At 61.2% G+C, this 50,210-nt stretch carries 33 protein-coding genes; 15 read left to right on the plus strand and 18 right to left on the minus strand.

Going from position 1 to position 50,210, the window contains the following annotated elements; genetic code table 11:
• The coding region (locus WIT60_RS15265; protein ID WP_339584732.1) for an Ig-like domain-containing protein at nt 1–8,717 on the plus strand (8,717 nt) is incomplete at its 5' end.
• An 85-nt stretch (nt 8,718–8,802) separates the two neighbouring features.
• Here the strand turns inward: WIT60_RS15265 and WIT60_RS15270 are convergent.
• Together WIT60_RS15270 and WIT60_RS15275 are read right to left on the minus strand one after the other, a co-directional pair.
• The gene (locus tag WIT60_RS15270) at nt 8,803–10,719 is read right to left on the minus strand and encodes a bifunctional diguanylate cyclase/phosphodiesterase (protein WP_339584733.1); all 1,917 of its coding nucleotides are present in this window, start codon (nt 10,717–10,719) and stop codon (nt 8,803–8,805) included.
• A 13-nt stretch (nt 10,720–10,732) separates the two neighbouring features.
• Complete coding sequence (locus tag WIT60_RS15275) at nt 10,733–11,368, minus strand: transglutaminase-like cysteine peptidase (RefSeq protein ID WP_339584734.1); 636 nt, start codon at nt 11,366–11,368, stop codon at nt 10,733–10,735.
• A gap of 268 nt (nt 11,369–11,636) precedes the next feature.
• On the opposite strand from WIT60_RS15275, the gene WIT60_RS15280 reads away from it, so the two are divergent.
• The 3 genes from WIT60_RS15280 to WIT60_RS15290 all read left to right on the plus strand — a co-directional run bounded on the left by WIT60_RS15280 (nt 11,637) and on the right by WIT60_RS15290 (nt 16,836).
• On the plus strand, nt 11,637–13,481 hold the full coding sequence (locus WIT60_RS15280; protein ID WP_339584735.1) for a TolC family outer membrane protein: 1,845 nt from the start codon (nt 11,637–11,639) through the stop codon (nt 13,479–13,481).
• Nucleotides 13,482–13,648: 167 nt separating this feature from the next.
• Nucleotides 13,649–15,964 carry a putative bifunctional diguanylate cyclase/phosphodiesterase gene (locus WIT60_RS15285; RefSeq protein ID WP_339584736.1) on the plus strand — a complete coding sequence of 772 codons (2,316 nt, stop codon included), beginning with the start codon at nt 13,649–13,651 and terminating at the stop codon, nt 15,962–15,964.
• A complete protein-coding gene (locus WIT60_RS15290; protein ID WP_339584737.1) occupies nt 15,961–16,836 on the plus strand; it encodes a phosphate/phosphite/phosphonate ABC transporter substrate-binding protein in 876 nt (291 codons plus the stop codon). Before WIT60_RS15285 ends, WIT60_RS15290 begins: the two co-directional genes overlap by 4 nt.
• A gap of 7 nt (nt 16,837–16,843) precedes the next feature.
• On the opposite strand, the gene WIT60_RS15295 is transcribed toward WIT60_RS15290, so the two are convergent.
• Nucleotides 16,844–17,638 carry an SDR family NAD(P)-dependent oxidoreductase gene (locus tag WIT60_RS15295; protein WP_339584738.1) on the minus strand — a complete coding sequence of 265 codons (795 nt, stop codon included), beginning with the start codon at nt 17,636–17,638 and terminating at the stop codon, nt 16,844–16,846.
• Nucleotides 17,639–17,721: 83 nt separating this feature from the next.
• Nucleotides 17,722–18,846, minus strand: a complete 1,125-nt coding sequence (locus WIT60_RS15300) for an SPM autocatalytic domain-containing protein (RefSeq protein ID WP_339584739.1) — start codon at nt 18,844–18,846, stop codon at nt 17,722–17,724.
• A gap of 170 nt (nt 18,847–19,016) precedes the next feature.
• On the opposite strand from WIT60_RS15300, the gene WIT60_RS15305 reads away from it, so the two are divergent.
• From WIT60_RS15305 to WIT60_RS15320, 4 genes are read left to right on the plus strand one after another with little or no spacing between them, the layout of a single operon-like run.
• Nucleotides 19,017–20,123: an HlyD family secretion protein gene (locus WIT60_RS15305; protein WP_339584740.1), complete on the plus strand. Its 1,107-nt coding sequence runs from the start codon at nt 19,017–19,019 to the stop codon at nt 20,121–20,123.
• A 4-nt stretch (nt 20,124–20,127) separates the two neighbouring features.
• Entirely contained in the window at nt 20,128–22,224 is a 2,097-nt protein-coding gene (locus WIT60_RS15310) for an ATP-binding cassette domain-containing protein (protein WP_339584741.1), read from the plus strand.
• Nucleotides 22,221–23,375 (plus strand): ABC transporter permease, encoded by a 1,155-nt coding sequence (locus WIT60_RS15315; protein ID WP_339584742.1) that lies wholly within the window; start codon nt 22,221–22,223, stop codon nt 23,373–23,375. The genes WIT60_RS15310 and WIT60_RS15315 overlap by 4 nt, the downstream gene beginning before the upstream one ends.
• Entirely contained in the window at nt 23,372–24,514 is a 1,143-nt protein-coding gene (locus WIT60_RS15320; RefSeq protein ID WP_339584743.1) for an ABC transporter permease, read from the plus strand. The genes WIT60_RS15315 and WIT60_RS15320 overlap by 4 nt, the downstream gene beginning before the upstream one ends.
• 12 nt (nt 24,515–24,526) lie before the next feature.
• Here the strand turns inward: WIT60_RS15320 and WIT60_RS15325 are convergent, their stop codons facing one another.
• From WIT60_RS15325 to WIT60_RS15380, 12 genes are all read right to left on the minus strand, one after another.
• Nucleotides 24,527–25,345, minus strand: coding sequence for a S1C family serine protease (locus tag WIT60_RS15325; RefSeq protein WP_339584744.1), 819 nt, complete (start codon nt 25,343–25,345; stop codon nt 24,527–24,529).
• A 6-nt stretch (nt 25,346–25,351) separates the two neighbouring features.
• Complete coding sequence (locus tag WIT60_RS15330) at nt 25,352–26,443, minus strand: nucleotidyltransferase domain-containing protein (RefSeq protein WP_339584745.1); 1,092 nt, start codon at nt 26,441–26,443, stop codon at nt 25,352–25,354.
• Nucleotides 26,444–26,445: 2 nt separating this feature from the next.
• The gene (locus tag WIT60_RS15335; protein WP_339584746.1) at nt 26,446–27,366 is read right to left on the minus strand and encodes an HprK-related kinase A; all 921 of its coding nucleotides are present in this window, start codon (nt 27,364–27,366) and stop codon (nt 26,446–26,448) included.
• Nucleotides 27,351–27,626 (minus strand): hypothetical protein, encoded by a 276-nt coding sequence (locus WIT60_RS15340; RefSeq protein WP_339584747.1) that lies wholly within the window; start codon nt 27,624–27,626, stop codon nt 27,351–27,353. The genes WIT60_RS15335 and WIT60_RS15340 overlap by 16 nt, the downstream gene beginning before the upstream one ends.
• A 22-nt stretch (nt 27,627–27,648) precedes the next feature.
• Nucleotides 27,649–28,344: a hypothetical protein gene (locus WIT60_RS15345; RefSeq protein ID WP_339584748.1), complete on the minus strand. Its 696-nt coding sequence runs from the start codon at nt 28,342–28,344 to the stop codon at nt 27,649–27,651.
• Nucleotides 28,345–28,539: 195 nt separating this feature from the next.
• Entirely contained in the window at nt 28,540–31,320 is a 2,781-nt protein-coding gene (gene prsT / locus WIT60_RS15350) for an XrtA/PEP-CTERM system TPR-repeat protein PrsT (protein ID WP_339584749.1), read from the minus strand.
• A gap of 27 nt (nt 31,321–31,347) precedes the next feature.
• The gene (gene prsR, locus WIT60_RS15355; RefSeq protein WP_339584750.1) at nt 31,348–32,709 is read right to left on the minus strand and encodes a PEP-CTERM-box response regulator transcription factor; all 1,362 of its coding nucleotides are present in this window, start codon (nt 32,707–32,709) and stop codon (nt 31,348–31,350) included.
• Nucleotides 32,706–34,781 carry an XrtA/PEP-CTERM system histidine kinase PrsK gene (gene prsK / locus WIT60_RS15360; RefSeq protein ID WP_339584751.1) on the minus strand — a complete coding sequence of 692 codons (2,076 nt, stop codon included), beginning with the start codon at nt 34,779–34,781 and terminating at the stop codon, nt 32,706–32,708. Before prsK ends, prsR begins: the two co-directional genes overlap by 4 nt.
• Nucleotides 34,782–34,786: 5 nt before the next feature.
• On the minus strand, nt 34,787–36,181 hold the full coding sequence (locus WIT60_RS15365; RefSeq protein ID WP_339584752.1) for a TIGR03013 family XrtA/PEP-CTERM system glycosyltransferase: 1,395 nt from the start codon (nt 36,179–36,181) through the stop codon (nt 34,787–34,789).
• Between the two features lie 71 nt (nt 36,182–36,252).
• On the minus strand, nt 36,253–38,064 hold the full coding sequence (locus WIT60_RS15370; protein WP_339584753.1) for a hypothetical protein: 1,812 nt from the start codon (nt 38,062–38,064) through the stop codon (nt 36,253–36,255).
• 151 nt (nt 38,065–38,215) lie between these two features.
• Nucleotides 38,216–39,421: a pyridoxal-dependent decarboxylase, exosortase A system-associated gene (locus WIT60_RS15375; RefSeq protein WP_339584754.1), complete on the minus strand. Its 1,206-nt coding sequence runs from the start codon at nt 39,419–39,421 to the stop codon at nt 38,216–38,218.
• The gene (locus tag WIT60_RS15380; RefSeq protein WP_339584755.1) at nt 39,408–41,015 is read right to left on the minus strand and encodes an acyl-CoA ligase (AMP-forming), exosortase A system-associated; all 1,608 of its coding nucleotides are present in this window, start codon (nt 41,013–41,015) and stop codon (nt 39,408–39,410) included. Before WIT60_RS15380 ends, WIT60_RS15375 begins: the two co-directional genes overlap by 14 nt.
• Before the next feature lie 45 nt (nt 41,016–41,060).
• Here WIT60_RS15380 and WIT60_RS15385 point away from each other — a divergent pair, with 45 nt between their 5' ends.
• From WIT60_RS15385 to WIT60_RS15395, 3 genes are read left to right on the plus strand one after another with little or no spacing between them, the layout of a single operon-like run.
• Nucleotides 41,061–41,306 (plus strand): acyl carrier protein, encoded by a 246-nt coding sequence (locus WIT60_RS15385; RefSeq protein WP_339584756.1) that lies wholly within the window; start codon nt 41,061–41,063, stop codon nt 41,304–41,306.
• 2 nt (nt 41,307–41,308) lie between these two features.
• Nucleotides 41,309–42,157 (plus strand): hydrolase 2, exosortase A system-associated, encoded by an 849-nt coding sequence (locus WIT60_RS15390; RefSeq protein WP_339584757.1) that lies wholly within the window; start codon nt 41,309–41,311, stop codon nt 42,155–42,157.
• 8 nt (nt 42,158–42,165) lie between these two features.
• On the plus strand, nt 42,166–43,044 hold the full coding sequence (locus WIT60_RS15395) for a hydrolase 1, exosortase A system-associated (protein ID WP_339584758.1): 879 nt from the start codon (nt 42,166–42,168) through the stop codon (nt 43,042–43,044).
• Here the strand turns inward: WIT60_RS15395 and WIT60_RS15400 are convergent.
• Nucleotides 43,008–44,000: a GNAT family N-acetyltransferase gene (locus tag WIT60_RS15400; protein ID WP_339584759.1), complete on the minus strand. Its 993-nt coding sequence runs from the start codon at nt 43,998–44,000 to the stop codon at nt 43,008–43,010. The genes WIT60_RS15395 and WIT60_RS15400 overlap by 37 nt on opposite strands.
• 197 nt (nt 44,001–44,197) lie before the next feature.
• Here WIT60_RS15400 and WIT60_RS15405 point away from each other — a divergent pair, with 197 nt between their 5' ends.
• Genes WIT60_RS15405 through WIT60_RS15420 form a run of 4 tightly spaced genes read left to right on the plus strand, consistent with a single transcriptional unit; the run spans nt 44,198 to nt 49,022 of the window.
• A complete protein-coding gene (locus WIT60_RS15405) occupies nt 44,198–45,340 on the plus strand; it encodes a hypothetical protein (RefSeq protein ID WP_339584760.1) in 1,143 nt (380 codons plus the stop codon).
• Between the two features lie 19 nt (nt 45,341–45,359).
• The gene (locus tag WIT60_RS15410; RefSeq protein WP_339584761.1) at nt 45,360–46,811 is read left to right on the plus strand and encodes a lipopolysaccharide biosynthesis protein; all 1,452 of its coding nucleotides are present in this window, start codon (nt 45,360–45,362) and stop codon (nt 46,809–46,811) included.
• 3 nt (nt 46,812–46,814) lie between these two features.
• Entirely contained in the window at nt 46,815–47,795 is a 981-nt protein-coding gene (locus tag WIT60_RS15415) for a glycosyltransferase family 2 protein (RefSeq protein WP_339584762.1), read from the plus strand.
• A 51-nt stretch (nt 47,796–47,846) separates the two neighbouring features.
• The gene (locus WIT60_RS15420) at nt 47,847–49,022 is read left to right on the plus strand and encodes a glycosyltransferase family 4 protein (RefSeq protein ID WP_339584763.1); all 1,176 of its coding nucleotides are present in this window, start codon (nt 47,847–47,849) and stop codon (nt 49,020–49,022) included.
• Between the two features lie 154 nt (nt 49,023–49,176).
• On the opposite strand, the gene WIT60_RS15425 is transcribed toward WIT60_RS15420, so the two are convergent.
• Nucleotides 49,177–50,139, minus strand: a complete 963-nt coding sequence (locus tag WIT60_RS15425; RefSeq protein WP_339584180.1) for an IS5 family transposase — start codon at nt 50,137–50,139, stop codon at nt 49,177–49,179.
• Between the last annotated feature and the right edge of the window lie 71 nt (nt 50,140–50,210).

The following is a 50,210-nucleotide window of genomic DNA, read 5'->3' on the forward strand; positions in this document are numbered from 1 at the left end:
GCACTGTCTCGGTCAACGCCAACGGCAGCTGGACTTACACGCCTGCCGCCAATTTCAACGGTGCGGACAGCTTCACCGTCACCGTCTCCGACGGCAAGGGCGGCACCGCCACCGCCACGGTCAACGTGGGCGTGACACCGGCCAATGATGTGCCGGTGATCGATCCGAGCAGCCCGGGCTTCGACCCCGTTGCTGGCAACTACAGCGTCACCACCGAAGAAGACACCGCTGTATCCGGCCAGGTCGTCGGCTCCGATGCCGATGGCGATGCATTGAGCTACGCCCTGGGCACAGGCCCCGCCAACGGTACCGTCTCGGTCAATGCCAACGGCAGCTGGACTTACACGCCTGCCAGCAACTTCAACGGCTCGGACAGCTTCACCGTTACCATCTCTGACGGCAAGGGTGGCACTGCCACCGCCACGGTCAACGTGGGCGTGACACCGGCCAATGACGTGCCGGTGATCGATCCAAGCAGCCCGGGCTTCGACCCTGTCGCTGGCAACTACAGCGTCACGACCGAGGAAGACACCGCCGTGTCCGGCCAGGTCGTTGGCTCCGATGCCGATGGCGATTCATTGAGCTACGCACTGGGAACCGGCCCCGCCAACGGTACCGTCTCGGTCAATGCCAACGGCAGCTGGACCTACACGCCTGCCAGCAACTTCAACGGCTCGGACAGCTTCACCGTCACCGTCTCTGACGGCAAGGGTGGCACTGCCACCGCCACGGTCAACGTGGGTGTGACACCGGCTAATGACGTGCCGGTGATCGATCCAAGCAGCCCAGGCTTCGACCCTGTCGCTGGCAACTACAGCGTCACGACCGAGGAAGACACCGCCGTGTCCGGTCAGGTCATCGGCTCCGATGCCGATGGCGACGCATTGAGCTACGCCCTGGGCACAGGCCCCGTCAACGGTACCGTCTCGGTCAATGCCAACGGCAGCTGGACTTACACGCCTGCCGCCAACTTCAACGGTGCGGACAGCTTCACCGTCACCGTCTCTGACGGCAAGGGTGGCACTGCCACCGCCACGGTCAACGTCGGTGTCACACCCATCAACGATGCCCCTGTGGCTGTGGCAGACAGCGCCACAGTGGCCGAAGGCGGTAACGTCCTGATCAATCTGGCCAGCAACGACGGCGATATCGACAGCACGCTGGATCTCTCCAGCATCGTCATCACGTCCGCCCCTGCTTACGGCTCCATCACGGTCAATGCCGATGGCACCGTCAGCTATCAACACGATGGCAGCGAGACCAGCGCTGACAGCTTCAGCTACACCATCCGCGATGCACAAGGTCTGGTCTCTGCACCGGTGAACGTGAGCATCACCGTCACAGGCGACAACGATGCGCCGGTAATCGATCCAACCAGCCCGGGCTTCGACCCCGTCGCTGGCAACTACAGCGTCACGACCGAGGAAGACACCGCCGTGTCCGGCCAGGTCGTCGGCTCCGATGCCGATGGCGACGCATTGAGCTACGCCCTGGGCACCGGCCCCGCCAACGGCACCGTCTCGGTCAATGCCAACGGCAGCTGGACCTACACGCCTGCCGCCAATTTCAACGGCTCGGACAGCTTCACCGTCACCGTCTCCGACGGCAAGGGCGGCACCGCCACCGCCACGGTCAACGTGGGCGTGACACCGGCCAATGATGTGCCGGTGATCGATCCGAGCAGCCCGGGCTTCGACCCTGTCGCTGGCAACTACAGCGTCACGACCGAAGAAGACACCGCTGTGTCCGGCCAGGTCGTGGGCTCCGATGCCGATGGCGATGCATTGAGCTACGCCCTGGGCACAGGCCCCGCCAACGGTACCGTCTCGGTCAATGCCAACGGCAGCTGGACCTACACACCTGCCAGCAACTTCAACGGCTCGGACAGCTTCACCGTCACCGTCTCTGACGGCAAGGGTGGCACTGCCACCGCCACGGTCAACGTCGGTGTCACACCCATCAACGATGCCCCTGTGGCTGTGGCAGACAGCGCCACAGTGGCCGAAGGCGGCAACGTCCTCATCAATCTGGCCAGCAACGACGGCGATATCGACAGCACGCTGGATCTCTCCAGCATCGTCATCACGTCCGCCCCTGCTTACGGCTCTATCACGGTCAATGCCGACGGCACCGTCAGCTATCAACACGATGGCAGCGAGACCAGCGCTGACAGCTTCAGCTACACCATCCGCGATGCACAAGGTCTGGTCTCGGCACCGGTGAACGTGAGCATCACCGTCACAGGCGACAACGATGCGCCGGTAATCGATCCAACCAGCCCGGGCTTCGACCCCGTCGCTGGCAACTACAGCGTCACGACCGAGGAAGACACCGCTGTGTCCGGTCAGGTCATCGGCTCCGATGCCGATGGCGACGCATTGAGCTACGCCCTGGGCACCGGCCCTGCCAACGGCACTGTCTCGGTCAATGCCAACGGCAGCTGGACCTATACACCTGCCGCCAACTTCAACGGCTCGGACAGCTTCACCGTCACCGTCTCTGACGGCAAGGGCGGCACCGCCACCGCCACGGTCAACGTGGGCGTGACACCGGCCAATGATGTGCCGGTGATCGATCCAAGCAGCCCGGGCTTCGACCCTGTCGCTGGCAACTACAGCGTCACGACCGAGGAAGACACCGCTGTGTCCGGTCAGGTCGTCGGCTCCGATGCCGATGGCGATGCCCTCACCTACGCACTGGGCACAGGCCCCGCCAACGGCACCGTCTCGGTCAATGCCAACGGCAGCTGGACTTATACACCTGCCAGCAACTTCAACGGCTCGGACAGCTTCACCGTCACCGTCTCTGACGGCCAGGGTGGCACTGCCACCGCCACGGTCAACGTGGGTGTGACACCGGCCAATGACGTGCCGGTGATCGATCCGAACGGCCCGGGCTTCGACCCCGTCGCTGGCAACTACAGCGTCACCACCGAGGAAGACACCGCCGTGTCCGGTCAGGTCGTCGGCTCCGATGCCGATGGCGACGCATTGAGCTACGCCCTGGGCACCGGCCCTGCCAACGGCACCGTCTCGGTCAACGCCAATGGCAGCTGGACTTACACACCTGCCGCCAACTTCAACGGTGCTGACAGCTTCACCGTCACCGTCTCTGACGGCAAGGGTGGCACTGCCACCGCCACGGTCAACGTGGGTGTGACACCGGCCAATGACGTGCCGGTGATCGATCCGAACAGCCCGGGCTTCGACCCTGTCGCTGGCAACTACAGCGTCACGACCGAGGAAGACACCGCCGTGTCCGGCCAGGTCGTCGGCTCCGATGCCGATGGCGATGCCCTCACCTATGCCCTGGGCACAGGCCCTGCCAACGGCACCGTCTCGGTCAACGCCAATGGCAGCTGGACCTACACGCCTGCCGCCAATTTCAACGGCGCTGACAGCTTCACCGTGACCGTCTCTGACGGCAAGGGCGGCACTGCCACCGCCACCGTCAACGTGGGTGTGACACCGGCCAACGACGTGCCGGTGATCGATCCAAGCAGCCCGGGCTTCGACCCTGTCGCTGGCAACTACAGCGTCACGACCGAGGAAGACACCGCCGTGTCCGGCCAGGTCATCGGCTCCGATGCCGATGGCGACGCATTGAGCTACGCCCTGGGCACAGGCCCTGCCAACGGCACCGTCTCGGTCAACGCCAATGGCAGCTGGACTTACACACCTGCCGCCAACTTCAACGGTGCTGACAGCTTCACCGTCACCGTCTCTGACGGCAAGGGTGGCACTGCCACCGCCACGGTCAACGTGGGTGTGACACCGGCCAATGACGTGCCGGTGATCGATCCAGGCAGCCCGGGCTTCGACCCCGTTGCTGGCAACTACAGCGTCACCACCGAGGAAGACACCGCCGTGTCCGGTCAGGTCGTCGGCTCCGATGCCGATGGCGATGCATTGACCTATGCCCTCGGCACAGGCCCTGCCAACGGCACCGTCTCGGTCAACGCCAACGGCAGCTGGACTTACACACCTGCCGCCAACTTCAACGGTGCTGACAGCTTCACCGTGACCGTTTCTGACGGCCAGGGCGGCACTGCCACCGCCACGGTCAACGTCGGTGTGACACCCATCAACGATACCCCTGTGGCTGTGGCAGACAGCGCCACCGTGGCCGAAGGCGGCAACGTCGTCATCAATCTGGCCAGCAACGACGGCGATATCGACAGCACGTTGGATCTCTCCAGCATCGTCATCACGTCCGCCCCTGCTTACGGCTCCATCACGGTCAATGCCGATGGCACCGTCAGCTATCAACACGATGGCAGCGAGACCAGCGCTGACAGCTTCAGCTACACCATCCGCGACGCACAAGGTCTGGTCTCGGCACCGGTGAACGTGAGCATCGCCGTCACAGGCGACAACGATGCGCCGGTGATCGATCCGAACAGCCCGGGCTTCGACCCTGTCGCTGGCAACTACAGCGTCACGACCGAGGAAGACACCGCCGTGTCCGGCCAGGTCGTCGGCTCCGATGCCGATGGCGATGCCCTCACCTACGCACTGGGAAGCGGCCCTGCCAACGGCACCGTCTCGGTCAATGCCAACGGCAGCTGGACTTACACGCCTGCCGCCAATTTCAACGGCTCGGACAGCTTCACCGTGACCGTCTCTGACGGCAAGGGTGGCACTGCCACCGCCACGGTCAACGTCGGTGTGACACCGGCCAATGACGTGCCGGTGATCGATCCAAGCAGCCCGGGCTTCGACCCAGTCGCTGGCAACTACAGCGTCACGACCGAAGAAGACGCCGCTGTGTCCGGCCAGGTCGTCGGCTCCGATGCCGATGGCGATGCATTGAGCTACGCCCTGGGCACAGGTCCTGCCAACGGCACCGTCTCGGTCAACGCCAACGGCAGCTGGACCTACACGCCTGCCGCCAACTTCAACGGTGCTGACAGCTTCACCGTCACCGTCTCTGACGGCAAGGGTGGCAGCACCACCGCCACGGTCAACGTGGGTGTGACACCGGCCAATGACGTGCCGGTGATCGATCCAACCAGCCCAGGCTTCGACCCCGTCGCTGGCAACTACAGCGTCACGACCGAAGAAGACACCGCTGTGTCCGGCCAGGTCGTCGGCTCCGATGCCGATGGCGATGCATTGAGCTACGCACTGGGCACCGGCCCTGCCAACGGTACCGTCTCGGTCAATGCCAACGGCAGCTGGACTTACACGCCTGCCGCCAATTTCAACGGTGCGGACAGCTTCACCGTCACCGTCTCTGACGGCAAGGGTGGCACTGCCACCGCCACGGTCAACGTCGGTGTCACACCCATCAACGATGCCCCTGTGGCTGTGGCAGACAGCGCCACAGTGGCCGAAGGCGGCAACGTCCTGATCAATCTGGCCAGCAACGACGGCGATATCGACAGCACGCTGGATCTCTCCAGCATCGTCATCACGTCCGCCCCTGCTTACGGCTCCATCACGGTCAATGCCGATGGCACCGTCAGCTATCAACACGATGGCAGCGAGACCAGCGCTGACAGCTTCAGCTACACCATCCGCGATGCACAAGGTCTGGTCTCTGCACCGGTAAACGTGAGCATCACCGTCACAGGCGACAACGATACGCCGGTGATCGATCCGAACAGCCCGGGCTTCGACCCTGTCGCTGGCAACTACAGCGTCACGACCGAGGAAGACACCGCCGTGTCCGGTCAGGTCATCGGCTCCGATGCCGATGGCGACGCATTGAGCTACGCCCTGGGCACAGGCCCCGCCAACGGTACCGTCTCGGTCAATGCCAACGGCAGCTGGACTTACACGCCTGCCGCCAATTTCAACGGTGCTGACAGCTTCACCGTCACCGTCTCTGACGGCAAGGGGGGCACCGCCACCGCCACGGTCAACGTCGGCGTGACACCGGCCAATGACGTGCCGGTGATCGACCCGAACAGCCCAGGCTTCGACCCCGTCGCTGGCAACTACAGCGTCACGACCGAAGAAGACACCGCCGTGTCCGGTCAGGTCATCGGCTCCGATGCCGATGGCGATGCCCTCACCTACGCACTGGGCACCGCCCCCGCCAACGGCACTGTCTCGGTCAATGCCAACGGCAGCTGGACCTACACGCCTGCTGCCAATTTCAACGGCTCGGACAGCTTCACCGTCACCGTCTCTGACGGCAAAGGGGGCACTGCCACCGCCACGGTCAACGTCGGTGTGACACCGGCCAATGACGTGCCGGTGATCGATCCAACCAGCCCAGGCTTCGACCCCGTCGCTGGCAACTACAGCGTCACGACCGAAGAAGACACCGCTGTGTCCGGCCAGGTCGTCGGCTCCGATGCCGATGGCGATGCATTGAGCTACGCCCTGGGCACCGGCCCCGCCAACGGCACTGTCTCGGTCAATGCCAACGGCAGCTGGACCTACACGCCTGCTGCCAATTTCAACGGCTCGGACAGCTTCACCGTCACCGTCTCTGACGGCAAGGGTGGCACCGCCACCGCCACGGTCAACGTGGGCATCTCGCCTGTGAACGACGCACCGATTGCGAGAAACGACAACCTCACAGCAGTCGAAGACACACCGGTAACCTACACGGCGGCCCAGTTGCTGGGCAACGACGCCGATGTCGACTCCGCCACCTTGACCATCGCCAGCGTCACCTCTGGCAACGGTGGCTCGGTCGTGTTGAACCCCAACGGCACCATCACCTTCACACCGAACGCAAACTTCAATGGTGTCGCGGACTTCACCTACACCGTCTCCGATGGGGCACTGACCTCGGCACCAGCCACCGTCAACGTGCAAGTCGCTCCTGTCAATGACGCGCCTGTCGTAGGTACAGCCTCCGCCACCTTGCTTGAGGCCAGCCTGTCGGGATCCAGCACCACACAGTCCGGCACCATCAGCGTCAGCGACATCGACGGCAACGCCCTCAACATCCGCTTGACCCAGCCCACAGTCAACCTGACTTCAGGCGGCACCGCTGTGAGCTGGAGCTTGAGCTCAGACGGCAAGACCTTGATCGGATCTGCGGGCAGCGCAGAGGTCATCCGCGCCACCATCGATGACCAAGGCGCATACAGCGTCACACTCTCCAAGCCGATTGACCACCTCACAGGACAAGGACAGAACACCGCCTCGTTCAACATTGGGGTCACGGCCTCCGATGGCAGCCTCAGCACGCTGAGTGCGCTCACGGTGAACATCACCGATGACACACCACAAGCCAGTGCGACCACCCACAACCTTCGCGTACGCACCGACTCCATTTCCGTCAACGACCTTGACGCGGGCTTCACCAGCGACACCTACATCAACGGAACGTCACAAGTCACCCGCACCAACGTCGACAGCCACGACACCCTCATCGATCGTCTGCGCTGGGGTGATGCAGCCACGAGTTCGGGCCGCTCTGGCTACGACCTGGTGGACAACGTCAACCTCACCAGCAGTACCGGCGCCTCCATCACAGAAGGCACACCATTCAAGCTGGGTGACTTCACGCACTCCAACTACGGGATCTACAGCGGCAGCTCCACCTTGGCCTACACCGACGTCACCATCCGCATGGATGTCGTGATCAACGGCGTCTCCACACCCATCAACTTCACTGTCCGACTCAACCACACCGAGACCACCAACAGCAGCGATGCCATCGCTTCACGCGACATCATCAACCTGCCCGCACAAACCGTCAGCGTGCAGATCGCAGGTCAAAGCTACACCGTCAGCTTGCTGGGTTTCCAAGACAGGTCTGGCAACATCGTCGACACCATCTACACCGACGAGAACACCAACAACAACACCTTTGGCATCTACGCTCAAGTCACCTCGACACAGACGCCCGTTCAAGCCAGCGGTGACTTGCTCAGCCAGGCTGGCGCAGATGGTGCCTACCTGTCGGAGGTGGTCATCGACGGCACACGCTACGCGTACAACCCCAGCAACGGCGGAAGCATCAGCGTGCTCTCTGGCACCAACCGCGGCACCTTCTCAACGGCAGAGCAAACGCTGTCGGTCAAGACCGCACTGGGTGGCACATTCCTGATCGACCTGGATGACGGCGGCTACGTCTACACCGCGCCAACCAACGTGACCACCAGCGCGGTGGACCGTCTGGACTTCACGGTGCGAGACACCGACGGAGACACTGCCAGCTCCAACGTCAGCATCAACGTGGCTCCGCCCGTCACAGTCACCTTGAGCAACAACGGTGTGCCATATCAAGGCAGCAGCGACCCTGAAAACATCACCGGCAGCAGCGGCAACGACACCATCTACGGTGGCGGTGGCGCCGATCAGATCTCTGGCGGCGGCGGCGTGGACACCATCTATGGTGGCCAAGGCAACGATGTCATGAGTGGTGGTCAAGGTGCCGACGTGTTTGCCTGGACCCTCAATGACCGCGGCACACCGGGCAGCGCCTACCACGACGTGATCACAGACTTCAACACAGCCAGCCGGGCCTCCGGCGGTGACGTCCTGGATCTGCGCGATCTGCTGCAAGGCGAATTGCACACCGGCACGAACGTGGGCAACCTCGACAGCTTCCTGCGCTTCGAAACCGTGGGCAGCAACACCCTGCTTCACATCAGCAGCACAGGTGCTTACGGCTCGGGAGGCTACGCCGCAACCAAGGATGACCAGACCATCACTCTCCAAGGCGTCGACCTGAGCAACAACAACTCGCTCACCAACGCCCAGATCATCCAGAACCTGCTCGCTGCCGGCAAGCTCATCACGGACTGATCAAGGCCGCAACGCGATCCCAACAAAAACGGCCCCCTCGGGGGCCGTTTCTCATTGTCACCGCCAACCGAACGTCAGCGCGCATTCAAAGCTTCATCACTGGCCCCGTCAACCCATCCAGTCCCAACTGGAACAACACGGGCACATCGGCGCCATCGCTCACGCCCTCTGCATACACCTGCAAGCCCAAGCCATGCAACATGCCCACCGTGGCCTGTACGAACGCTGCACGTGCGGCATCACGCGATACCCCCTGAATCACAGAGGCATCGAGCTTCACATAATCAAGACCCGCCTCAAACAAGAACTCGATGCGCGTCAGACGCTCCCCCGCGTGCTCCAAGCCAATGCGAGCACCCAAGGGCCGAAGCTGCTTGCACAACTCGCGAACCAGCTCGAAACGCTCCACAGCCGCACTCTCGGCAACCTCCAGCCACAACAGCCGGGTGGCCTTGGGTGAGGCCATCAGCAAAGCACGCATCCGCGGCACAAAGCCACTGTCCAGCAAAGACGCGGGCGACAGGTTGACGCCCCGTGGCACCCGATCCTGTGAAATCGCCTCCAGTGCCAAACTCACCGCCAAGGCGTCAATCTGAGACATCAAGGCCGTACGCAAGGCCATCGGCAACCAGGTCGAAGCCACTTCAAACGCACCATCGCGCGCCACCTGGAGACGCATCGGACACTCGTGATGCACCAACTTGCCCTGGCGGTCCACCACTGGGAACGTCACCAAACGCCCTCGGCGCTCCGCCAATGCCTCCAAAAGGCTTTGACGCCAGGCATCCTCACCCAGCACTCGGTCAGCGCCCTCGTCGCTATGACCCACCTCCACGGCAAACGGTCCGCGCGCCTCTGCACGTGCCAGCGCGGAATCCGCCGCGGCCAACACCTGGGGTTCAGACATGCCGCGCGCCCACGTCACCCCCCCCAGCGCAAACGACGCCGAGACACCTTCCCGGCTGAGCACCCCTTGCCAAGCTTGCACGCAGGCCTGCGGTGCCACCTCACGCAAAGCATCCACACCCTGCACACACACGGCAAAGTCCCCGCCGTTCAGGCGCCCCACACACGCACCACTGGCGCTCTGTGTCACCTCTCTCAAAGACTGCCCCAACTTTTGCAACAGAGCATCGGTCTGCATGTGCCCCAGGGTGTGGTTCAAGCCCTGCAGATCACTCACCCGCAAGAAATACAACACCCCGGTACCTGCGCCTTCTTCATCCTGCAAGGCACTGGCCAATTGGGTCATGAAATGGGCCCGATGCGACAACCCGGTGAGCGGATCGCAATGTGCCTGCTGACGCAGCACCTCCACCTGTGTGGCCTGCTCGTCGAACAAGGCCTTCAAACGCATCACCACACCATTCATCGCCCGAGACAAGCGCGCCAATTCCGGCACCCGTGGTTCCTTGACCGTGATGAAGCGACGCTCCATCAGTGCCTGCGCTTGCCCCACCGTGGCCTCCAGCGGTTGGCGGATGCCACGCACCCCAAAAGTGGCCAGCACACCGGACACCCCCCCCAGCAACGCCAACCATCCAGCCGTTTTCAATGCTCCTTCCCACAACTGAGCATGGGCAAACGCGGAATGACTCACCACTTCCACCGAGCCCAGGGCCCGCCAGCCGTCAGACACCTGAGCCACCCCCGGCGCAGACACCACCGGCATCAGATTCACGAACCACGCCGGCACAGCCGACTGCTGGCCGCCTGCGTCCGAGACCTGGTTGAACACCACCTTGCCCGTGGCGTCCTTCAACGTGATCCGTTGGTAATAGCCCGTGTCAAACATGGCCATCACCGCCAACTCCATCGCAATGGCATCGCCCTTTTGCTGTGACAGGTTCAGGGCCAAAGCCTGCGCGTTGTCGGCATTCTTCATCCGCAACTGCGTCTCCAGATAGCCCTGCGATGACGCCATCCACACCGCAAAACTGCCCAGAAACGCCAGCAACAGCGTCCCCAGCAGCAGCAACCAGATCTGACGAATCAATGACATACCTGCACCATCCTCACCACCAGCCTTCGGCCTTGGCTTTCGTTAACATGTCCCGCCAGCGTGACAAGCGGGCCGAAGGATCGCCGGCGCTGGACGCGCCCACCCCTTGCCACATGCCTTCGGCGTTGAAACTGAACACGGGTTTGAGATCCGGCCGGCGCGAAGCCGGACGAATGTCACCCAACAAATTGTCGAGAATCAGCGGCTCGGCCAGGGGGTCGCGGTAATACGCGAGCACCATGTGGGCCTGCGTGACGGCACCGATCTGTGCTCGCACGTACACCAGACGCAACTTGGCGCTGGGCACCCCAGCTGCCATCAGGGCAAAGTACTTGGCGATCGCAAAGTCCTCGCAATCACCCTGCCCCCGGTTCATCATCTCCAGCGGCGAAGCCCAGTAATCCAGCTGTCCCCACACATCCTTGTCATCACGGAACTGAATGGCGCGATTGAAGAAAGTGTTGACTCCCTTGAGACGGGACTCCTCCTCCAGATCTTGTGCCTCCATGATTTCTTGCGCCAGCAACTGCGCCCGCGCCGCCACTGAAGGCCCCAGGCGCTGCGCCTGCGTCAACATGCGCTCCGACACCCATGCATGACTGCCAACGCCGGCACACACCAGGCAAAGTGCCAGCAAGGCAGCTCGCACGCACCCCAGCCTGCTCCCTTCAGCACTGAAATGTCTGAGCAACAGTGAACGCCAGATCACACGCAAACGAAAGACTCAGCCAATGGTGCATCCCGATACGCCCCCCCATTCTGGTGGAGGCTGATCAATGCCGGATAATGTAAGAATCTGTAAGCATAATTTGATGCCAGAATGCCCAAATCATGACACAAGCCCTTTGTGTCACGGAGCAGCCACGGCGCCGTTTCGGCAGCTGGGCGGTGTTTGCGCACATGAAATTGAGGATTACGTGAACAACAAAACGATCAAGCTGAGCCTGACAGCCCTGAGCCTGGCCATCCTGTCCGTCACCGCCCACGCACAAAGCGCACAACCCACCGGTCTGGCTGCGGCCGTGCAACAGGCCATCAACAACAACCCTGACGTCACTGCGCGCCTCAATGCCCTGCGTGCTGCAGGCAACGAGGTGGATGTCGCCCGAGGCCAATACCTGCCCAGCGTCGACCTGACCGCCAGCGTAGGTCGTGACAACGACCGCATCACCTCGCGCAGCCCCACATCGCAAAGCCTCAGCCGCACCGGTCTGGCCCTGAGCGCCAGCCAGATCCTGTGGGACGGCATGGCCACGCGACAGGAAGTGACACGGCTCGATCACGCGCGCCTCACCCGCTACTTCGAGTTCCTCAGCACCACCGAAGACACTGCGCTGGAAGCCGCTCGCGCCTATCTGGACGTGGAGCGCTACCGCAAACTCGTCGCGCTGGCCGAAGACAACTACGTCCAGCACAAATACGCCTTTGACCAGTTGCAAACCAAGTTCAAGGCTGGCATCGGCCGCGGTGTCGATGCCGAACAGGCCAACGCCCGCCTGGCTTTGGCAGAGTCCAACCTGACCACCGAACTGGCCAACCTGCACGATGTCAGCGCCCGCTACCTGCGCATCGTGGGCGACGTCCCTTCCGCCACATCGACCACGCTGGGCGTCGACCTGTCCAAGGGCATCCTCCCGGGCAATGTCGACACCATCAACCAGGCCTTGTCCAAGCACGCCAGCATCAGTGCAGCCATTGAAAACCTGCGCGCTGCACAAGCTCAGGCCAAGGGCGCCGAAAGCCGCTACCAACCCACCGTGGAAGCACGTGTGCGCACAGGCGTGGGCAAGAACTTCGACGGCGTGCAAGACCAAAAGCGTGACAGCTCGGCAGAAATCCTGCTGAACTGGAACCTCTTCAACGGCGGCAGCGACAAAGCTCGCGTGCGTCAGTACGCCGACCTGCTCAACCAGGCCGCCGACCAGCGGGACCGCGCCTGCCGTGACGTTCGCCAGACTGTGGCCATCGCTCACAACGATATCCGCAAGCTGCAAGACCAGCTGGTGGCACTCGATCGCAACGTGCTGGCCATCGAGAAAGCCCGTGACGCCTACCGTCAGCAGTTCGACATCGGCCAGCGCAGCCTGCTGGACCTGCTGAACGCAGAGAACGAGCTCTACACCGCCAAGCGCTCCTACGCCAACGCCGAATCTGATCTGCAGTTGGCGTACGCACGCACCCAGGCCGCCAAACACAGCCTCACCAGCACCCTCGGACTGTCTCGCGACACCGAAGGCACCGAAGGCGCTCCACAGGACTGGCAGGCTGCCAACGATGCGGCCCAACGCTGCCCGGTGACGGCCATCGACGTGAAGGCCACCAGCCTGGGTGAACTCGATGCCCGCGCCCGCAAGCTCGCGGTGCCTGCCATCACCGAGGCCACTCCGGTGGTCGCCGCGCCCAGCGCACCCGCACCGGCGCCCTCACCCGCAGTGGTCACCGTCTCACAGCGCCTGCGCGACTGGGCTGACACCTGGATGGCGAAGGACGTCGATGGGTATCTGGCTTTCTACGCCAAGGACTTCGCCCCCAGCCGCAGCACCTCGGCCAAGTGGATTCAGGAGCGTCGTCGACTGGTCGGCAAGACCGGCACGATCGAGTTGACACTCGACAACATCCAGACGCAGGCCGTGGGTGACACTGTCGTGACGCGCTTCGACCAGAAGTACAGCTCCAGCAACTACAAGGACAACAGCGTCAAGGTGCTGACCTGGAAGCAGATTGACGGCAAATGGGTCATCGTCAAGGAAAGCAACCGCTGATCGCGGCTCAGCTTCTCTGACCAACCCCACAAGGCGTCCTTTCAGGACGCCTTGTCATTTCAGGGCTTGTCAACGGTTTGACACACACCGGTCGCAGACTCGCGGCTTTCTGGTTGTCTCTCATCGTGCGCCCCCTTTCCTCTCTGCCGAACTGCGCATGGCTCGCTATGCTGGGGTCCCGACATGGCCGTTGGCTGATGTTCGTCAGCGCCACCCTGTCTCTGGGGCTTCTCGCACTGGTCTGGAGTTTCACCTGGCAACGCCTGGAGTCGGAACGCATGCTGACGCGTGCGAACGCCCACGCTCAGCAGCAGAACCTCACAGCCATCATCTCCGAAAACCTGGGCCAGGTCATCGATCGCGGCAAACTGATGGCCATCGCTGCCGAGAGCTGGTTCGGCGGCCACGCTGCAGAGGTGCCCTCACGCTTGAACGCGATGATCGCGGCGGACCGCATCTTTCTGCGGGCCGCCTTGTACGACGATGCGCTTCGCCGTGTCTACGCCAGTTCACCGGGAGAGGATCCTCCCGAGCTGCGGGCGGCCTTGCTTCACCTTTTGCAGCCGCCCCCAGGCCAGTCCGTCGCTCACATTGCCTTGGCACCGAGGCCTCAGAGGAATGAGCAGGCCTGGCAGGTTCCGCTCTTGCTCCCCGTGCCCGGTCCGGATGACCGCAACGCAGGGGTGCTGCTCGTCGTGCTGGACCTCGGTTACTTTCTGCGCCTGTATCAGCACATCGACATGGGTCGCACTGGCTTGATCCAGGTCGTCCGGCTCAACGGAGAGATCATCGCAGAGGCTCGCCAAGAGGGCCTCGTGCTGCAAAGCCAGCTCGCGCATACCTCCCACCTGTTACCCGTGAGCCAGCCACCCGACAGGCAGCGCTCGGATGAGCGCGAACGAGGCCCCGCGTTTCTCTCCAGCCATCAGCAAGTCCATCAGATGCCATTCCAGGTCATTGTCAGCCGGGAGATGGACGAAATCCTGGCGCCACACATGGCCACGCGCGAGCGCTTCCTGAGCGTGCTGCTCCTGGTCAGCGCCTTGTTCCTGGCGGCCACCACGTGGGTGACCTTGGGCATCCGCCGACAAGCCAGCTACGCCGCCGCACTGGCCGAGGCCGACCGCAGCAATCGTGCCCTGATCACCCAACTGGAGGAAGAAAAGCGCCGGGCCTTTGTCATGGCCGCCCACGATCCCTTGACCGGTCTGCCGAACCGGCGCATGTTCAACGAGTTGCTGAGCAGCCACCTGCAGCAGGCGAGACGAAACCGCAAGCACTACGCGCTGATGTACATGGACCTTGATCGCTTCAAGGAAGTGAATGACACCCTGGGTCATCATGTCGGCGACCTGCTGCTCCAGGCTGTGTCTGCACGCCTGCGCGCACTCTTGCGTGAGTCAGACCTCATCGCCCGCCTCGGGGGCGACGAATTCGCCATCCTGCTCACCGCCCTGCCACGAGCCGACGACGCCGCCGTGGTGGCCGGCAAGCTCGTCTCCGAACTCTGCAAGCCGTTCACCGATCTGGACGGCCATGACATTCAGGTGAGTCCCAGCATCGGTGTCGCCCTGTTCCCGCGTGACGGCAACGACACCGACGCCTTGTGCCGCAATGCCGATGCGGCCATGTACCAGTCCAAGCGCGCTGGACGAGCCCGCTACACCTTCTATGACGCCTCCCTGAACCCCACCGACGCACGGCTCTTCAACCTCGCCCAACGCCTGCCGCATGCGATCGCAGACGGCGAATTGGTGCTCCACTTTCAGCCCAAGGTGAGCCTGAATGACTACCAGATCAGCGGCTTCGAGGCCCTCGTGCGCTGGCAGCACCCGGAGCTGGGACTCATCTATCCCAACGACTTCATTCCCCTGGCGGAGCGCACCGGCGCCATTTTGGAGCTGGGTGACTGGGTGGCTGAAGCCTGCTGCCGGCAACTCGCCAGCTGGCGCAAAGAGGGCCAGCGCCTCGTGCCCATTGCCTTCAATGTCTCGGCCGTTCAACTGCACGACGACATGCTGCCCGAGCGCATCTCACAGCTCCTGCACCGGTACGACCTGCCGGGCGAGCTGATCCAGGTCGAGATCACCGAGACCTGTCTGGTGGAATCGATGGACGTGGCCAACACCGTGCTGCATCATCTGGAGCGATTGGGCATCCACATTTCCCTGGATGACTATGGAAGCGGCTTCTCCAGCCTGGGCTACATCCGCACGCTGCCGATCCACTGCCTCAAGATCGACCGAGGCTTCATCCACGACATCCGCAACAGCCCCGACGACGCCGTCATCGTGAGCTCCATCATCACGCTGGCGCACAACCTCAACATGTGTGTGGTGGCCGAAGGCGTGGAGCTGGTCGACCAACTGGTGCACCTGAAAACTGCGGGCTGCGATCAGGTACAGGGCTACTTCTTCAGTCGTCCGGTCCCAGCCACCCAGGCCAGCGCACTGCTCAGCCGCCCCTCCATGGCCCCCACATGAGCCTGCTGCGCCACGTCTTCACCCTGCTCGTGGCGCTGGGCCTGCCTGTGCATGCAGTCGCACAGCCCCCACATGCCTGCGCAGACCCCAGGCCGCTGAGGCTGGCCCTGGTTCCGGAAAAAGACCCATACCGGCAAACGCAACAGTACCGCCCACTGCTCAAGGCCCTTGAGCACACGACGGGAAGGCGGGTGGCATGGATTCCGACCACATCTTATGGCGCCGTCATCGAAGGCCTGCTCACCGGTGACATCGATGTCGCCCAAATGGGCCCCGCGTCCTACGCCGTGGCCATGAGCCGGGGTGCCCAGCTCACACCGGTGGCCTCGTTCCGCCTTCGCCCGGGCCCGGCAACCCCGGATGCAAGCGCGTACCACTCGGTGCTCATCAGCAAGCGATCGACGCACCTGCAAAACCTGTCGCAACTGCGAGGCCGCACCCTCAGCCTCACCGACCCAGCCAGCACCTCTGGAGCCGTCCTGCCCAGACAGGCGATCCAGTCGCTGACAGGGCTCTCGCTGGAAAGTTACTTCTCACGCATCACCTTTGCCGGTTCGCATGATCGGTCGCTGGAGGCTCTGCGTCAGGGCCGGGTGGATGCGGCGTTCGTCTCCAGCACCGCCATCGACGAAGCGGTACGGCGCGGCACCCTCCGCATGGACGAGATCCATGTGCTGTGGCGCTCACAGCCGATCCCCTACGACCCCTTCGTGATCCGCTTGGCCTTGTGCCCAGCGCTGCAAGAGCAGATCCGCAGGGTGTTTCTGGGGCACACCCAGCGCCTGCAGCCGATGTTGCAGGAACTGGGCATGACGGGCTTCGTGCCGGTCACGGCTGAGAATTACCGCGAGATACGGCAACTCTATCCGTGAGGCCCGCTCACTTCGCGATGCCGCCGGGGTAGCACAGCCCCCCCGTGATCTCGATGGTGGTGGCATTGAGCGCTTCGTTTTGCACGCAGTAGCCAATCATGTCGGCAATCTCCTGCGGCTCGATCAGGCGATCGATGTGCACATCCTTCAAGATGGCCTTGAGCGCCTCCTGGTTCATGCCCGTGAGCATGGGAGTGGCGGTGTAGCCCGGCGCAATGCCCACACAACGGATGTTGCGGATGCCGCGCAGCAGGAACTCCCCGACGATGATCTTGGGCATCATCGCCACCGCCGACTTGGCCGACGAATAGTTCAGCTGTCCGATCTGCCCGATCTTGTTGACCGATGAAATCGGCACCAACAGCCCCTTCCACCCGCCATTGACCATGGCCTCGGCCGCGTCACGCAGGGTCAGGAAGGTGCCGGTCAGGTCCACGTCGATCACTGGCTTCCACTTGTCCATGCCCATCTTGCGAGAGACCTTGCCGGTGGTCTTGTCCAGCGCCAGCATGGTGCCGTCGCGGATGATGCCCGCGCAGGCCACCGCAATGTTCAACTGACCAAACGCGCTCACGGTGGCCTCGACAAAGCGTGCGGTGTCAGCCTCGCTGCTCACATCGGCCTGCACACCGATGGCCTCGCCACCCATGGCCTTGATCTCGGCTACCACACGGTCGATGTCCTCCTGCACCATGTCAACAATGGCCACCTTGGCCCCTTGCCGCACGAAATGCTTGGCCACAGCCTCGCCAATGCCATTGCCACCGCCCGTGATGAGGGCAACGCTGTTCTTGATGTCCATGAGTCGATCCTGATTGACGTGAGTAAACTGACTTGACGCCAACAGCTTAGGCGCCATTCACCCCCGCCATGATGACAGATGCGTCACACTGTCAGGTCAATTTGCTGGACGGTGCCTGCGCCACCTGCCTCGCTGAGGTAAACGCTGCTGGAGCGCACCGTGCCCAGGCTCTGCTGGTCGGCCCCCTTGAGTTCGAAGGGTGTGCTCACGGCCCCCAAGTACAGCGCACCAACCCCCAAGGTGCTCAAGGACCGCATCGTGGCCGATGCCGGCGCGACGGTCGCGGCGCTCTCGCCGTCGGCTTCGGTTGCAGCGACACCTCCCGCTTGCGGCATCCACACCTGCAAGCGTTTGAAAACGGCATCGGCCTCATCGATCCAGCCGTTGCCATCATCGTCCCACTGGGCCAGCTCGGCAAACCCCTCGCCTGTCATGGGGCCGAACAGCTCGCGGCCATCATCGACGCGACCGTTGCCATTGCGATCCAATGCCAGATAGCCCCTGTCACCTGACAGCAGGGCCACCTGCTCGACTTGACCATCGGCATTCAAGTCAAAACTGAAGCGCTGATCCTGCAACTGCGCGGCCATCCCATCGAAATTGATCACCAAAGGATCTTGCTGCTGCACCGCCCCGCCTCGCAACACCGTGCTGGACACCTCGGTGAAGCTGCGCTGCATGCTCAAGCTCAGCTCGAAGCTGACTTGACGTGCGTCCGCCGTCAGGATCACCCCCTGCGCCGCAAAGTCGCTGGACTCGGCCTCGTGATACAGCTCGTGCCGCTCATATGACCAGGATGGTCCACCCGCCGCCAAACCCGAGGCGGACGGGGGCCCAGCCTCCTCGCGCACGCGCAACTCGCCTTCACCTTGCGCGCCTTGCGACGCTGCCTCGCGAGCCTCCTCGCCATAAAGACGAATCACCTCGCCTGTCAGCCGCTCCAACATGTCGCGCAAGGCGAGCAAGCGCGGCGACAGGTTGCCCGACACCACCCCGGACGCCTCAGTGTTCTCGGCGGAAGACAGAGGCTCTTCCGCCTTGCCCGTCGGGTTGATGGCCATGGGGACCGGGCGCGGCAAAGCAGCGGCAGGCATGGCCGCGTCGGGCCTTGATGCACCGACCTGCCACTGCAAACGCTCACTGACCACATGGGCACGCTCAGACCGGTGCTGCGCGCGCAGCGACATCAAACTTGCTTCCACTTTCATCACCGCACCTCCATGACCTTGGAGGGTTATCGGCCGCGAACCGTCCACGTTGAAGGGCGACCGCCAAACAAATTCACAGGGTTGCCCCTCGCTGGCAGACAGCGTGACAAATCGCACAACCGCGCCGCTTCCCGGTAGACTTGACGCGCAAACAAGGGAAGCGAAACAAGATGGCATGGACACGCACAAGTCGCTGGATGGTGGGGGCAGGCCTGGTGGCCGTGGCTGCACTGGCTGCAGGTGTTTTCCTGAGCGGCCAGTCCGAGTCGGACAGCGGCCTGGTGCAGGTCAATGGCCGCATGGAGAGCGACCAGATCGTGGTGTCGGCGCGCGTGCCTGCGCGCATCTCCGAGGTGCTGGTGCGTGAGGGCGACACGGTGAAATCAGGCCAAGTCATGCTCAAGTTGCACGACGACGGTGTGGCGGCGCGCACGGCACAGGCTGCGGCCGCGGCGGCAGCCCAAATGGCCCAGGTTCGCGCCCTCGAATCTTCCCTGACCTTGCTGCGCAGTGAAACCGCCATGCTCACCCAAACAGCACAGGCCGACCTCACTGCTGCTCAGGCCGAGCTCACCCGGCTCGGCGTGGTGGCCCAACAAAGTGCCCTGGAGCGCGACCGCGTCAAGCAACTGGCCGAGCAAGGCTTTGTCGGCCCCCAGGCGCTGGAGCGCGCGCAGGTGGCCACCCGGAGTGCGCTGGAACAATACAGCAGTGCCCGCGCGCAGGTTCAGAAAGCCCAGGTCAACCTGCAAAACGCGCGCCTCGCCCCCCAGCGCATCGCATCGCGCTCGGCTGAATTGCAGGCCGCCATCGCCCAGGCCGAGATGGCCCAAGCCAAGGCACTGGAGGCCGCCAGCGAATCCAAGGAGCTGACGATCAGCGCCCCCGTCAATGGTCATGTGGTGGCGCGCTACATCAACCCTGGTGAGGCCGTGAACCATGGCGTCCCGTTGTACGCCATCACAGATCTGTCCAAGGTCTATCTCAAGGCCTACATCCCCGAGCCCATGTTAGGCCGCGTCCAACTGGGCCAAGCTGCCCAGATCTGGACCGACTCTGACCCCGACCAGCCCATCGAGGCCAAGGTTGGCTACATTGCCAACCGAGCCGAGTTCACGCCCAAGGAAGTGCAAACGCGCGATGAGCGCACCAAGCTGGTCTTTGAAGTTCGCCTTTACCCCACCAAAGCATCGCAGCTCAAACTGCTGCCTGGCCAGCCTGCCGACGGCATGATCCGCCTGAGCCCGGACGCTGCCTGGCACGCCCCCCGCCACTGAGCTCATGGACTCCCAGTTCGCGTCCAGCAGCATCCTGCCTGATGAGCGGCGACGGGCGCGACCCGTCGTGCGGCTGCACAAACTCGTCAAGCGCTACGACCTGGTCGAAGCTGTGCGACAGGTCTCCCTGGACATCAAGCCCGCCCAGATCTATGGCCTGATCGGCGCCGACGGCGCAGGCAAGAGCAGCCTCATGAAAGTGGTGGCCGGGGTGCTCAGCCACGAAGAGGGGCAGGTCGAGGTGCTCGGCCGCACCATCGACACCGAACGGCAGGCCGAGCAAGTCAAAAGCGCCATCGGATTCATGCCTCAAGGCCTGGGCCTGAACCTTTACCCAACGCTGTCCATTGAAGAGAACATCGACTTCTTTGCCCGCCTGCGCATGGTGCCCCCCGCGCAGCTGCGCGAGCGCAAAGAACGGCTCCTTGAGGTCACCCGCCTCAGCGCCTTCCGAGCGCGCCCCGCCGGCCAGTTGTCGGGCGGCATGAAGCAAAAGCTTGGCCTCATTTGCACCCTCATCCATGCCCCGCGTCTCATCATCCTCGATGAGCCCACCACCGGTGTCGATCCAGTCTCCCGCCGAGACTTCTGGCTCATCCTGGCGCAACTCATCCACACTGAGCAGATCACTGCACTGATCTCCACCGCGTACCTGGACGAAGCCAGTCGCTTCGACCATGTGGCCCTGATGCACGAAGGGCAGATCATCCTCGAGGGCGCGCCCGACCTGCTCATTGACCGCGCGGACGCCACCATCGTGCAGTGTCCCGCAGAAGGTCAGGCGCTGGCCGTCCTCACGCAAGCCTTTCCCCAACACGAGGCCACACAAGGTCAGGTGAGGATGTTTGTGCCCTTGCGGGATCCCGGCCAAGCCCAGAGCCAGGTCCAAGCAGCCCTGGTGGCCGCCGGCTTACCCAAGGTCGAAGCACCCATCGTCACCCGGCCGCAACTGGAAGACCTGTTCATCGCCCACCTGTGGACCGATGCCATCGCAGCGCGTTCGTACCTGCCGCCATCACCATCAGCCCGCCTTGCCGACACAGGCGCCACGCTGCCTCTGGCCGTCCCCCCTGAAGGCCCGGCGAGAGATGCCCGCGCCAACGTCAGCCCCGAAGGGATCGGCCAGCGTGACAGCGGCTGGGCCATCGATGCCCAGGCCCTGACGCGAGATTTCGGGTCGTTTCGCGCCGTCGATGGCGTGTCTTTCCAGGTCGGCTATGGCGACATCTTCGGCCTGCTAGGCGCCAATGGTGCGGGCAAGACCACCGCCATCAAAATGCTGACCGGCATCCTGCCCCCCAGCGCCGGCCTGGGCCGCGTCGCCGGATCCGACATGCGTCACGCCCGCCAGGCGATCAAAGAGCGCATCGGCTACATGTCGCAGGCCTTCTCGCTCTACACCGACCTCACGGTGGAGGAGAACCTCATGCTGTTTGCCGGCATCTACGGTTTGCCCCGCAAGACAGCCCGCGAACGTACCCGCTGGGCCATAGAGTTGGGCGAACTGCACGGTTATGAGCAGGTTGCCGCCATCAGTCTTCCCATGGGCTTGCGCCAACGTCTGGCTCTGGGCTGCGCCTTGGTCCACCGCCCGCGCGTGCTCTTTCTGGATGAGCCCACCTCCGGCGTGGACCCCATTGGTCGCAAACACTTCTGGAGCATCTTGCGCAAGCTGGCCCACGAAGACGGCGTTGCCATCTTGCTGACCACCCACTACATGGCAGAAGCCGAACTGTGTGACCGCGTGGCCATGATGTACGCCGGACGTGTCGTGGCCGACGCGCCGCCTGCCCAGCTCAAGCAAGACCTGCTTGCGCGTCGCGGCCAATTGCTCGAAATCACCCCGCGCAATGCCCTGCTGGCCATGCAGGCGCTCCAGGAAGCCGGCTTCGCAAACGCAGTGCTCCACGGCCGCAACATCCACCTCATGTCGCACGATCCTGAAGCTGACCGTGCCCGCATTTTCAGCGTGCTGCGTGCAGCACGGCAGCGCAGCGCCAACGTCATTCCGCGGCCCCTGACCATGGAAGACGTCTTCATCGACATCGTGCTCAGCCGCGAAGGTCAGGACGCAGGCGCCCATGCCCAGGAGGCCGCATGAACCTGCTGCGTGTGCGCACCCTGGTGGCCAAAGAGGTCAGCGAAGCGCTGCGTGACCGGCTCTACCTGACCCTCGCCTTTTTCCTGCCTATCCTGCTGATGCTGGTGTTCACCTACGGCATGACCAGCAACATCGACAACGTCGGCGTCGTCATCGTCGACGAAGATCAAACCGCCGCCAGCCGCGAATACACCCAGCGCTTCCTCTCCACCCGCCACTTCAAGCAGGTGGAAGTCACCCACGCACCCACCCGCGCCGACGCGGCCCTCTCAGCCTACCAGGCACGCTTGCTCATCTGGGTCGGCCCAGGCTTCGAGCGCCAACTGCAAAGCGGCCAGACCGCCGAGGTCTCCGTCCAGATCGACGGCGCGTTCACCGAGCCCGCGCGCACCATCGGCGGCTACGTCGAGGCCATCAACGCCCAGGCCAACCACGACCTGCGCCAGCGTTATGCCGCGGCGCAATGGGGCGCCCACTCTGCCCTCACACGCCAAGTCACCCAGCCTGTGGCTTTGCAAACCCGCTACCTCTACAACCCCGAGCTGCGCAGCGTCGCCATGATTGCGCCCGCGCTCATGATGATGATCCTGATGATGTGTCCGCCACTCCTGATCGCCGTGAGCGTCGTGCGCGAGAAGGAAAGCGGCTCCATCTACAACATCGCCAGTTCCACTGTCACCCGCTTCGAGTTCCTGCTCGGCAAGCTCATCCCGGTCGTGGGCATCGGCATGGTCAACGGCTTCATGCTCTGGGCGCTGGTCGCTTTCTGGTTTGACGTGCCCTTCCGTGGCCATGCACTGGCTTTCACGCTCGCCATGCTGCTCTACGTCATCGCCACGTCCAGCATGGGTCTGCTCGTCTCGGCGGCCGTCAAGACACAGCAGGCCGCCATCATCATCACCACCATGACGGCGGTGATCGCCTCCATGCAGTTCGCCGGCCTCTACGCACCGCTGGAGACCGCTGACCCGGTCAACCAGTTCATCAGCCACTTGTTCCCCGCCGCCGACTTTCTGCGCGTGATTCGCGGGGTGTACGTGCGCGGCGCCGGCATTGAGGTGTTCTGGCCTGAAATGATGGCCATGGCCGCATACGGTGCAGCAGCCCTCGCCCTGGCCCACGCCCTGTTCCACAAGAGGACCTCCACATGAGCTTGCGCCGCTGGCTCACTCAAGTGAGCGCCCTGATGACCAAGGAGTGGAAGCAGCTCTACCGCGACCGCGCCCTGCTCAGCTTCGTCATCTTCATCTTCACGCTCGATATCCTGCTGGCGTCTGGCGCCCCTGCGCTCGACCTCAAGGAGACCCCCATCGGCATCATTGATCGCGACCACAGCACCTTGTCGCGCGAGCTCATCTACCGTCTGCCCAAGCAGCAGTTCACCATCGTTCCCTTGGCCGATGACGATCAACACGTCTCACGCGCCCTGAAGCGCGGAGAGCTGCGTGGTGTGCTCACCCTGCCGCACGGTTTCGAGAGAGACCTGCTGCGTGCGCAAAGTCCGTCGCTGCAGTTGGTGGTAGACGCCAGCGACGCCAACCTCGGCTTCCTCCTGTCCAGCTACACCGAACGCATCCTCTTCACCCTGGTGGGCGAATTGATCGGTGGACAGGCCGCCGCGCAAGGTCGGCCTGTCGTGCTACCGCAGATCGACATCCAGCCACGTACCCGGTTCAACCCCAGCCTGACGGAATCCTGGTACGCCACGCTGTCCGAGCTGCTCACCATGGTCACCGTTGCATGCATCCTCTTGCCCGCAGCAGCCCTGGTTCGCGAGAAGGAGCGAGGCACCGTGGAGCAACTGTTGGTGTCTCCCCTGTCCCCTCTGCAGATCGTGCTGGCCAAGGCCTTTGCCATGACATCGGTGGTGCTACTCGGCTCACTGGTCGCCGTCGGCATCGTCATGCACCAACTCGTGGGGGTCCCCTTTGTCGGTAGCCCGTGGGTCTTTTTCACCCTGATCGCGCTTTACGCCATCACCAGCTCCGGGCTGGGAGTGCTCGCCTCCACCTTCGCCCGCAACTCGGGTCAGGTGGGCCTCATTGTCGTGCTGCTGGTGATGCCCATCATCATGCTCTCAGGCACCTGGAGTTTGCGCGAGAGCATGCCCTCATGGCTGCAGAACATGGTGGCGTTCTCACACATGACCTACTTCGTCGACATTGCCTATGGCGTGCTGCTCAAAGGCAGCGACCTGACTGTGCTGTGGCCCAAGGCCATGAAAATGGCCCTGCTCGGCCTGGTCTTCTGGGCGTTGGGTGTATACCGCTTCCAGCGACAGTTTCGCTGACAGCCCGGTCATTCAGGGTCGTTGACGCGCCATCATCTCGCGGACATGGCGTGCCGGGATCGCATACGAAATGCCCGACGGCTGACTTAGCGCAGACTCACGGGCCCCCTTGAGCAACACCATGTTCACCACCCCCACCACCTCTCCCGAGGCCGGGTCAAACAAAGGACCGCCGCTGTTACCAGGGTAGGCCGTGGCGTCCAGCTGAAAAATCAGGAAGTTGCCCTCTCGCAAGCCTCGGATGGCCCGCTCGTTCAGTTGCCCGCTCTGCGCCGATGGCAACCGTGCCTGCGTGATGGACGACACCATCGCCCTGTGCGTCACAGACGAGAAACCCAAGGCCCCACCGATCGGGAATCCCATGAAGGCCAACTCCTGCCCTTCCTTCACACGATCTGAATCTGCCACGGGCAAGGCCGGCACCGGTGGCCCCTCAATCTGCAACAGGGTCAGGTCATGGAAGACGTCTTTCTCCAGCACCTTGGCCGCACGCGTCTGAAACGAATCGGGGCCCGTGCGAACCTGCACCACCAACTGCCCCGCCGTATCGGCACTGCCAGCGGCTTGCAAGACATGAGCATTGCTCACCACCCAGTTACCTGCCCCCACCACAAACCCGGTGCCCCGCAAACTGAAACGCGGCGCCGTGGTCGGGTTGTAGCTGCCCACAATCACCACAGCAGGCTTCACCTTGGCGATGGTATCGGGCAGCGCGCTCCACTGTGCCTGTGCGGGCAACGCCCACAAGCAGAGACTGGCGCAGCAACTTGCTGCCAGCAGCGCGCCGCGGCGCGCCAGAAGGCCCCCAACCCGCTTCGAAGACGACGGCATCGACATTCACACTCCCTGCCGGGCTGGCAACAATTTACGCAACAAGTGCAGGGTCAAGCGGCCCGGCGGCATACGCAGCCAATGCCCACGGAGGTACAACATCCCTCGCGCCAGCGGCGTCCATCGATCGGACGTCAACTCGTGGGCCGGACTCAACGCACGCAAGAACAAACCGTCCATCATCCGCAAAACCCACCGCGACGGGCTTGCACCAGGCGCACCGACCAACTCGGCCTGCACAACTGCAGGCACGTTGGTCCCCAAAATGGCCTGCACGTAGCGCAGACCGTAGAACAAGGGTCGGGTCAGCTCCAAAGCCACCGCGCGCGCCACCAAGCCAGGCCAAAACCCAGGATCTGTCCCATGTTCCTGCAACAGGGCATCCAGGTCAACCAATCCCCGCAAACCCTGCTCGAACTCACCTTCATGCATGAGATGAGTCGCACTGTGCAAGACCTGATCGATGGGTGCCAGCACCTGCAAGCACGCAAAACCCGGCACAGGCCTCGCCGCCGCCAGCAACAAGGCCGAGCTCGGATGCACACGTGCCGACAGCGGCATGATCGCGTGGTGCACGTCCAGCACGGTGCCTCGCTGAATGTGCACCATCGGCGGCAACTCATGCATCCAGGTTCGGTAATAACGCTGGTCGTAGTCTGACTTGGCCCGGCTGGTCCACCCCCCCAACATCAGCGCCGCCTCCGCCTGGGCCAAACACCCACTCGGCACCAACACATCCACATCAGACACCATGCGCCCCTGCGCTGCGGCCTGCTCTGCCGCCACGTAGGCGGCCCCCTTGAGCAGCACCACCGGCACCCCCAGACCCTTCAGAGCCAGGTCGATCTCTTGCAGCTCATAACCCAACTCTCGATGTTGGCGCGCCACCAAGGCCTGCGCCGAAACCAGATGGCGCTGGACTTCAGCAGGAATCAACGCCCACAGATCGTGGCGCTGTACCAGATAGGCCAGGCGCGCCAACAGATCGGCCGCACGTCCCAGGCGAACAAGGTCATCCCAGTCCTTCGGCACGAGCGTGCGCATACGCTCAGGCTCGCGGATCACTTGCACAAGGATGTTGCCGACATTTGCATGCACGGTCAGCCCTCCAGGCGCTCGAACCAAGCCACGGCATCATCCAACTGGCTATACCGGAGGTCGAAGACATCGCACTGCGCGACCACATCCGCCAGTGCTTCAAACCCCTGGCGACCGTGCACATGGTGATTGAAGCTGTTGCGATGCAAGTTCAGCAAGGCCTGAGCCTTGGGATGAGGCGTCACGGTCAACGGTGCATCGGCCACATAGCGAGGAAACACCACCCAAGCAGGCCGCGCCGGTACGTCCGCCTGCTCCGTGCTTTCTGGCGACACCTGCATGTGGCAGACCGTCCCTTTGAGCGTGTCGTGCGCCATCGGCCCGAACACCGCATCCGGCGCACGCGATCGCATCACACTGATGGACGTGTTCTTCAAGCTGATCGGACGCGGAGATGCCGTCAGGAGCCCCGAACTCGGATCCAGCAGAGCCATCTCGTCCGACATCAAGCGCCAACCAGCCATCATCAAGGCAGCGCACAAGGTGCTCTTGCCCGATCCCGGTGGCGCGGGCATGACCACCGCCTGTCCATCGCGCTCCAGTACAGCTGCATGCAGCGTGATCCAGTGATGGCAATGACTGGTGATACACCAGTTCAGACCCCACTCGAAAAAGGCGTATGCCTCACCGTACGCCAGGGGGGTGAATGGACGGAGGCCGTCGAGTTCAAACACACACAAAGCCCGCCCCGGGCGCCACTGACGTCGAACCGTCACATGAAAGTCCGCAAATTGGCGCGGCTCGGTCCAGCAAACATGCCGGGCATAGAGACGAGACAGCCCCTCCGCCACGATCGGGATGGCACTGCGCACATGAACGACGAAAGGAGCGGTACGCAAGTACAGACCGGTGGTCCGCAACGCCTCCAACAACTCGTGCTGCGGCACAGAGGCCACCGAACGCGGACTCAAGCCGAGAGACACGTCACAGCACCCATCTTTCGGAAGTCGTTCAGCACTGCCTCGACCAGTTCCACATCCACGCGTTCGGGCGGCTCACCAAGCAGGTCACGCGCCAACTCCATGGCAGACTGCGGATCGGCCTGGAGCCATAGGCTGTTCAGCAAAAGAAAAGCCGACTCTGACACCTCATACAAGGTCGAATCGGCCTCATCGTAAAGCACCCCGCCCTGGCCTTCCCAGCCGCGCAAACCGAAACGAGCGGCATTGAACGTGTACTTCACCTCTCAAGTCACTTCCACAGCATCAGCCACGACGACCACCACCACCCCTCGGATCACCACAGTCACGATCACGCGAGCGGGACGATGGGTCAACCAGACACTCGCTGAAACCCGTGCCTGTGTACACACGCTGGAAGTAGTCGCAAGTGTCAGCCAGATCCCAGTGCACGCCAGCAGTGGGTGACCAACGGCCATGCTTTTGCCAAATCTCCTTGCAGCGCTGTTCACTGATGTAGGAGTCGCTGCCGTACTTGCGTGCTGAAAGATAGCCAGCAGCCAAATACTGCGCCAAGCGTTCCGTATCGTTGTCAGGCGACATATTGAACAGCTTCGTCAGGGTTTTCTTGGCCAGCTTGACGTCAATCTCAGGGGCAAAGCCGCAACCACGCTTACCGGTTCCATCGCAACGATCTGTGCCGAACAAGAGCTCATCACAACCGCTCTGCGTCTTGCACTGGTCCATCGGAATGTACAGGCCCGTGGTCTTCGCGTTGGGCGACACACTGCCTCCGGTCGTGGTGGCAGAGGCAAACGACGAGGCCATCACAGCCACGTTGCCGTTGGCAGAGTGTGCCAACACCATTTCCGTCTTGAACGCCGCGACAACGGGTGCCGCTGCCAGCCCGGCACGCACGAGCTTGCGACGGCCAGCGTTCAACCCAGCGGGCCGCGCGTCAACGTCGGGGGTTTGCGTGTGCTCGTGATGCTGTTCTGACATGACTTACCTCGTGAATTTCGATGGGGTTTTCGCTTCGCCCCTTTTTACGTGACCGATGCTGAAAACACCCTCAAAGCAAGCAATTTCTATACCCTACCCGCCTTGCTCCCCAAGTGATTGATTTGCATCACTTTTCAGCACCTGAGCAACGACACTTGTTGAGAAAGCGTGGATGCTGTCAAAAATACCGACACCTCACAGCGTCTGGAGCATTTTATCGACTTCAGCCTGGCGATTGAAACTGCTGCCCATCTGTTTGAGGGCCTGCAGATTCGCCTTGGCACCAGCCTTGTCGCCTGCCTGGATCTGAATTTGGGCCAAGTTGAACTTGAACAAAGGCGTGTCGGGTTGCAGTTGAACCGCCCGCTTCTGCACCTCCAGGGCCTTGCTGAAGTTCTTCTCGGCAGCCAGCATCATCGCCCAAGTGTCCAGAATGGCGGGGTTGTCAGGCGCAATCTGATTGGCCTGGTCAATGAACCCCATCGCGTCCTTGCGTCCCAACTTGCTGGCCACCCAGGCCATGTTGTTGAGCGTGACCGGGTTTTGGGGCTGCAGGCTCAAGGCCTTCTGGTAGTGCGCTTCAGCCCCCTTCAAGTCGTTGGCTGCCACGGCACGATCGCCCAAATACAAGCTGAAGGCCAGATCCTTCGGATGCCCCCGCAACCACGACGCGGCAAAGGCATCGGCTTCGCGCTTTTTCTGCGCCGCCAGATGCGCCGTGTGCAGCTTCACCGCCAACTCCGTGGCATTGGGCGCCAATCGAAGGGCCTGTTCATACGACACCATCGCTGCGGGCCAGTTGCGCGATGCCATATGGACCTCACCCTCCAGGGCAAAGCCGACCGGTTCCTGGGGACGCTGCTTCTGAATGTCCTTGACGATGCTCAGCGCGTCTGGCACCCGTTTGTCACGGATGGCCAACTCGGCCAACCCCTGTTGGGCCACAATCAGGTTGGGCTGAATCTCCAGGGCCTTGCGCAAACTCTGAGCGGCTCCAGCCGGATCCTTGTTGGCCATGTAGACACCGGCCATGCGCAGATGAGGCAACGTCGACTGGGGCTGGAGGGCGGCCATCTTGCCGTACGTGCTCACCGCCTGGTTGAACTCCTTGGCCGCCATCTGAGCCTGTCCCAGCGTGTCGAGCAGCTCCGCACTCTTGGGCAGCGCGGCCACGGCGTTCTGAGCAGCCGTCAGCGCGAGTTTGGGCTCCTGGTTGCGCAGATGGTGCGCAACCAGCAACTGTCGCGGCAAGACCTCGTTGGGCCCCACTTCCACCGCCTTGCGCAACAGACTGGCCACCTCTTCCTTGCCGGCCTTGCGGATGGACTTCACCCGTGCCAAGCCCAGCAAAGCCTGCACGCTGTCGGGCTTGCGCTTGAGCAGGTCCTCGTAGCGCTTTTGCGCCGCATCGGGCTGCTTCTGCACCAAATCCAATTCTGACAAGGCACTGACCGCAGGGAAAAAGTCCGGAGCAGCTTCCAAAGCCGACTCAAGCGCCTTGCGGGCCCCTGCCGTGTCGCCCTTCTTCATCAGCACCTGCGCGCGCAGATGGCTAGGGATGGGATCATTTGCACGCTTTTTGGAGAGCTGTTCAATGGCCTTCAGGGCCTCATCCAGCTTGCCTTGACGGGCCAGCACATTGATCATGGCCATGTCGGCGACCACGCCTGTGTCCGACGCAGCGATGTCTTGCAGCTCATTGAAGCCCGCATCGGTCTGACCGGCCACCATCTTGCTCATGGCCAGTGAAGTGCGCTTGACCGGGTCCTTCGGATCCAGCGCAGATGCCTTGGCAAAGTAACGCTGAGCACGCTCCTGATCGCCGTGAATCATGTAGGCTTGGCCAGCCACGGCCAGCAACGCCGCATCATTGTCGACCTCGTCCAGATTCGCAGGCAACGTGGCAATCGCCTTGTCAACCTGCCCCATTCGCAAGTAAGTCGCAACCAACACACGACGGGCCAGTTTGAGCTCAGGCGAAGTGGTCAGGGCCTTCGCCAGCATCGACTCCGCCTGGATCAAGGCATTGGATTGCGCTTCAATCGTGCCCGCCAACTCCAGGGCCTGCGGGCTGTCAGGCGTGGCGCGCAGCAACTGCTGGGCAGTCTCGCGCGCGGCCTTCAGGTCCTGCTTTTTCAGCGCCAGTTGCGCCTGCAAGTACAAGGTATAGGGCGACTTCGGCGCACTCTTGCTCAGGGTTTCCAGTTCAGTGGTGGCTTCCGGCAGCTTGTTCTGCGCCATCAACACCCGCACGATGCTGGCCTGCGCATCCTTGTAACCAGGCTTTGCCTTGACCGCCTCCCGATATGACACCAACGCATCATCGGGACGCTGTTGGCCAAACAGTTGAATGTCCCCACGCAGCTTGAAGGCCTCCTCGTTCTGCGGCGCCGTTTTCAGAATCTGCGCGATCTGTGTCAGAGCCCCATCGAAGTCCCGGTTGGAAGCCGTCACTCGCGCTTTCAGCAAGAGCGCCGGCACATGATTGGGCTGGGTTTGCAGTGCTTCGGCCAGTTTGGCCTGCGCCTGATCAGATTTGCCTTGCGCAAACCATGCGCCGGCCACCAAGGTCTGCAACTCGGCCTGAGCAGCCGGACTGGACAACCGGGTGTCGGCGTAAGTCTCGGTCACGGCCTTGGCCTGCCCCTGGCTGAGCATCGCCTGCGCCATCAAGGGCACGATCTGTTCTCGTGCGTACCCTCCGGTCTCTGCCTTCTTCAACTCGATCTGTGCCCCCGCCGCATCACCAGTGGCCAACAAGGCCTTGGCCAGCAAAAAGCGCGCTTCCGCCAGATCGGGCTGGTTCTGCAAGGCATTCTTCAACTGAATGATGGCTGCCGCATGGTCGCTTTGCGCCATGTAATCCTTGGCCGACTGCATCAGCTTGGCAGGGTCGTTGCCGCTGCACGCAGCGAGCACCAAAGACAGTGTCAGTGCCGCAGGCAAGACGCGGAAAACGGAAGAGGTGTGCTTCATGTCGGAACCCATGGGAAAGACTGAGACTTACTTCAAACCAAGGCGGTGCATCAGGTCATAGAGCGTTGGGCGACTCACCCCCAGCAACTCGGCTGCACGCAAAACATTGCCATCGACGCGGGCCAGCGCAGCAATCACCGCCTTGCGCTCGGCCTCGTCACGCACGGTGCGCAAATCCAAGGAACGGTCAGACTCATCGAGTTCGACCGGTGCCAGGCCCAGGTCATCCGCTGTGATCTGCTGACCGTCAGCCATGATGCAGGCGCGCTTGATGCAGTTCTCAAGCTCACGAATGTTGCCAGGCCACTTGTGCTGCTCAATGGCACGCACGGCATCGGCAGAAAGGGACAGGGTACTGCGCCCGCCTTCCGACGAGAAGCGCTTCACAAAGGCATGAGCCAGCAAGGCCGCATCACCGACACGCTCGCGCACCGGAGGAATATCGACGACGATTTCGGCCAAGCGGTAGTACAGGTCTTCGCGGAAGCGTCCCTCGGCAATCAGTTGCTTGAGATCCTGGTGTGTGGCACACACGATGCGCACATCCACCGGGATCTCCTGGCGACCACCAATGCGCTCCACCACACGCTCCTGCAAAAAGCGCAGCAACTTCGATTGCAACGGCAGCGGCAGATCACCGATCTCATCGAGCATCAAGGTGCCGCCATGGGCAGTTTCAATTTTGCCGACCGTGGTCTTGACCGCGCCGGTGAATGCGCCCTTTTCATAGCCAAACAACTCGCTTTCAAGCAAGTTGTCCGGAATCGCGGCGCAATTGATGGCCACGAACTTATTGCTCTTGCGAGCACTGCTCTGATGCAGGCCGCGTGCCAGCACCTCCTTGCCAGTACCGCTCTCACCCAGGAGCATCACCGTGGCACTGGTGTTGGCAACTTTCTCGATGGTGCGGCATACGCGTAGCATGCCAGGGTCTTTGGTGATCAACCCCGCCAAGGCATCAGGCGTTTGCATGCTCTGCAGACGGCGGTTCTCGGCCTGCAACTCTGCCAGACGGAAGGCACGCTCAACGGTCAGCGCCAGCACTTCAGGCTCAAAGGGCTTGGCCAGAAAGTCGTAGGCGCCCATGGCAATGGCCTTCAAGGCGTTGGCCTGGCCGTTCTGACCTGTCAGCACGATCACCTTCGTGTCAGGCTCGACCATGAGGATCTGCTCGAGCAACTTGAACCCTTCGGACACAGAATCGGCATCCGGCGGCAGCCCGAGATCCATGGTGACAACCGGCGGAACAAAGCGGCGCAATTGCACCATCGCGCTGTGCCGGTCATCGGCGGTGACCGACTCGAACTGATCCAGCGACCACTTGATCTGCTTTTGCAAGGCCAGATCGTCTTCCACGATCAGCAATGTGTTTGCCTTGTCCGTGCTCATGCACCATCTCCACTGAGTAGGTTGCCAGGTTGTGCCACGTCCATCACCGGCAACAGCAAGGTCACAAGGGTGCCCTCACCCTCCTTGCTCTCCACCGTCATCTTGCCACCCAGCTCTTGTATGTATTGCAGACTCTCGTATGCACCGATGCCCATGCCCGCCACCTTGGTCGTCTGAAACGGTTTGAACAATCGGTTTTGCAGGAACTCATCGCTCATGCCGACCCCATTGTCACCTACCTGCAAGCTGGCGTGACTACCGAATCGGTGGGACTTGACCCAGACATCGTGCCCATGGTGCTCGGTGGCGTCGAGTGCGTTTTGAATCAGGTGGCCAACCACCCGTTTGAGGCGATCGGCATGCCCTCGCGTGAACACGTCTGGCTGCAGGTCCAAGCGCACGGTGCGGCCTCGGCTTTCTGCCGAGCGCGCCCACTCCTGCGCAATCGCCCCCAGATCGACCCCGACAGCCCCTCCCGCCGGCGCAGCACCCTCACGCAACTGCATCATCAACTGCTTCATGCGCTCCAGCGAGTTCTCGACGGTCATCAGCATGTCAGCCTGGAACTCAGGGTTGTGCTGCAACCTCTTGGCGTTCTTCACCATCAGCGACAACTGGGTGACGATGTTCTTGAGGTCATGCACCACGAAAGCCGACATGCGGTTGAACGCGTCAAACTTGCGCGATTCGAGCAACGCTTCCGTTGCCTGCATTTGTGCCAAAAAACTGGCCGCCTGTGCCGCTGCCGTTTTGAGCAGATCGGTGACTTCCCAATTCAGCTCCAGCTGTGTTCTTGGCTCCGCCAGCAGCACAAAGCCGAGGTGCTCCCCCCCGATGGGCAAAGGAACCAATAACCAGGCCTGCGGCAGGGAGGCCAACCATTCAGGCAGGTACAAGCGCTCATACCGGTCAGGATGTGCGCGGTATTCCTTGAGGTCGATGACCCAGCCCGTGCGCCTCATGAACTGCACCAACTCGGAATCCAGAGGTTCACTCGCGCCAGACTGCGGGACATTCCAACGTGCAGCCTGGACGTAATGACTGTGCTCTGCGTTGAGCAGCCACAACGCACCGGCAGGACTCTCCACCATGTCGGCCAACCCGCGGATGACGTGCTGACTGAGCTCCTGAGGTTGTGTGTGACTCGTCAAGGCACGGGTGAACTTGAGCCACTCTTCACGATAGTCGTAGCGGTAGCGCAGGAAGTGCTTGCCCAGCCACACCCTCACACGCGCACGCAAAGTGCCGGACAGCGCCAAGGCCACCAAAGCCACCACCGCCAGGAACACGAGTGCCACCTGCAGCACACGCCCCCACTCGCCGCCAAAGTAGCGTACGTAGTAGCCCAGCGAAGAGATGAACAACAGGTACAGCCCTGCCATCATCAAAGTGGCCGAATGGAAAACCACTTGGCGCGACACGCGAATTTTGGACATCCAGTTGCGATGTCTCGCGCTGGGCAAGATCAGCAAGGGCACCATCAGAGCCTGAACAAACCCCCGCGCCGCAGCCACATCATCGTCGACACCGTTGAAAAGAGCCGCCTCAGAAAACAGGTAAACGTCAAACAGCAAGGTGCCCGCCAAGCCCAGACAGATCGGTTTGGCACTCCAACGAGCATCTGCAGGCAAGTTCCGAAACAGTTGCTCGATCAGCACGAGCCCAAACACGGCCAACACGGTCATGGGCATGTAATTCGGGGTGAATGCCGCCACCAGGGTCAGTGTCCAGGCCACCACCGTCATGCGCCGAACCAATACGCTGCGATGCCCCCCCTCGCCACGTGCCGCGCCGAGCAAATGAAGCACGAAGGCAAACCACAAGCCATAGCGGATCACATCCAGCCATTTCGGCGCCCACAGCCACGCGCCATCGGCACCCGACAGGACAACCGCAGGGACGCTCCAGGCCCACATCACTGACATGATTGTGGCCGGCAAGATGGCTTGGGTCGCGTGGTGCCCCTCGGTTTGACGCGGCCGCTGCCAGATCAGACGCAGTGTGAGAACCAGATAGGCCAGCCCGGCCAACGCCTGCCCCACCACCATCAACAGGTCGGCTTCCAGTCGCATGAGGCTTACTGCGCGCCTTTACCCGTCAGGACCACACCCACTGTTTCGAACAGAATCACCAGGTCCAGGAACAAGGAGTGGTTCTTGACGTAATAGAGGTCGTACTGCAACTTCTCGGTGGTATCCGAGAGGGAGCCAGCATAGTGGTAGCGCACCTGAGCCCATCCCGTCACCCCCGGCTTCACGCTGTGCCGAACCGCGTAAAACGGAATGTCACGCGTCAACTGATCAACGAAATACTGGCGCTCCGGTCGTGGCCCCACCAGGCTCATATCCCCTTTGAGCACACTGAACAACTGAGGCAACTCATCGATCCGCACCTTGCGAATCACGCGCCCCACCCGAGTTACTCGGCTATCGCCAGCCGTGGCCCACTGTGGTACGCCATCCTTTTCGGCGTCGGTGCGCATGCTGCGAAACTTGACCACATGGAAAATGCGCCCGTGTAGTCCCACCCGCTCCTGGCGGTACAGGATCGGACCTGGGCTGTCGATCCGAATCAAGATGGCCGTGATCAACATCAACGGCAGGCTCAACACGACCAACACCAGCGCCCCAATGATGTCGAACGCCCGCTTGATGAGGGTACGAAAGAACCCCTGGTTGAAGCCCTCTCCAAAGATGAGGTAACCCGCGGACATGGCATCCAGGCGGATCTGCCCGAGCTTCTGCTCGAAATGTCGGGCAATGTCCATCACCCTCACACCCTGCAGCTTGCAATCCAGCAACTCCCGCATGGGCATGCTTCCGCCGCGCCGCTCCGTCAAGGCGACCACGATCTCATCGACGTCATGGTCTCGCACGACATCAGTGAGACTGCGCCCCGGAACCACGCGCTGCACCTCAGGCACAGCGATTTCACTTTCATTCGGGCTGGCAAAGAAGCCCACCACCTGAACGTTCGGGTCGGAATGCTGGAGCGACTCAGCAACCGCACGAGCACGTTGACCCGCCCCGTAAATCAGCACGCGCTGCACGGTCACGGCATGAGGCAAGGTCTCGACAGACAACTCACGCCAGATCATGACGAGTGACATCGTGAGCGCCAACATCGCAAAGGTCGCCACGAGGTTGTAGCCTTCGTCCAACTGCAGCAGCACGACAAACACGAACGCCACACAGCACGACACACCCCATGCCAGCACGGCCCGCGTGCGCATGACGCCCTTGGCGAAAGAGCGGCTGTACTCGTACAACCCGAGAGCGCTGTTGACCCCGGCAAAAACCAGCGCCACAACACCGCCAATGAAAAATGCCTCCGCCAGCACATCAGAGGTGCTGACCTGCGGGCCACGTTGCAACCACATCGAAATGGCCGAAACCAAGCCAATCAATACCGCTTCACAGACGACCTGCAACACAGTGCGCCTGTGAAAGTAATGCCCAAACACCTTGATCATTTTGTAATTCTTCCCTGTCTCCACAACGGTGTCCCACGCACAGCGTTGAAAACCAATTGTTACGAACCATTCTAGGCAGTTCTGTCGTGTAACACACCCCCCCAAAACGACGATATGAGCAAGAGAACACCGCTCAAAAATGACAGCCGTGGGAGCTCCGTCACACTGATGACACATGACAAGATGCCGCATGACACCAGCCCCACCAGTATCGGCAGCAACCATGTCTCGCCTGTGAAACACCGTCTATATACCCAATAGAGTATGAGCGAGAGCAAAATCAAGTGGGCGAGCGATCCTAGCAGTCCACGCTCCACCCATAACTCCATCCACAGGTTGTCGGCATGCCAGGGGCGAAAATATCCCGTACTCACCCAAAACCAGCCGCTGAAACCCTGCGAGAAATCCGCATGGTGCAAGAATCCCTGATCTGATGCGTTCTGAATCTGCCACCCGAGTACATCCACGACACGGTTGGTTTGCGTGACAGAGAGCATCGCCATGCCCTCACGATGGCCTGCAGCGCCAGGCAGTCGCGTCAGCCCCTCCCCCCTCAAGGGCCAGACATAGGCGCGAGCAGCCCCCGGTTGGACCACCCCTTCCGCACTCAAGCAGCGCAGTTCATAGAGCAAGTGCCGCTCGCACAACTGGAATCGCACAGACGCCGGCAACGGGGCGCTCACGATCAGATGCACCAGATTCGGCACGGGCTGCAGCGGTACCCTGCGCGCCAGCGCGAGACGCCCCACCAGTTCAGGATCAGATTGAGGCCCTTGCAAGCGCACAGACTGCACCTCGGGCGGGGCTGGCCAGAGAACGGCACCAGGCATGGCTGGACCCGATGCGAGCGTGCTGTGCCGGGCTGGCAGTCGCCCTTGCCCGATGCCCCACCACCAGTCAACGGGGCGACTCAGCAATCTGTGCATCGACTGCCAGTGCGCCCAGCGGCTTTCGACATCCACACTGGTCTGAGACAGGCGATCCGACGCAAATCGCCCGACTCCCACCATCACCATTGCCTCGACCACCAGTGCGACGAGCAACCAGCGCTGCGCGACCACCCGCCAAGGCGAGGATGCCCGGTCCTGCGCCGACGACAGTCGTCCCGCCAACACCCAGAACAAGACACTGCCTCCAACGAATACGCCGGCCAGACCGCGGGAGTAGGTCGTGATGACCACATAGACCAACACCACCAGCAACATCGCAGCCACAGCCCATTGCGCTGGTGTGCGGGCACGCCACAAAGACCACCATGCGAATGGCGCCGTCAAGGCGAGGAAGACATCGATGGCGCCGCCCCCTACGTGCATCTCCCAGAACCAAGCAGTGGTGCGATAGTCGCTGCGCAAATCCCAAAGGCCGATGTAAACAGCACGCTCCCATACTGCCAATGCGCACACCAACCCGAGGCTCCAGAGGATGCCAGACTGCACGCTGTCCACCGTCCGCTGCGTGTCGCGCCGATACAGCGTGTGCAACCAAGGAGCCAGCAGCAACAGTCCCACCATGCTTTTGGCCACACGCCACACGTTGCCTGCGCCCTCATAGCCACCAAAAAGCAAGTCAGGGGTACCGCCCCCTGCATCCAGCCAACCACGATAAGCGGACACGGCCCAGGTCACCCACACACCAGCCCAGGCCATCCACAGCAGCCACCGCGCGCGTGGCAAATCATCCAACGCCACCGACACGGGGAGGGGCAAGCGCGCCACCCGCTGTCGAGCACCACAAACCTCGTGCAGGTAGCCACCACCCAAAACCAGCAAGACCAACACATCGAACTCGTCGGTCACACGCCAGCCACTCCAGATGCTCAGGCTGGCCACCGGCAGCAATCCAAGCAGCACCGTCAGCCCCCACCAGGGCCGCACGGCTGACATGAGCGCAAGGCCAATGACCACCGCCATCCAGACGGGTGAGCACAAAAATGGGTGTTGACTCACCAAGCCAGCGGCCAAGCCCCATGAACTCAGCGCCAGCAGACCCTGTGCCGCCAAGCGCCACGATGCTGTCCGGGCGCTCAACACCGGCTTACACCAGGATCTCGACGCACGGAGGGTGCCCCAGGAAGGCCTGCGGGCTGGCAGTCGCCCCATAGGCCCCAGACTGGAAGATCACCACAAGATCCCCCGCCTCTGCCCTGGGCAAGGCAACCTTGTGTGCCAGCACATCCAGCGGAGTGCAAAGCGGGCCGACCACACTCACCTGCTCCAGCGAGGGCTCGTCCGCACGCTGAGCCACCGCCACCGGATAGTTGCGACGCAAGACTTGCCCGAAATTGCCCGTGGCAGCCAGGTGATGATGCAAGCCCCCATCGGTGACCAGGAACACCTCGCCCCGCGAGATCTTGCGCTCCAACACACGGACGACATAGACACCCGCCTCGGCCACCAGAAACCGTCCTAGCTCCACCACCAGTCGCGCCTGTGGCCACTGCCCGTGCAGGCGCTGCTGCGCAGCCAACAGGGCTGAGCGCACCGGCTGCACATCCAACGGCTGCTCGTTGGGGAAATATGGAATGCCCCATCCGCCACCCAGGTTCACCTGCAGCACAGGCCCCGGCAAGTGCGCCTGCAGTTGCAGCAGCATGCTCACGGATCGGTCAATGAGCTCGGCCAGCAGTTCGGCCTTGAGCACTTGCGAGCCGGCGTACACATGAAAGCCCTCGAACTGCAAACCGGTCTGCGCGATGCGCGCCAACAGGGCGGGCACCTGCTCCAGATCGACCCCGAACACCTGGGCACCACCGCCCATGCGCATGCCTGCGCCACGCAACTCGAAATCGGGGTTGACACGCACGGCCACGCGGGCTGGCAAGCCCATCTCGGCAGACAGCCGGGCCAGCAAATCAAGCTCGCGGAAAGACTCGATGTGCAACAGCACCCCAGCGGCCAACGCCTGCCTGAGCTCCCCCTCGCGCTTGCCTGGCCCCGCAAAGCTGATGCTGGAAGGTGAACAGCCCGCATCGAGTGCCGCCAACAACTCGCGGCCCGAGGCCACGTCCATCCCGTCCACCACAGGCGCCAGACACGACAACAGCGCAGGCATGGGGTTGGCCTTGACGGCATAGTGCAGGTGCATCCCCACGGGCAGCACGGCGCGCACCTCGGCCACACGACGCAGGATCATGTGCCGGTCGTAGGCATAAAACGGGGTCTGCCCGGCACGATGGGCCAGACGCTCCAGGGGGATGCCGCCCACGCACAGTTGCCTTTGAAGCACTTCAAAGCCGCGCATCGTCTCTCCAGCACTGACGGTCAAACTTGCCATTCGGGTTACGCGGCAGGGGCGAAGCGACCCACACGACCTCGGTAGGCACCATGTAAGCGGGCACGGCTTGCCTGAAATGATTCAGCAGCGACGCATCGCGCACCGCATCACTTTCGGACATGCGCACTTCATCACCATGCGCCACCAGGCGGATCACGCTGCCCAGTGTCTCGTGCGGAACCGGCACGGCCACAGCCTCGCGAATGCCATCGTGTGCCATCGCGACCTCCTCCACCTCGGTCGGGCTCACACGGTAGCCCGACGTCTTGATCATCTCGTCTCGGCGGCCCACAAAGTACAGAAAACCCTCCGCGTCCCGACGCACGGTATCGCCAGAGAACAAGGCTCGCTCGGGCACCGCACCGTCCGGTCTGCCTGCGGTCGCGGCTTTCGGCAATGGTCTGAAGCGCTCTGCCGTCGCTTCCGGCCGCTCCCAGTATCCCAACGCCACCAGAGGGCCGTACTGCACAAGTTCGCCAGGCTCACCATCTTCGCAAGGGCTGCCATCCTCTCGCAACACCAGCACCTCGGCATTGGGAATGGCCTTGCCGATGGAATCGGGTCGATGACTCACCTCATGCGGCGGCAGGTAGGTGGCACGGAAAGCCTCGGTCAAGCCGAACATCAGGTAGGGCTTTGCGACCGGGGCCCGTGCCTGCATGGCGGCCAGCACCGAACGCGGCAAACGTCCACCGGTGTTGGCCCAGTAGCGAAGATGCTGTGCGGCCTCAGGTGGCCAATCGATGCTGGTCAACTGGGCGTACATGGGCGGCACTGCCGTCAAGCCGGTGACACGGTGACGCACCATGGCCCGCACCACGTCCATGGGAAAAAGATAGTTGAGCAGCACCACCTTGGCACCCACCAGCAAAGCCGTGGTGAGCTGACTGAAGCCTGCGTCAAACGACAAAGGCAGCGCGGCCAGCAAAGTATCACCTGCATGGTTTTCAAGGTAGGTGGCCACACTGCCCGCCCCGGCCAGCAAGTTGCGGTGCGAGAGCATCACCCCCTTTGGCAAACCGGTGCTACCCGAGGTGTAGAAAATGGCAGCCAGATCGGTTTCCAGCGCACGGTACGAGGGCATGGCGGACGTGACTGCCGACTGGGATGCACCCTCAGCCACATCTGCATCGCCCCCCAGCAGCACCACATGCCGCAGGTCAGGGCAAGCTTCAGGCAATTGCGACCAGTTTGCCTGACGGGTGCCTGGGGCCATGAACACCGCCACACCACAGTCGCACAAAATGTGTTGAATCTGAGCAGGCTTGAGCAGTGGGTTGATGGGAACCAGCACCCCACCTGCTCTGCTGACCGCGAACATGGCGGCCACCACGTCGGGCTGCTTGTCAGCCACCACAGCCACGCGTTCGCCTGCACGTAAACCCAGGCTCAGCAGATGCTGTGCCCATGCTTCTGTGCGGGCCTGCAATGCGGCAAAACTCCACTGCGTTTCACCGGCAACCAACGCAGGCTGGGCAGGCCAGCACGCTGCTGCCCGCGCGGGCAAGTCATGCAGCAAAACCGGAGGAAGCCCCCCCCTGAAATCGGGCACCAAAGTCATGAATTCATGTTACGGCAGAAACCCTAGAATATAGACATGGACCTCATGAAACACATACTCAAGGTGTTGGATGATGCCTTGCACCTGCAAGGCCAAGCATTAGCTTTTGATGTCAATACCCCCTTATTGGGGAGTTTGCCGGAACTCGATTCCATGGCGGCTGTGGCACTGATCACTGGCTTGGAGAATCATTTTGGCGTCACGTTCGATGAAACCGACCTGAATGCCGACACCTTTGCCTCCGTGGGCAGTTTGTGCCACTTGGTGCAAACCTATGTGAGTCCCCCTTGAACATGGCCGAGCTGCTGCCAGAGGCCTTCTTTTTGCCCGTGCGCAGCGGGTCGTTGTTCTGCCTGTACCACGCACCTCAAGGGACGGCATTGCGCGGTCGCGTGCTGCACCTGCACCCATTTGCCGAAGAGCTCAACACCTGTCGCCGCATCAGCGCGCAATTCGCACGGGCCTTGTCTGTCAAGGGGTATGCCGTGCTGCAATTTGACATGCAAGGCTGTGGCGACAGTTCGGGCAATTTTGATGACACCACCTGGGACGTCTGGCTCGCCAATGCCCACGATGCGCTCGCCGAGTTAAACCGACGCACAGGCACACCGGCAGCGCAGCACGACACTGCGCCCTTGTGGCTGTGGGGGGTGCGCAGCGGTGCCTTGCTCGCAGCCGACATGCTCAAAAACCTGCGCACACCCTGCCACCTACTGTGGTGGCAGCCAGTGGTGAGTGGGCAGCAGGTGCTACAGCAATGGTTGAGACTGGATGCTGCCAAGGAATGGCTGAACCAAGGCCAAACCAACAAGAGCGCATCAGCTGGCGAGCAACTCCAGCAAGGTCAGACCGTGCATGTGGCGGGCTACCCCATCACCCCTGCCCTGGCACAGAGCTTGAAGCCGGCCAGCCTGCAGACGGCGACTCGGCCCATCGGCACTGACACGCACCTGTCATGGATGGAGTTGACCGCTTCCGAGGCTGACGAATTGCCCCCAGCTGTGACCCGCCATGCGCGGATCTGGGAAAACGCTGGCTGGACGGTGTCTGCACGCGGCATGCCCTGCCCGCCGTTCTGGCAACAGTTCGGTGATGCCAGCCCACCTGAGCTGGTGCATGCCAGCCTGACAGGCATGGCCTGAGTGACACGATGCACGACACCTTCCGCGAAACCCCCACCCGCATCGACAGCCCAGACGGCGCCGCCTGGGGCGTGGTGTGCTTGCCGACCGACGCCGAATCTGCCGCCGATGTCGGTGTGGTGTTTGTGCAGGGCGGCTTTCAATACCGGGCGGGCAGTCACCGGCAAACGGTGCGCCTTGCCCGGCGACTGGCATCGGTGGGAGTACCCTCCTTGCGCTTTGATCTGGCCGGGCTGGGCGATGCTACAGGGGAGATGCGCAACTTCGAACACCTCAGCCCGCAAATCCAAGCCGCTACAGACACCTTGTCGCAGCAAGCCCCAGCCGTCAAACGTGTGGTGTTGTGGGGGCTGTGCGACGGCGCCAGCGCGGCATTGCTGCACTGGGAGCAGACACGTGACGCGCGCATTCACGGTCTCGCACTGGTCAACCCCTGGGTGAGATCAGAAACCAGTCTGGCACGCACGCATGTGCGGCACTACTACCTGCGCAGGTTGCGAGACAAAGCCTTTTGGCAAAAACTGCTGCGTGGCGGCGTGGGAACCCAGGCCTTGGGTGAACTGCTGAGCAACCTGCGACTTGCACAACGAGACAAGTCTGCGCCAGTTGCCAGCTTCCAGGAGCGCATGGCCAAGGCTTGGCGTGAGTTCCATGGCGACATGCTGCTGTTGATCAGCGAAGCCGACATCACCGGGCAAGAATTCATCGATACCCTGCAACAAGACCCGAAGTGGACGGGGTGTCTTGACACACCGAGGCTGACCCACATCAGCCTTCCCCACGCTGATCACACCAACTCGACGCCTGCCGCGGATCAGCAACTGATGCAGGAAACCTGCTCCTGGTTGACTCAACTGCGCCAGCGCCTGACCAGTCGCCCAGCCTGATGCCGCAGCCAAGCCAACAACCCGCGCCAACGCCAGCAATCAAAGGCGACCAGCCCGACGCGTTCACGCCGGTGCGTGACCCAGTCTTGCTTGTAGGCATCGTCGCCCATCAGGTAGTCCACCTCCGACACCTTGTCGGCATCGATCACGTGTTGCATCAACGCAGCCGTGAGAACCGACCCCGGAGACAGCTTCTCGTGTCCAGGCACGTAAGCCAGTTTGTAGATGTTGCCCTTGCCACCGTACACCAGCCACACCTGCGACGCCACGACCTCGCCATCCAGCCACAACTGCCCCAACCGCAAAGCACCCATGCTGGCGGCCATGCGGATCAGGCCCGGCATGAAGCCTGGACACGGCTCAGGTTGCTTCCAACTGCGCGCGTACACCGTCTGAAACGCTTCAATGGCTTGCTCCAGCGCCGGACCTCCGTGAGTCAACACCTCGGTGCGCCAGGTGTGCTTCTGATCCAGGCGCCGACGCGCGCGCTCAACGGTGTTGCGCAGCCTGGATGGCCGTTGACACCAGTAATCGGCAAACGAACGCCCCGCGATGGGCTCGTACCAGTTGCCAAAGCAGAAGTAGCGGTCCACTGCGTAACCTGTGGACCGCAGTGCCTGCAGCATTTTCGGCAAAAACTGCCCTTCGGACTCAAGCGGCTGCAAGCGCAGCACCCCGGCATCCGGCAGTTGTTTGATGAGCGCCGCCACATCCAGCCACCTCACGGGCACACTGGCGTCATGACTCCAGACCGGCCCGAACAAAGGGCTGTAATAGGTGTCCACACTTCTGAGCAGTCGCTGGCCCTGTGGCCGCATGAGGTGCAAACGCCCCACTTCTTGCCCAGTCATCGACAGCATCGGCAGCGCGTGCAGGGATTGAGGCGAAGCCTCCATGCCGTCACGCAATAGAAGCTCAAACCAGGCTTGCTGCTCGAAAAAGGAAGTCGAATTCAAATAGATGCCACCATCGTCAATTGAGTGTCAACTGATCGCATCAGAATCACACCCTGATATTTGCGGATCATAAGCGACTACAACATGCACACCTGCCATCCACACTTCGTGATGAGACATCGTCCAGGTCTGTGGACTAACACGGGGCGCGATCATGATTCGGCAGCCCGTCACTTCCTCCTCAGGATTTTCCTAAAGTGAACATCACCATCATTGAACCCACTTGGGATGGCCTGGCACACTGCCCCGTCAATCTTGGCGTCGTACGCATTGCGCGCGCTGCATTTCCGGACGCAAGCATCACTTTCATTGCCGGAGAGAGGCATATTTCAGAGATCAAGAAGATTTCGGGCGCACACACAGACGACAAGCTCGAATTCATGACCTATGAGCCACAACTTGACGCAGACACCTTGCCAGCCGATACGCTGAAAACTTACCAGAAAATAAAGAACATCCCAAAAGCACTCTTGCGTGATGCAGATCTGATCATTCAAACATCCTGCACAGCCAGTTCACTTCATTGCTTCAACTGGCTCGGTCTTTCCAAAAAGACACTCACTTACCTGCACGGCAACGCCAATGAGATTGCCAACTGGCGCTCAAAAAATCCACTGCGTCGCTGGCTAGACTTCACCGCTGGGTTGAAAGAATTCTCCAAACAAGGTGGCAAAGTTTTAGTTTACGAGCAAAGTATTCGCAAGCAACTGCAAACAAAGGCCACTTGGCTAGACAAATCCCTGAACGTTCTGGGGCACACATTGCTGGAGGAAGAGCGAAAGCTGTGCAACACCAGGCGAGCCATAGGAAATCCTATCAAAATAGGTTTTGCTGGCAACGCTACAGTTTCAAAAGGTTTTCCAGAGTTCGTCACCTTAGCGAAACACCTCCAAGAAGCAAGGTCTGGCGCGTATGAGTTTCACGCCTTCAGCAACCTGCACGCCTCATGCAAGGACATTGATCAAACGGTTTTAAACACACCTGCCGATCGTCCCTTGCCACGCACTGAATTCATCAGTGGCTTGAACGCAATGGATTTTATCTTCGCATGGCACAGCGATGAATACTACAGCCTTGCCGCCAGCGGCATCTTATACGATGCCATCAATCTTGGCATTCCTTTGATTGCACGCAGGACTGAGCAAATAAAACACCTGGAAGACCAGGGAATGCCCGTCGCATTATATTTTGACGCCCTTGCCGACGCCATGCACAGCTTGAAAACACAACCACCGCAACAACCAGACTACGAGAAACTGCTCAATGGATTGGAGTTTGCGCGTAAGACATTGACCATTGAAAAACTTGCCAGCAATCTTCGCCATATTCTGACCAATTGATCGCACGCATACAGACTTCATGACATCTTTACGCCAGTCATTGGTATTGACCTTTTTATCTAGCAACGGCGCCACTGCCATACAATTTGTGGTGACGGTGATTTTGGCACGCTTGCTTAACCCTGACGAAGTCGGCATTTACTCCGTCACCGCAGTGATGGTCTCGATTGCACACCTGTTTCGCGACTTTGGCGTTGCCAGCTATTTGCAGCAAGAGAAAGACCTCACTCGAGAGAAAGTCGGGGCAGCATTTGGTGTTCTTTTGACATCGTCCTGGGTCATCGCTACACTGGTTTTCGTGTTGAGCTGGCCCGCTGCTTCCTTTTACGGTCAGGACGGCATCCGGAAAGTCATGCAGGTCATGGCACTTGGTTTCATGTTCATCCCGTTTGGCGCCGTCACGCACAGCTTACTCACCCGAGACTACCGCGCCAAAGAACAGGCATACGTTCGAGTTGCCGGCACATTGGCCTATGCCATTTCCGCCATCGGATTTGCATACATGGGCTTCAGCTACATGTCGATGGCATGGGCGAATCTGGTCAACATCATTGTCACGGCCTTGGCCTACATCCCCTTCCGACCAGCGGTGATGCCATGGCTGCCACGTTTCAGTGGATGGCGTAGGGTCTTACATTTTGGTGCGGGCGCTACGCTGGGAAACAGCCTGGGTGCGATCAACAACGCTATTCCTGACGTGGTACTCGGCAAACTCAGCGGGCCCTACGACGTGGGCCTGATGAGCAGAGCCTGGAGCACCACCAACCTGCTGAATCAAGTCGTTGGCCCCACCATCTCTTACGCAGTGCTTCCCTTTCTGGCCAAGGCGCACCACGGAGGGGAAGGACTGCGCATGCACCTACAACGGGGTTGCGCGTACATCACTGGCCTCATGTGGCCAGCCTTCATTGCCACAGCAATTTTTGCGGAACCGGTCGTGCTGTTCTTGTACGGCCCAAAGTGGCTGGAGGCCACGCCGCTCATGCAGTGGCTTGCCATCATGTTCGTGCTCGGCACGCCGTTTGGTTTTCTCGGATCGGCATACATGGCCGTGGGGCGCCCTTACCTTGCCACCATACCCACCGTGGCCAGCCTGGTCTTGAGAGGCATTGCGATTGCCATGCTGTACGACGGTACGCTCATTTCATTCAGCTGGGCGATGGTGGCCGCAGCATTACTGATGTACCCCATTCAAGCCTGGATGCAAAAGCGTTACCTAGGCCTCGATGTGCGCAGTTTCGTTGCCGGGCAAGTGCACAGCACCTACGTGGCAGTGATGTGCGGTTTGACATCACTGGCGCTGTCATGGTCCACCCGCGAATGGCCTGCTGCCTGGATAGTGGTTGCAGCCGGCCTCCTGGTGCCCGCCATCTGGTTGACCAGCATCTGGGTGTTCCGGCATCCACTACGGCAGGAGCTTGAGGTGTTCGTCAAGCGCTACCCCGCCATCGCCCGTCGCTTGGGCCTGTAATCCGTGAAAGCCAACATCGTGTCCACTGCCCCAGTTACCTTGGTGATTCCGGCTTACAACAGAAGCCATCTGATCACCGACACTCTGAACAGCGCACTGAACCAGTCGCTGCGGTTTGAGGAAATCATCGTGATTGACGACGGCTCGACCGATGACACCCCGGCCACCCTCGCCAGGTTTGGAGATCGAATCACCGTGATTCGAACACCCAACCAAGGTGTTCAGATGGCACGCAACATCGGAATTGAGCGCGCGCGCACAAAGCTGGTCGCGTTGCTGGACTCTGATGACCTGCTGGAGCCCGATTATCTTCAAACCATGGCCCCCTGGATGCTGACACATTCAGAGCACGACGCGGTTTACTGCAATTTTGTGACCTTCAATTCGGGCAGTACCGACTTGGACAAGCTTGCTCGCGCACCATTTGATTTTTTAGCGGACGCCAAGCACGAAGGTGAGTTTGCATGGGATGTACCAGATCTATATAAAAGATCGCTCCTGTATCAACCACTCTTCACATGCGGCTTGATGATCAACAAACGTTTCGTCACGAGGCACGGTGCGTACAACCCTGACTTCAACAGGGTTGGGGCAGAAGACTGGGAGTTCACACTGAGATTGATCAGCGAAGGCAAGGTTGCCGTGTGCAAGAAGCCCTTGGCACGTGTGCGCAAACATGAAGACAACGATTCAGCCGATCAGGTGCACATGAGTTTGGGTGAGGTAAAGATTCTCGAATACGCATCAAAGCATCACTCAATGGCCAGATCACACACCTTGGAAGTACAAGAGAGCATACACAAAAGAATGCTATCAGCCATGGATTCGGCCTTTGATCGCGGAACACTCAATGAAGTTTTGGACATCAGAAAACGCATCAAAGGAAAGACAGGGCTGAAATGCAAATTAAAAGTCCTGATATGCCGCCTCCCCGAACCGGCAAGATCAACCGTCTGGAACTGGATTCAAAATAGGAGTAAATAGCCATATAAAGGCTCCACACGCAGCAAACCACACCGATCGCGAGCGCAAATAATGCACATCTGCTACGTACTTGGCACATTTCCAACAACCTCCGAAACTTTCGTTTCAGATGAAATAGCCACATGCATCAAGGCTGGCCACAAAGTAACTATTGTGCGCATATACCAAGGCAATACCGCGAATCACGCCAACGTCGAGTGGGTACAGAATAATGTCGACATCATCGACATCAAAGAACCCCAAAACACAATTACAACTCTAAAAACTCTCGCAGGCGCCTGTATTGAGAGCACGTCTTTACGTCCACTACTCACGGCTCTCACACATCATCCACGCTGGGCCATGACGGCCATGTTGCCGACCTTCAGGCAACTTCAGCGCAAGAAATTTGATCACATACACGCTCACTTTGCTGACAAGCAAGTTTTGTTTGCGCATGCACTGTCTAGGCTCATGAGGGTTCCTTTCAGTTTCACCATGCACGGATATGACATACGCGACTTACCCATAGGCAAACACAACTTATCAAATGCACTTGATGCAGCAAAATGTGCATTCACTGTTTCCAAGGCAAACATCGCCGCATTAAAGAAAACCGGAGTAAAAACAGACAAATTTTCAACCATCCCCTGCGGAATTGATCCCTCCAATTTTTCAGTTTGCGCAAATCCGTACACAGGCGGGAGAATAAACATTACCTGCATCGCAAGATTGCACCCCATCAAAAATCACAAGACACTCTTACAGGCACTTGCCATGATTAGTGACGATGTGGATTTTCAATTAAAACTAATTGGGGACGGTGAACTAAGAGATGAGCTTACCTCTCTTGTTAGCGAAAACACATCCCTCAATCAAAAAGTCATTTTTCTTGGCTCACTAAACAACGAACAAGTTATGGCCGAACTGAGAAATGCTCACATGCATATTCTACCGAGTCTTAACGAAGGCATGCCCGTTGCCAACACGGAGGCAATGGCAACTGGATTGGTTTGCATCGCTTCAAACGTTGGCGGACTCCCAGAAGCAATCCGACATAAACAGAACGGCTTCCTATTTAACCCCAAAGATCCCGCTCAGCTACGCGACATCATTTCCGATATCTATTTCAAACGGGTGAATACGGAAAATATTGCCGAAACTGCACGATCAGATGCGCTCAACAACTTCGACCGCGACCGCCTCGTCATGCACAAGTTGTCAATAATGAGAGAAACAACGCACTGATCAAAAAAGCAGGACTCAACCCCCTAAGGAAGGTCTGCACAAATGAGTGCTGACCATGGTTGGGTGTGCTGACATGACCAGAAAGGCGGCTGGGCGTACCTTTGGCAGGTGTTTTGGGCGCGTTTCGCACCCATTTCCCATGCAGCAGACGCACTCATGCCTGGCTCCCCGGCAAACGCTTGCGGACCATCCACAGGTTGGCCAGCGCAAACAGCGTGTGCAACTGCGCCGTGTTCTTGGCCAAGCCGCGATAGCGCACCTTCACATGGCCGAACTGGCGCTTGATGACACGGAACGGATGCTCCACCTTGGCGCGGATGCTGGCCTTGATGCGTTCGACCTGATCGGTCAGCGCATCTACCGGATCGGTTTTGTCCAGCAACTTGCGCTTGCCTGGTCGCATGGCCACATGCCACTTCACATCTACTTTGGCGTCAGGTCGCTTGTGGGCACCCTGGTAGCCCGCATCGGCGAAGACATCCGTTTCTTGTCCGTGCAGCAAGCTGTTGGCTTCGACCACGTCGTTGACGTTGCCCGAGGTTCCACGCACGGTGTGCACCAGGCCCGAGTCGGCGTCCACCCCAATGTGCGCCTTCATGCCGAAGAACCACTGCTGGCCCTTCTTGCTTTGGTGCATCTCCGGGTCACGCTCACCGCTGGCGTTCTTGGTCGAGCTCGGTGCTGAGATCAGCGTGGCATCGACCACCGTGCCGCTGCGCAGCATCAGACCCTTGGCCCCCAGCAGCAGGTTGACCGTGGCCAGGATGCGCTCGGCCAGCTTGTTCTTCTCCAGCACATGACGGAAGCGCAAGATGGTGCTCTCGTCAGGCAGTCGGTCGTCCCAGCCGCCCAGGCCGGCGAAGTCGCGGAACAGGGGCATGTCGTGCAGCGCTTCTTCCATGGCCGGGTCGCTCAGCGTGAACCACTGCTGCATGAAGTGGATGCGCAGCAGCGACTCCACCGGGAACGGCGGGCGGCCGCGTTTGCCCTCGGGCATGAATGGCGCGATCTGCGCCACCAGGTCGGACCACGGCACCACCCGGTCCATCTCGTCGAGGAACTCCCGACGGCGCGTGCGCTTCGTCGAGGTTCCCAATCCAAGGCTGCTCTGCTTCATGGGCTCAATCGTCTCAGGCAATCACGCTGGCGCCAAGCACATGTCCAGGCGGTTTATGCAGACCATCCCTA

The organism is Aquabacterium sp. G14, assembly GCF_037482285.1.
In the GTDB taxonomy this organism is placed as follows: Bacteria; Pseudomonadota; Gammaproteobacteria; order Burkholderiales; family Burkholderiaceae_C; genus Aquabacterium.

What these genes read in the sequence shown, in the direction of transcription:
- WIT60_RS15420 (WP_339584763.1), top strand. Translation starts at nt 47,847, where the DNA reads ATGCACATCTGCTACGTACTTGGCACATTTCCAACAACCTCCGAAACT.
- WIT60_RS15345 (WP_339584748.1), bottom strand. Translation starts at nt 28,344, where the DNA reads ATGTCAGAACAGCATCACGAGCACACGCAAACCCCCGACGTTGACGCG.
- prsK (WP_339584751.1), bottom strand. Translation starts at nt 34,781, where the DNA reads ATGCGACTGGAAGCCGACCTGTTGATGGTGGTGGGGCAGGCGTTGGCC.
- WIT60_RS15425 (WP_339584180.1), bottom strand. Translation starts at nt 50,139, where the DNA reads ATGAAGCAGAGCAGCCTTGGATTGGGAACCTCGACGAAGCGCACGCGC.
- prsR (WP_339584750.1), bottom strand. Translation starts at nt 32,709, where the DNA reads ATGAGCACGGACAAGGCAAACACATTGCTGATCGTGGAAGACGATCTG.
- WIT60_RS15325 (WP_339584744.1), bottom strand. Translation starts at nt 25,345, where the DNA reads ATGCCGTCGTCTTCGAAGCGGGTTGGGGGCCTTCTGGCGCGCCGCGGC.
- WIT60_RS15380 (WP_339584755.1), bottom strand. Translation starts at nt 41,015, where the DNA reads ATGACTTTGGTGCCCGATTTCAGGGGGGGGCTTCCTCCGGTTTTGCTG.
- WIT60_RS15370 (WP_339584753.1), bottom strand. Translation starts at nt 38,064, where the DNA reads ATGTCAGCCGTGCGGCCCTGGTGGGGGCTGACGGTGCTGCTTGGATTG.
- WIT60_RS15375 (WP_339584754.1), bottom strand. Translation starts at nt 39,421, where the DNA reads ATGCGCGGCTTTGAAGTGCTTCAAAGGCAACTGTGCGTGGGCGGCATC.
- WIT60_RS15305 (WP_339584740.1), top strand. Translation starts at nt 19,017, where the DNA reads ATGGCATGGACACGCACAAGTCGCTGGATGGTGGGGGCAGGCCTGGTG.
- WIT60_RS15320 (WP_339584743.1), top strand. Translation starts at nt 23,372, where the DNA reads ATGAGCTTGCGCCGCTGGCTCACTCAAGTGAGCGCCCTGATGACCAAG.
- WIT60_RS15385 (WP_339584756.1), top strand. Translation starts at nt 41,061, where the DNA reads ATGAAACACATACTCAAGGTGTTGGATGATGCCTTGCACCTGCAAGGC.
- WIT60_RS15310 (WP_339584741.1), top strand. Translation starts at nt 20,128, where the DNA reads ATGGACTCCCAGTTCGCGTCCAGCAGCATCCTGCCTGATGAGCGGCGA.
- WIT60_RS15290 (WP_339584737.1), top strand. Translation starts at nt 15,961, where the DNA reads ATGAGCCTGCTGCGCCACGTCTTCACCCTGCTCGTGGCGCTGGGCCTG.
- WIT60_RS15395 (WP_339584758.1), top strand. Translation starts at nt 42,166, where the DNA reads ATGCACGACACCTTCCGCGAAACCCCCACCCGCATCGACAGCCCAGAC.
- WIT60_RS15285 (WP_339584736.1), top strand. Translation starts at nt 13,649, where the DNA reads ATGCTGGGGTCCCGACATGGCCGTTGGCTGATGTTCGTCAGCGCCACC.
- WIT60_RS15365 (WP_339584752.1), bottom strand. Translation starts at nt 36,181, where the DNA reads ATGATCAAGGTGTTTGGGCATTACTTTCACAGGCGCACTGTGTTGCAG.
- WIT60_RS15295 (WP_339584738.1), bottom strand. Translation starts at nt 17,638, where the DNA reads ATGGACATCAAGAACAGCGTTGCCCTCATCACGGGCGGTGGCAATGGC.
- WIT60_RS15300 (WP_339584739.1), bottom strand. Translation starts at nt 18,846, where the DNA reads ATGAAAGTGGAAGCAAGTTTGATGTCGCTGCGCGCGCAGCACCGGTCT.
- WIT60_RS15390 (WP_339584757.1), top strand. Translation starts at nt 41,309, where the DNA reads ATGGCCGAGCTGCTGCCAGAGGCCTTCTTTTTGCCCGTGCGCAGCGGG.
- WIT60_RS15270 (WP_339584733.1), bottom strand. Translation starts at nt 10,719, where the DNA reads ATGTCATTGATTCGTCAGATCTGGTTGCTGCTGCTGGGGACGCTGTTG.
- WIT60_RS15410 (WP_339584761.1), top strand. Translation starts at nt 45,360, where the DNA reads ATGACATCTTTACGCCAGTCATTGGTATTGACCTTTTTATCTAGCAAC.
- WIT60_RS15315 (WP_339584742.1), top strand. Translation starts at nt 22,221, where the DNA reads ATGAACCTGCTGCGTGTGCGCACCCTGGTGGCCAAAGAGGTCAGCGAA.
- prsT (WP_339584749.1), bottom strand. Translation starts at nt 31,320, where the DNA reads ATGAAGCACACCTCTTCCGTTTTCCGCGTCTTGCCTGCGGCACTGACA.